Here is a 56,692-nt window from a genome sequence, read left to right on the forward strand (position 1 = left end):
ACCAGGCCGGCGCCGCGCAGGCGCAGACCGGCACGCCTCCTCCTCCGGTGGCGCAGGGCGACAGGCCGGCGACCGCCGTGCCGGATCCCGCGCCGCATCCGGGCATGCGGCGCTACAAGGTCAACCTGCCGCCGCCGGCGGTGTTCGACATGGCGGTGGCGCGGGTCGATGCCGACGGCACCAAATGGACGGGCGCCGCGACGATGACGTGGCATACTGACGGCAGCCGCTATCGGGCCTCGGTGGAAGCGGGTCTGAGTTTGCTGATCACGCGTTTGAACCTGCTGGTGACGCGCAGCGAGGGCGAGATCGACGATTACGGCATCGCGCCGGTGAAGAGCACGGAAAAGCGCGCGCGCCGCGCCGAAACCGCGACCCACTTCAACCGCGACGCCGGCACCATCAGCTTCTCGGCGGTCGAGACCACCTACCCGCTGCTGGTGGGCGCGCAGGACACGGTGACGGTGCCGTTCCAGCTGGGCGGCATCGGCCGGGCCGACGTCAACCAGTTCGGCGGCGACATCGACATCCAGGTCGCCAACGACAAGGAGGCGGTGGTCTACCGCTTCCAGCTGGTCGGCGAAGAAGAACTCGATATGAAGACCGGCAAGGTGGTGACCTGGCATCTGAGCCGTCCGCCGAAGCCCGGCACGTATTCGTCCAAGCTGGAAATCTGGCTGGCGCCGGGACTGAACTGGTATCCGGTGCAGATCCGCGTCAGCGAAGGCAATGGCGCGGTCACCACCCAGACCGTATCCGATATCAAGATGACTGAAGCAGGAAAATAAGATGAAAAAACTGACCACCCTTTGCGCAGCCTTGCTGCTGGCCGGCGTCACGCTGGCCCACACCGCCGACGAACATCCGAGCGCCAAGCACCCGACCAACCCGCCGCCGTCGGCGGACCTGAGCTACTCGCTGAAGATCAAGCAGAGCGGCCTGTCGCTGAACGGCACCGCCACCGTGCAATGGCGCGCCGGCGACGGCAAGTATTCGATCGCCACCGAAAGCCGCGCCGCCATCTTTGGCAAGGTGGTCGAGAACCGCAGCGAGGGCGGCATCGACGATTTCGGCCTGGCGCCGGTGAGCTTCTACGAGAAGCGCCTGCGCAAGGAGCCGTACACCACCAGCTTCAAGCGCGACGGCAAGACTATTGCATTTACCGAAAGCGACGTCACCTATCCCATCCTGGGAGGCGAGCAGGATCGCAGCAGCGCGCAATGGCAGCTGGCCGCGCTGGCGCGCGCCACGCCGGACAAGTTCAAGCCGGGCAGCGAGTGGCATCTGTTCGTGGCCGGCCGCCGCGACGCCGAGCAGTGGACCTTCAAGGTGGTCAAGACCGAGAACGTGCAGATCGGCTCCGGCGACGTCAGCGCGGTCCACCTGATCAAGGCGCCGCCGCCGGATGCGCAGGGTCAGCAGGTCGACCTGTGGTTGGCGCCGTCGATGGATTGGTACCCGGTGCGGGTGCGCTTTAACGACAACGACGGCGACTTTGTCGACCAGACGCTGGAAAAGGTCGTGAAGAAATAGGCTCCTGCTATACTGACGCCCCCGCGACAATGAGGTTTATTTGTAAAAAATACAATGGCGGGAGCAACATCGGGGTCAGTGCCGACATTCGGACATGAGTTCGTGTCCGAATGTCGGCACTGACCCCGATGTTGCGCATACAGAATGGCAAAGAATGATCGAACCTATAACTAGTGAAGCCGCACCGGACCCGCAGGAGCAGGACAGTCTGCAGGCCCACTTTCAGCCGCACATTTCCGCTGACGAGATTGAGCAGGTCTACCACCTGAAGCGCGCGCAGCCGCTGCTGCAGGTGTTTACCGCCCTGTTCCACGGCGGCTTCGATGGTGTGCTGGTGCGCCTGCTGGTGCTGCGCGAACTGGCCGCCGAAACCGGCGTCACCAGCTTCACCCGCGCCGACATCAACACCCGTCTGGGCTACCTGCTGCCGGAATCGCTGGAGACGGTGCTGATGCGCCTGCGCTCCAACCAGTTGCTGGCGTGGGACGCGCAGCAGGCCGTGTACCGCGTCACGCCGATGGCGCGCAACGTGCTGTCGGCGATCGACGCGCTGCTGGCGCTGGGCAAGGAGGAAGACAGCTCGGACATGGGCTTCCTGCTGTCGCAGGTGGCCGGCGCCCAGGTAATGGGCGGCGTCACCGTCGACCAGCTGAACCACCTGCTGGGCCGCCTGATGGAGCTGACCGAGGAATTCTCGGACGCCATCGCCTCCGGGTCCGAATTCCGCCTGCGCGCCTCGCAGGCCAAGTGGCACATGGCGTGCGACTGGGTGGAGAAGGGCTCGGAGATCCTGCGCGCCATCACCACCGACGAAAACGCCGACAGCGCCACCCACAAGGCGGCGCAGGCCATCGGTCGCGCGCAATCGGCGCTGCTGAACATGCAGGGCATGTTCTCGCGCGCCTTGAACCAGATCGAGCGCCAGCGGGTGCACCTGGGCCAGTCCGGGCTGTCGACCACCGACATCAAGCGCTGGCTGCTGGAACACGAAGACCTGGCCTCGCTGGCCCTGGGCGCGATCGACCAGCCGGTGGTCCCGCTGTTCATCACGCCCGCAGAAATGATAGACGTAGCAGAAACAGAATTAATGGCCGACCGCGTAAACACCACCGTATCCAATGGCCTGCCGACCGGCACCGACGCGCCCACCACCATCAGCGACGGCCCTGCAATGCAGCAGGAGCTGGACGACTGGCTGGCGCGCCTGTCCGACTTCGCCGCGCTGGGGAATTTCCCCAGCATCGCCGACGAGGGCCCGAAATCCATCCAGGCGCACGAGTCGCTGCTGCCGGCGTCGTTCGCCGTGGCCTCGTACCGCGCCTCGCTGCTGCCGCTGCTGGGCGACGCCGACGAAGCGCGCCTGCAAGGCGCCACCGCCGAACTGGCGCGCCTGCCGGTGACGTTCTCGCCGCAGGACGAAATGGTCCAGCTGCCCGACCTCGAAGTCGCAGCGATGTCCCTTGCCTCCCTCTCACTGTCTTTGAATCCGGAAGGCGACAAGTCTGATGAATGACGATTCCCAAATCCTGATCGCGCGCCTGCTGTCGCACCAGACCCTGCGCCGCGACGACAAACTGGTCAAGCGCGTGCTGTCGGACGAACAGTTCCGCACCGAAGTCGATGCGCGCCTGCTGGCCGTCGGCCTCAAGCTGCTCGACAACGTGTATGCCGACCACGTGACGCTGGCGCTGCACCGCGCCATCGAGCCGAAGATCTTCGGCGCCAAGGACGTCTGGCAGAACAATAACTTCGGCCTGTCGCGCGATGGCGTGGCGCTGCTGGTGGTGCTGTGGGCGCAGATCATCCTGCCCAAGCGCGAACGCCAGGAGACCCACCAGCACGCGGAGGACGACCAGAACGACATGTTCGGCGTCGACAAGCCGCTGCCGCGCGCGGAAGACACCTCGATCGGCATCGCCTACAAGGCGCTGCTGGCCGACTTCGGCGACAAGCTGGGCAAGAAAACGCGTCTCGACATGAACCTCGGCATCCTGTCCAAGCTGGGCTTCATCGAGCGCCGCGGCGACATCATCGTCGAAGGTCCTCTGCTGGACCTGCTGATGGATACCGACGTGCTGAAGGAACGCATCGTCAACGGCGCGCTGGCCGACGTGTTCAAGCGCGCGCCGGCGCAGATCATCCCGGTGCCGCGCAGCGCGCCGCCGGTGGCCGCCAACGAGGAGGAAGAAGCCGCACCGGCCGAAGACGAGGAAGAGATCCTGCCCGCCTTCGACGCGCCGCCGCCGGCTCCCATCGACGAAGACACTCCAGCCAAGGACTAAGCCATGTTTCACATTAAATCGCTAGAACTGGTCCACTGGGATTACTGGCAACGCATCAAGAATATCCCGCTGGACGCCAAGATCATCACCATCGCGGGCCAGAACGGCTCCGGCAAGACCACCTTGCTGGACGCACTGCGCACGCTGTTCGGCCTCGATTGCTCGATGGGCCGCACGTATAAACACTACGCGCGCCACAGCGGCCAGCAGACCGCCTGGCTGCGCGCCGTGGTGGACAACAAGGCCATGGGCCGCCAGCTGTCCAACCGCCCGTTCCGCAGCTCCGGCTTCTTCAGCGACGACGAAGTCACGCTGTTCTGCCAGATCCAGAAGAACGGCGGCGACTGGAAGCGCCAGTACCTTATGCGCCCGGGTAACGTGCAGATCGAAGACATCGGCGAAGCCGGCAACGACTGGCTCGGCGTGGAAAACTACCGCAAGCGCCTGGCGAACGCCGGCCTGTCGCCGGCTATGGCCAAGGTGCTGGCCCTGGAGCAGGGCGAGACCGACAAGCTGTGCGAATACGCGCCGCGCCAGTTGCTGGACCTGGTGTTCCAGGTCTTCGGCGACAAGGAAGTGCTGGACGCCTACGACGAAGCGAAGCGCCACCAGCGCGACACCGAAACGGAACTGAAACGCTTTGAAGCGGAACTGGAAGCCTCCAAGACCAACCTGGAAGGCTTGCGCCTGCGCGTGGCCAACTACCACCAGTGGGAAGACCTGAACAAGGAGCGCCGCAACCTGCAAGAGGAAGTGCTGCCGTCGCTGGAATATCACGAAGCGCGCGAGAAGCACGCGACCTTGAGCCGCCAGCTGCGCGAAGCACGCAAGCCGCTGCTGCAGGCCGACGCGCAACTGGCCGACAAGCGCAATATGCTGGCGGCGCAGGCCAAGGCGCTGTCGGACGCGCAAAGCCACGAGACGGTGCTGGAGCAGGAATCGACCTCGCTGCAAACGCGCCTGACGCACATCAACGGCAAACTGAAGCCGCTGGAAAGCCTGCTGGAGCAGAAGGCGCGCCTGGAAAAGCTGGCGTCGGACTCCGGTTCGGACCTGGCCGAAGTGGCCAAGACGCTGCAGGAAAAAGAAATCGAACTGGCGCGCCAGCGCACCGCGCGCGACGCCGTCGCCTCGAAGATCGCCGGCGAGCTGTCGACCATCTCGGCGCTGCAGGGCAAGACCGCGCTGCCGGAACCGGAAGTGCAGCGCACCATGCGCCGCGCGCTGAACGACGCCGGCATCAGCCACGCCATGCTGTCGGACATCGTCGAAGTGACGGACCCGAAATGGCAGGGCGCGATCGAAGGCGTGCTGGGTGGCTATGCCTCCGTGGTGCTGCTGGATAAATCGTCCGATGCCGCCGCCGCCTACCGCCTGGCGGAGAAGGAGCGTTATCGCCACTTCATCGTGCCGGATCTGGTGCACGCGCCGACCATCAAGGACGAGAGCCTGATGTCGGTGGTGAAGTTCTCGGCCAAGGTGCCGGCATGGCTGGTGGAACAGCTGTCGCGCATCACCCGCGTTGACAGTGTCGACGTCGGCGCCAAGCTGGGCAGCCACGAAGAGTGGATCACGCCGGAAGCCTACCACCGCGAACGCCGCGGCGGCCGCTCGCTGTTTGTGGAAGCCTCGCGCTACCGCTTCGGCTCCGCCGGCCGCACGCAGCGTATGGAAGCGATCCAGAAATCGCTGCCGGCGCTGGAGGCGCAGGAAGACCAGCTGACGCTGCAAGTGTCCAAGCTGGCGACCGAAATCAGCGCGCTGAAAACCCGCCTGGCCGGCGTCGACGCGGCCAAGGAACTGGGCGCGCGCGCCGAGGAATTCGACGACGCCGCGCGCAACGCCGTGCCGCTGCGGGCGGAACGCAGCGAAGTCGGCGCCCGCCTGGGCGAGCTGCAAAACCTGATCAAGACCGCCGTGGTCACGCGCACCCGCGCCGACACCACCTGGCAGAACGCGCGCTTCGCCCTGTCGGAAGCGGAAGCCGGCATGCGCCTGAATCACAAGCGCGTGCTGGAGCAGCGCGCAGAACATGCCAAGGCGCTGCTGGCGCTGCGCAAGAGCTGGCGCCACCTGCCGCAAGGCTGGCGCCGTCCGGCGCGCCGCGCCGCGCTGGTCAAGGAACACCAGAACGCGCACCAGGTCACGCTGCGCGTGCACAGCCTGGAAGCCAGCCTGGCGCGCAGCGACTGGGAACTGGATGCGACCGTGATCGACCAGTACCAGCGTCTGAACGACCAGCTGCATTCGCGCCAGTCGGAAACCGAGGAGCGCCGCTACCAGAACAACCGCGCGATCGAAGCGACCGGCAATGCACGCGGCGCCTACATCGAGCGGCTGCGCTACACCATCAAGACCTACGCGGCCAACATCAAGGAACTGGGCCAGCTGGCCGGCATCGAAGTGCATGCCGATCCGGTGCGCCTGGAGAACGACGATGTGCAGCTGGCGCAGGCCGGCCTGCACGTGCGCTTCAAATTCGACGGCAAGGGCGTGATCGGCATGAACGACGGCGAAGCGTCGGGCGGCCAGCAGGTGATGAAATCGCTGGTGCTGCTGATTGGTTTGCTGAAGTCGGAAGATGGTTCCGGCGGCTTCGTGTTCATCGACGAACCGTTTGCCCACCTGGATATCCGTAACATCCAGCTGGTCGGCGAGTTCCTGAAGAACACCGACGCCCAGTACCTGATGACGACGCCGCTGACGCACAACACCGACGTCTACGATCCTTCGGAACTGACGCTCATCACGAGTAAAAAGAAGAAGGATACCGAGTGGGCGCAGCCGATCTTCGTGCTGCAACGCCGCAAGGAAGAGGCGGCGAAAGCTGCCTAGTCGTTCAGCAGCTGATCCAGCTGCTGCGCCAGAAGGGCCGCCTTGTCGCGGCCCTTTGCTTTTTGTACGGCTTCGAGATAGGGACCGCGCAGCGTGCGCAGCTCATCCAGCGTCGCGGCCTTCTCCACCCTGAGTTGCAAGGTGAAACCACGCAGGCCGATCGTACTCTTGATGGTCTTCGTGTAGAAGTCGTAAACCGCGAGCTGCTGGCGGGTGGTCATGGCGGTGCTCCTTAGTCATCCTAAGATAGCACCGCGCCTTATTTGATGTCAAAGATGTCAATCGGACGCGGCACCGGCTTCTGCGTGCGGCGCCATTGCACCAGCAGCCACGCATACACGCCATAGAAGCCGCCCAGCAGGCCAAACAGCCACGCGGTAAGCGGATTGCCGAGGAAGTCCGGATCGAGCGGCAGGCCATTGTGCATGTGCAGATAGGCCTCAAATAAGCGGTAGATCAGACGGCTGATGTACAGCATGATGACCAGCAGCGCGAGCTTGCGGTTCTGCGTGTAGAAAAAGCCTTCGGGACGGTTTTCCAGGCGGCTCATCTTCATGTTGCGCTGGCCCAGCAGGCCGCCGACCACGGCGCCGGCCGCCAGCGCCGCCAGCGCGGTCCAGTTGCCCAGGGTTTGCAGCACCACCGCCAGCAGCATGAACACCATCGTGCCCAGCGTGGCGTAGTGGCGCCACAGTTCGGATTTGGTGCGACCCAAGACGATCTTGAGACGCGAATAAATACGCCATACCGCCAGCGGCACGAGCAGCAGCAGTACGATTGTGGTCATTTCCATAATCTGTCCGAGGTAGAAATCTGAAAAACTGTGATTGTACGGCACGGATCGGCAATCAAGGCTAGCATAAGCAAACTGGACCGAAAGGACATCATGAACAACCCCCTATCCGTGCTGCCGCTGAATCTTGGTTTGATGGCCGCTTCGCCGCAGGCCGGCGCCCAGGAGGGCGGTTATCGTTTACCGCCTGCCGCCTTGCAAGCCATTGTGGATGCGGCGCGCGCGCCGGCGCTCAGTCTCAGTCCGCGGCGCGACATCGTCGCGGTGATCGAAACGCCGCCGCTGCCCGGCATCGCCGAAGTGGCGCAGCCGGAGCTGAAGCTGGCCGGTCTGCGCATCAATCCGCGCACCTGTTCCTCTTCCCGGTTTTCGTTCGGCACCGACTTGTCGCTGCTGGAGGTGGCCACGCGCAAGGAGATCCGCCTCACCGGACTGCCGCGCGGCCTGCGCCTGTCGGACCTGAGCTGGTCGCCGGACCAGCGCCATCTGGCGTTCACGCACGTGGCGCTGAGCGGCGAGCGCGGTGCGGTGGAGCTGTGGGTGGTGGATGTCGCCGAACGCAAGGCGCGCAAGCTGTCGCCGCAGCCCTTGTCGGCGGTGCTCACGCGCGGCTTCAACTGGCTGCCGGACAGCAGCGGGCTGCTGGTGCACTGGCGGCCGGCGGATATCGGCAAGGTGCCGGCGGCTAGCGGGATTCCGTCCGGGCCGATAGCGCAGGACAGCACCTCGGACGGCCATGTGCGCCAGCTGCGCACCTACCAGGATCTGCTCAAGAGCGAGGACGACGCGCGCCTGTTCGAGTACTACATCACGGTGCAGATGGCGATCATCGACCTGCACGGCAAAACGCGGCTGGTCGGTACGCCGGGACCGTTTTCGCGCACCTCGATTGCGCCGGGCGGCGAGTATCTGCTGACGCAGAGCGTGACGCGGCCGTATTCCTACATCGTGCCGGCGTCCAGTTTCGGCGAACGGGTCGAGGTACGCGACCTGCACGGCGTGGTGGTGCACACGGTGGCCAACCTGCCGCTGGAGGAAGGTCTGCCACAGGGGAACGACGCGGTGTCCGACGGCGTGCGCCATGTGTCGTGGCGCGCCGACGCGCCTGCCAGCCTGGTGTGGGCCGAGGCGCAGGACGGCGGCGATCCCGCGCGCGAAGTCATCGACGGCATCCGCGACATGGTGATGCTGCAGGCGGCGCCGTTCCGCGAACCGCCGCTGGTGCTGGCGCGGCTGACCATGCGCTTCGCCGGCATCGCCTGGGGCCGCGACGACGTCGCCCTGATCAATGAGCGCTGGCACAAGACGCGCGACTACAAGCAGTGGATGATCGAGCCGGGCCACCTCTCGACGCCGCCGGAGCTGATCCACGCCGGCTCGTATGAGGACCGCTACAACAGCCCTGGTTCGCCGGTGATGCGCGCCGACGTCAACGGCTTCCCGCGCCTGCTGATCGGCCCCGGCACCACGGTGCTGATGGACGGCGCCGGCGCCACGCCGGAAGGCGACCGTCCGTTCATCGACCGCGTCAGCCTGACCACGAAAAAGAAGGAGCGCCTGTTCCAGAGCGCCGCGCCGTATTTTGAAAACGTGGCGGCGGTGCTGAACGACGACGGCACGCTGCTGCTCACCACGCGCGAGTCGCCGACCGAGCGGCCGAACTACTATCTGCGCGACCTGACCAAGCCGGAAGGCCAGCAGCTGACGGCGCTGACCAACTACCCGCATCCGACGCCGCAGCTGAAGGACGTGGCGAAGGAGCAGATCCGCTACGTGCGGGAAGACGGCGTGGAACTGACCGCCACACTGATGCTGCCGCCGGACTACGACGCCGCGCGCGACGGCCCGCTGCCGCTGCTGATGTGGGCCTATCCGCAGGAATTCAAATCCGCCGGCGCGGCCAGCCAGACCACCGGTTCGCCGTACCGGTTCAACTCCGTCAGCTACTGGGGACCGGCGGCCTTCCTGGCGATGGGCTATGCGGTGCTGGATAATCCGTCGTTCCCGATTGTCGGCGTCGGCGACGAGGAGCCGAACGACACCTATCTGCCGCAGCTGGTGGCGTCGGCCGAGGCGGCGGTGGAGGAGGTGGTGCGGCGCGGCGTCGCCGACCGCCATCGCATCGCCATTGGCGGCCATTCGTACGGCGCCTTCATGACCGGAAATCTGCTGGCGCACACGCGTCTGTTCCGCGCCGGGATCGCGCGCAGCGGCGCCTACAACCGCACGCTGACGCCGTTCGGTTTCCAGTCCGAGGAGCGGCCGTACTGGCAGGCGGCGCAGGTGTACCAGACCATGTCGCCGTTTAATAACGCCGACAAGATCAAGGATGCGATGCTGCTGATCCACGGCGCGGAGGACAGCAATTCCGGCACCTTCCCCTTGCAGAGCGAGCGCATGTTCCAGGCCATCAAGGGCTTGGGCGGCACCGCGCGGCTGGTGATGCTGCCGAACGAATCGCACGCCTACCGCGCGCGCGAATCGATCATGCACATGCTGTACGAGACCAATGCCTGGCTGGAGAAATACGTCAAACACGCAACGGCGTAGAATGGTCGCCGTGTTCCTTCGACTGGAGTATCGACCATGAAATTATTTCACCGCGCCCCCGATCCTGTCGTTCCCGTGGATGATCCCGCGCCGCCGAATATTCCGCATCCGGCGCCGCAGGATGATCCGGTGCCGGATCACCATCCCAGCTAGTCGAACGCCCAGGTGTAGAGCACGTCCAGCGCGTTGTTGGTGCCGGTCTGGAATTGCAGCGTGATGCGCGGATTGAGTTTGTATTTGAGCTTGACCAGGCTGGTGGCGCTGCTGGCGCCCTGTTCAAAACTGAGGTAGGCGCGTGATGAGATGCGTTTGCCGACCGTGACCACGGTATTCTGCAAGCCGGTGGCCGCACCCGCCGTCGAGGTGCCGGCCGCCTGGCCCACGCCCAGTTCATCCACACCCAGTGCGCTGGCCAGCTTGCCCTGGCCGGCGCCGCCGAACAGCGCGCCGGCCGCGGTACTGAGCAGCGCCATGTCGTTGCCCTGGGTGTTGTCGATGCCGTGGCCCAGCACCAGCCACGCCAGCTTGTCGCTGTCCGACACGGTGGGCGTGGACACCAGCTTGGCCTGCGGCGCCAGCGCCGTTCCGCGCACTTCCACGCCCGCTTCCACATTGGTTTCGCTGAGCGCCTCGCCCTCCGGACGGCGGCGTACGGCCAGGATGTTGAGGCCGGGGTTGTCGTAGGCGCCGGTGAAGTTGATCACGCCGCGGTCGATCGCCAGCTTCTGCCCATACGCCGCATAGGTGCCGCTGACCACGCGGATGCTGCCGTTGACGCGCGGCGGCCGGCGGTCTGCCACGCGGATGCGCAGCGAGCCGGCCAGCTGCGCATCCAGCCCTTTGCCGCTCAGATTGAAGTCGTTGCCGAGGTCCGCTTCGACGTCGATATTCAGCGGCATGCCTTGCGCCGCCTTGACCGGCGCCGCGCCCTTGCCGACGATGACCACGTCATCGCTGAGCGTTGGCGTGTCGGCGCCGGCCAGTTCGATGCTGGCGCGGTCGGCGCGGAATTTGCCGTCCAGCTGGAAGTGCTTGGCGTCGCGCGTCAGGTTGCTGGTGCCGCTGACCACCAGGATGCGGTCGGGACGTGACAGCACTTCCAGCTTGTCGGCGGTCAGCTTGAGCTGCATGGTCGCCTCGTTGGCGGCGTAGCGTATCCAGCCATCGGCCTGCGCGCGGCCCTGGTTGCCGTCGAAGGCCAGCTTTTGCAGTTGCAGCTGGTCGCCGGTCAGGCGTGCCTGCAGTTGACCGTTGCGCAGCTTGATGCCTTGATCGAGCCAGTTGACCACCAGCTTGTCGCCGGTGATGTCGCCGCTCAGTTGCGGCGCGGCGATGGTGCCGCTGCCGTTGACGGCCATCTTGAAGGTGCCGTCGATTTCCAGGCCCGGCTGGCCGGCCAGCGGCGCCAGCCAGGCCAGGGAACCCATGTTGGCGCTGCCGGTGAGGGTGAAGGTGCTGTCGTCGGCCAGGCGGCCGTCGTGCAGCTGGGCGCTGCCATCCAGCTTGGCCTGGCCGGCGCGGGTGCCGTCGACGTTGAGTTGTACGCGCAGGGTGCCGTCGTTGACGTCGGCGCGGGCGTCCAGCGTGCGCAGGCCGAGCGGCTGCGGCAGGTCGGCGCCGATGATGGTCAGGTCGCCCTGTTCGCGGTTGACGTGGACCATGCCGGCCAGCGTGCGGGTGGCGGCTTGCAGGTTCAGGCCCCATTCGGCGCCGATGGTCATGTTGCTGCGGACGTTGTCGCGCCAGGCGTCGGACAGTTGCGCCAGGTAGTTGACCGGCACGCCGGCCGCCTGGCCTTTGCTGCGCCATTCGGCGCCGGATTTTTCCAGGTTGTCGATGCGGATGGTGCCGGCGGGGAGGTTGATGGTGGTGCTGCCCAGCGCGATCTGCACGGGCTTGAGCAGGCCGGCGACGCCGGTGTCTTCCGGTGCGGTGAGTTTCAGCGGCGCCGGCGCGGCCAGGGTGAGGGCGAAGCGGCCCTTGTTTTGCAGGGTGTCGATGGCGCCGGTCCACGTATCGTTGGCCCAGCTGCCCTTGACGCGCAGCGCGGCGTCGAAGTCTGGATTGGAGGCGCTCAGCTGAATGATGTGCGCGGAGCGCGTGCCGCTGGTTTGCAGTCGCGCCTTGTCGATGGTGATGGCCGGCGACACATAGCGTGTGATGGCGATGTCGCTCACCAGCGGCACGTCGGCCAGCGAATCCGCCGCCGCGTTGCCGCGCGCCTGCGCCGCGCGTCCCGCGCTGCGCGCTATGCCGCCGGTTGCGGCGCCGCTTGCCATTGCAATCGTATTCCCCAGCGTCGCGCTGCCGTGGATGCTGCCGACCTGCTGCTGGCCAGGCGCGCGCAGATTGCTGCCATCGAGATTGAGCGCGAGCGCTGGCCGGGCGCTGGTGCCGGACAGCGTGCCATCCGCGCGCAGCACGCCAGCGAACTGCGGACCAAGCGCGCCAAGTTGCGGCGCGTCGAGCTTCCACTCCAGCTTATCGAGCGCGCTGCCGAAACTACCCTTGGCCTGCAAGCTGTTGGACGCCAGGTGCAGATCGATATCCGCATTGCTCACACTTCCCTTGGAAGCCGTCAGCTTGGCATAGCCCGACAGCGGCGCATTGGCAAACGTCGATGGCTGCAAGGTCAGATTGAACGCGGCGCGCCAATCGCCGGCCAGCCGCGCATCGGCATTGAACACGGCGTTGACCGCGCCAGCCTGCGCCGCGCCGAACGAGGCGGGATTCAGGCGTTGCACGCTGCCGTTCATCTTCAGTTCCGGCGTGCCCTTGACCACGGCCACGTCGCCGGCAGCGTGAATCAGGCTGTCCGCCGGACGCTTGGCCGACGCGAACGCCAGGCCGCGCGCATCGGCTTCAAAGCTGCTGCGCGGCGCTTCCATGCTGCCGGTGACCGCGCCGCTGGCGGTGATCGCACCCAGCAAATCGCTGCTGACCGCCGATAGCTGGCGTGCATCGATCTTCCACTTTAACTGCTCGCCCGGTGCGCCGAAACTGCCGCTGACGTCAGCGGTGTTCTGCGCCATCGCCAGATGCGCGTCGATGCCGCTCAGGTGTTTGGCGTCCGCATTCAGCTTGCCGTTGCCGGTCAGCGTCTGGCCCATCAACTTGCTGGCCTTGATCTGGAACGCCGCCCCCACTTGCCATGCCGGCGACAGCGCGCCTTTGGCGTTGACGTCCGCATTCAGGTCGGCGATCGGATAGCCGGTGCCCAGCGCGGAGGGATCGAAATGGTCGGCGGTCAGCCTGGCGCTGAATTCCTGCTTGTCTTTCAGGCTGGCCTGGCCGGTGGCGCTGATGCTGCCTTTCTTCGCTTGCAGGCGCACTTGGTGCAGTTGCAGCAGCGCGTCGGCCAGCGTGGCTTGCAGGTCGAGGCGCATGCCTTTGTCGGCCAGCGCTGCGCTCAGCGATTGCTTCGCCGGCGTGCTGGTGAGAGTGATGTCGCCGGCGATGGCGGTCTTGTTGATGCTGGTGTGGATGTCTTTCAGGTCGAAGCGGTCGGTGTGCAGCTTGAAGTTGGCGGCGTCGATGCCGGCGTCGATACCGCTGCGGTCTACCTTGCCGCCGCCGGTGAATTTGCCTGCGGCGCCGAGATCCAGGACGACGTTGTCCAGCAGCGAGGAGGTGAGGGTGCCATCCAGGCGTCCGCTGAAGGCTTGCAGCGGCAGGCCTTTCTGGTCCAGCGGCGCGGCCTTGCCTTGATTGAGAACGGCGAACTGGCCGGAGATCTTCTGGTCCTTGGCGATGGCGGCGGTCAGCTTCAGGCTGAACTTCGCTTCCGGCCATTCGGCGTTGAAGCCGGCCGGATCGAGATCGCGGCCGGTCAGGTCGATGGAGCGCAGGATGATCGGATCGAATGGCGCCAGCGCAAGCGCCGCTTCGCCGCTGGCGCCATTCGCCGCGCCTTGAATTTTCAGCGTCAGCAGCGCCAGGTCGCCGCCGGCCTGCACGGCCAGCCGCGCCACACCCGCCGGCATGGCAGCGCCGCCGGCCATTGGCGCATCGCTATACACCAGCGTCGCCTTGGCTTGCAGCGCAAACGGCTTGCTGCCGGCGATGGTAGCATCGGCCTTGATATCGCCGAACGCCGTGTGCGCGGATGCGTCCTGCACATGCCAGGCCTGCTTGTCGCCATCAAGTTTGAAGCGCAGGCGATCGATCACATTGCTGCCGGTATCGCTGGTCAGCGTCAGCTTGTCCAGCCGCCCGTCGGAGATGCTCAGCCTAATCGGCGACGCCAGCGATTCCGGCATGGTGGAAGGCTCCGACGGCCCGCTGCTCTGCACCAGCAGGCTGCGCGCATGCAGCTCGCTGATGGTCAGCCCTTCCGAAAAATACTGCAACGGCGACCAGTTGATATCGATCTGCTCCGCCGTCACCACGGTGCCCTTGCTGCGATACACCAGCTTATCGATGTGCATGCGATGGTACAGCGAACCGCTGACGCCCGTCACCGCAATCTGCCCGCCGCTGGCGTTCGAAATGCGCTGCACCAGCTGCTGCAAGGTCGACTCGCGCCCCAGCAGCCAGAACGCGCCGACCAGCAGCACGACCAGCACGCCGAAGCCGATCGCCACGCGGCGCGGCCAGCGGCGGCGCGGCGCAACCTGTTCTGGAGAAGTGTTGTCTTGGTCAGCCATCAGAAAGTGAATCCCAGCGAGAAGTGCAAACGATATTTATGAACCGCGTGTCCATATGCGACGTCGACGTTGATCGGTCCCACGGGACTCTTCCAGCGCGCGCCGACACCGTAGCCGGACTTGGGATGCAAGGCGCTGATCGTGTCGCCGGCATTACCGGCGTCGTAGAACACCGCCGCGCCGTACTGCGGCTTGAACCAGTACTGATACTCGGCGCTGGCCGTGGCCAGGTAACGGCCGCCGGTGATCGCGCCGTCCACCGGCACCCCCAGCTCCTGGTAGCCATAGCCGCGCACCGACTGGTCGCCGCCGGCGCGGAACAGATACACCGCCGGCACGCCATCCTTGTTGCGCGAGGTGAGCGCGCCAAGCTCCCCGCGGAAGATGGCGTTGGTGCTCACACCCAGCGGCAGATACGCCACGCCGCGCGCATAGCCGCGCACGAACGCCTCGTCGGTCAGGATCGGCAGCAGCGCGCCGCCCACCTGCGCGTTCAGCGCATAGCCCTTGGTCGGGAACAGCAGGTTATCCAGCTTGCGCCAGGTGACGCCATAGGTCAGCGGCAAACTCTTGCTCTGGCTGGACGGGATGCCGCCGATGGTCTTGGTCTCCGTCAGCAGCTCCAGCGTCAGCGAACGTTCCAGCAGCGGCGTGCCCCAGGTGCGCTTGCCGGCGATGCTGGCCACGCTGGTCACCTCGCCCGAAATGTCGCTGCGTTCGAAGGACGCGCCGATGCTGTCGTTATAGCCTTCCGGCGTGACCGGGAAGTAGAAGTTGCTGGTGGCGGTCTGCTTCTTGGTTTCCAGCGTCAGCGCGCTTTTCATGCGCAGGCCGAAGACCGACAAGTCGTCATACGTCAGCGAAGTACGATTGCCGGTGTTGGTCGAATAACCGATACCGGCGCTGACGTTCTTGCGCTTGTTCTCCACCACGCGCACCAGCAGCGGCAACGGCGCCATGGCGGTGGCGGCGTTCTGCTCCGGCGTCATGGCGGCGGCGTCCAGCTGTTCGGTGAGGATGGCGCTGGTGTCGGCGCTCACTTCCACGCTGGCGAAATAGCCGGTGTCCTGCAGGCGCGACTGGTACGATTGCAGCGCCGCTTCGCTGTAGTAGTCGCCGGGACTGATCTGATTCAGGTTGCGCACCACCTTGTCCGGATAGCGCTTCAAGCCTTCGATGCGCAGTTCGCCGAAGCGCATCTCCGGGCCGCTGTCGATGGCGACGCGCAGATTGGCCAGGTGCGCCTCCGGGTCCACCGTGGCCTGGCTCTCGACCAGCTGCGCGCGCGGATAGCGCGTCTGCACCACGGAGCGCAGCATGGCGCGCTTGGCCGACTCCCATTCGTCTTGACGGAATATCGCGCCTTTTTTCAGCGGCCATGCGGACTTCAGCGCGTTGACATCGAACTGCTGGTCGGCCGGCTGGTCCGGATTGGCGGCAAAGCCCTGCAGGCTCAGATCGACCTCGCCCACGCGCACCGGCTGTCCCGGCTCCACCTTGACCTGTACCACCGGCGTGCCGGGGGCTTCGCGGTCGAGGCTTGCGCTGACCACCGGCGAATAGTAACCATCGGTGGCAACCAGCGTGCGGATCTGCTCCGGTGCCACGCGCACCAGCCGTTGCAGCTGTTCGCGGTCGATGCGGTCGTTGCCGCGAAAACGGACCAGGTCCAGGTTATGTTCGAGCAGCTCGCGCACGTCGGTTGGCGCGTCGATGCGGACCTCGTATTTCAGGCCTTCGGCGGACTGTGCGGCAGCGGATAGCATGGCCGCAGCGAGGCAGGCAGACCCTTTTGCCACAACTTGTGCCAAAATTCGTGATCCTGTCCGTTTTTTTGCTGGCGATGCCGGTAACATGAGACTCCATGAAGGTGTACGCTAAAGGTGTGCGTCATGAGCATGTTACCGGATTGCCCCGAAAGATGGCGTACTTATAATATTGCTTCATCTGGAAAGAACTATGCTGCCTACCGATTCCGCCCTGGTCCTGTTTAGCGGAGGCCAGGACTCCACCACCTGCCTGGCCTGGGCCCTGAAACACTACACCCGGGTTGAAACCATCGGTTTCGATTACGGCCAGCGCCACGCCGTCGAGCTGACCGTGCGTCCCAAGCTGCTGCAAAGCCTGCGCGAACAGTCGTCCGAGTGGAACGCCCGGCTGGGTGAAGACCACATGATCGACCTGTCGCTGATTTCGGAAATCTCGCAAACCGCGATGACCCACGATATCGCCATCGAAACCCAGGCCAACGGCCTGCCGAACACCTTTGTCCCCGGCCGCAACCTGCTGTTCATGACGGTGGCCGCCACCGTGGCCTATCGCCGCGGCCTGACGGTGCTGGTGGGCGGCATGTGCGAAACCGATTTCTCCGGCTACCCGGACTGCCGCGACGACACCATGAAGGCGCTGCAGGTGGCGCTCAACCTCGGCATGGACACCCGCACCAAGCTGGAAACGCCGCTGATGTGGCGCGACAAGAAGCAGACCTGGGAACTGGCCATGGAACTGGGCGGCCAGGCGCTGGTGGACCTGATCCGCGACGGCACCCACACCTGCTACCTCGGCGAGCGCGGCGCGCTGCACGACTGGGGCTACGGCTGCGGCACCTGCCCGGCGTGCGCGTTGCGCGCGCGCGGCTACCACCAGTTCGTGGGCATCGAGGTGTAAATGCCCGCCGACACCCAGGCACGTTCGCGTCGATTGCTGCAACATCTGCTGTCGCCGCGCGTCCTGCCAGCGCTGGTGCTGACCGGCTGCCTGGGTGTGACCGCCGTGCTGTGGCACGGCGCCGTGGCCGATGCCGAACAGGATGCGCAGGCCGATTTCGACGGCCGCGTGCGTGAGCTGGTCAACAACCTGGACCAGCGCATGCAGACCTACGTACAGGCGCTGTACGGCGTGCAGGGATTGTTCGCCAGTTCGCAGGAGGTGGACCGCGAAGAATTCCGCACCTATCTCACCGGCCAGGATCTGAACCATCACTTCCCCGGCGTGCACGGCGTCGGTTACATGAAGCTGATCGGTCCGCACCAGCGCGAAGCGCATGAAGCGCTGGTGCGGCGCGACGGCTTTCCCGACTACCGCATCATGCCCGAGGGCGAACGCAATTGGTACGCGCCCATTGTCTACCTGGAGCCGTTCAGCGACAACAACCGCCGCGCCTTCGGCTACGACACCGCGTCCGAGCCGCGCCGCCGCGCCGCGCTGGAGCAGGCGCGCGATTCCGGCCAGCCGGCCATGAGCGCCAAGATCCGGCTGGTGCAGGAGACCGGCGAACCGGCGCAGTCGGGCTTCCTGGTGGTGCTGCCGCTATTTAACCATGCGCAGAAAATCGCCACGCTGGCGCAGCGCCGCGCCGCCATCACGGGCTGGGTGTATGCACCGTTCCGCGTGGGCGACCTGATGGCGGGACTGGGCGGCCCGCGCGCCGCCGCGCTGGACGTGGAAATCTACGACGGCGTTGCCATGACGCCGGAGACGCTGATGTACGACAGCTGGCCGCAGGTGCATGACACATCGCGCGTCACGCGCCAGCAGGTCAGCATCGCCAACCACCGCTGGACGCTGCGCATCGGCATGCTGCCCGGACTGGGATCGCCCAGGAGCGACAAGGCGCAACTGATCGCCGTGCTGGGCGTGGCGCTGAGCGGCCTGCTGGCCTGCCTGACCTGGCTGCTGGCGCGCGGCCGCGTGCGTGCGCGCGCAAGCCTGGTGCGCAGCCGCGCCTTGACCGAAGAACTGAAGGAAGGCCAGGCCACGCTGATGGTGCTGGCTGACAGCGCGCAGCGCAGCCAGGCCATGTTGCGCAGCATTCTGGATTCCACCGTCGACGGCATCTTTGTCGACAACCTGAAAGGCACGGTGCTCAATTCCAACCGCCGCTTCCGCGAGTTGTGGAATGTGCCGGAATGCCTGGACTGGCAAAGCGACGGCGCGGTGCTGATCGCGCACATGTGCGCACAGCTGCGCCATCCCGAATGCGGCCTGCAGCTGGACGAGCCGGGACAACTGACGCTGCCCGGCGTGCAGCGCGGCACGCCGCTGGAGGAAGAACACGAGGTGCTGCAACTGAAGGACGGCCGCATGATCGAGAAGCACACGCGTGGCCTGCAATTGGGCAGCGAGCCGGCGCGTATCTGGTCGTTCCGCGACATCACCGAACGCACGCAGATCGAACGGCGCGAACAGACCCGCCGCCACGTGCTGGAACTGCTGGCCACCGGCGCGCCGCTGCAAACCATCCTGGAAAGCGTGGTGCTGGGCGTGGAAGCGGACAACGAGGATATGTTGTGCAGCATCCTGCTGCTGGACGAAAGCGGCGAGCACCTGCTGGTCGGCGCCGCCCCAAGCCTGCCGGCGTTCTACAACGCCGCCATCCACGGCATGCCGGTGCGCGATGGCCTGGGCGCCTGCGGCCAGGCGGTGCTGACGCGCGGCCGCGTGATCGAAGAGGACATCCGCAACGCAACGTCGTGGGGCGAGTACCGCGACATGGCGTTGCAGGCGCGGCTTGGCTCGTGCTGGTCCGACCCGATCATCAGCACCAGCGGCGCGGTGCTGGGCACCTTCGCGATCTACCACCGCGAGGCGCGCCTGCCCAGCCTCGCAAATATCGTGCTGATCGAGCAGGGCGCGCGGCTGGCCGGCATCGCCATCGAACAGGCGCAGGCGGCGATTGCGCTGCGCGTCGGCGAGGCGCGCTTCCGAAGCCTGTATGACCATGCGCCGGTGGCGCTGTGGGAGCAGGACTGGTCGGCCGTGCGCGGCGCGCTGGCGGAACTGGAATTATCCGGTGTCGACGACCTGCCGGCCTACCTGCAAGCCAATCCGAGCCAGCTGCGGCGGCTGGCGTCGCTGGTGCGGATTCTGGACGTGAACGCCGCCGCGCTGGAACAGGTGGCGGCGCCGGCCGGCCGCAAGGAGATCGGCGCGCTGACGCTGGCGCAGAATTTCGACGCCACCGCCATGCCGAACTTCGCCCGCGCGCTGGCGGCGCTGGCGCAGGGCCGGCACTTCTTCGCCGGCGAGGGCAGCTTCGAGCGGCTGGACGGCGTGGCGCGCCTGAACGAACTGACGCTGCTGGTGATGCCCGGTCATACGCACAGCCTGGACTTCGTCATCGTCTCGACGCTGGACATTACCGAGCGGCGCCGCATGGACGACGAGCTGCGCGTGCTGGCCACCACCGACTTCCTCACCGGCCTGCCGAACCGGCGCGAGTTCATGGGCCGGCTGCAGGAAGAGGAGGGCCGGTTGCAGCGCGACATCGGCGCCTGTGCGGCGGTGCTGCTGCTGGACATCGACCACTTCAAGCGCATCAACGACGAGCACGGTCACGCGGCCGGCGACGCCGTGCTGCGCCAGCTGGCCGACCTGATGCGCGACAGCCAGCGCAAGATCGACATGCTGGGCCGCATCGGCGGCGAGGAATTTGCGGTGCTGTTGCCGGGAACGGATCTGGATGCGGCGGCGGTGTTCGCCGAGCGCCTGCGCCAGCGGGTGGAGCAGACGCCGATGCAGCTCGATGGCGGCGTGACGCTGAAGATCACCGTCAGCATCGGCATTGCGGCCATGGGCGGCAAAACGCCGGGCGGCGATCCGGCCCTGATCCGCGCCGATCAGGCCTTGTACTGCGCCAAGCGTGGCGGGCGCAACCGGGTGGAACTGATGGATATCGAGGCGGATCGGCCGGGACATCAGGTCCCGGCCGCTTCCGGTTGAAACTTACACAGGCTGTTGCAGGGTCGCTTGCAGGCGTTGCTTGCGTGGGCGGCTGACGAAGATCCAGTACAGGCCGATCGGGATCAGCAGCGGCAGCAGCAGGGGCGAGACGCAGGCCATCACGATCACCGCCGCCAACGCCACACCGGCCACCGCCAGGATGCCGAGGCCGGCAAACAGCAGGCACAGGAAGACCGCCACGCAGGTCATGATCAGGCCGGCGAGCAGGATGCCGGCGCCGCCGAAGAAGACACTCAATACCGCCCCCACAGGGCCGTCGAATTCATCGCCGTCGATGTTCACATGCATGCCGTCGCCAAAGATTGATTGGCAGGCAGCAATAGCCAGCAGGAAGATCACGGCGGCGAAGATCAGTTTTTTAGCGTTGGTGTTCATGGCGTTACCTCTTTTTGATGTTGTTCGATGCCGTTTGGCATGGTTGAACTGTACCGATGCGTGACGTCGTCGGCCATCGGATTGCGACGGACCGCCAGATTTGCGGGATGGAACGCGAGGCAGCGGCGATGAGCCGTGCGGCGGGCGATTAGACCTTGATTTAAAGATATGTTGGTCTACACTGATACTCTCTCACTTGCATATGGAGGGCATCAACATGGCTTGGCTAGCAATGAGCGAGGGGCAATCGATTCCCTCGACCCGCACGTGTAACCGGCGCCAGCGCAGCGCCCAGCGCCTGACTGGCGGCGGCCCGAAAGGCCCGCCCTCTGCGCCGCCGACAATACCGCCGATCATCATTACGCCGTTCACCTACCAGATGCCGGAACCGGCCATCGACCCGCGCGTCACGCCACTGAAACCGCCGATCACCGAGCGGACGCCCTGCATGACCTGCTGAGGCGGCCCACACCATCAATAAGCTGCCACTGCAGGCCTGAGTCTGCGGTGGCATCGTCTGTCTTCTGCTCACGTGTACTTATGAACGACATTCCCGAATCGGAAGCGCGAGGGTTGTTAAGCAGGCGAACATTTTGCGAGATGGATGGCGATTGGATTCCGGAAAAGATACAACCAGGCACTTTTACGATCTCGGCGGGTCTGACCGACGAGGATGGTGTGGGCACTATGATGCAGGTCAAATTGTTCTTCCGTCGAAGCGATAAAACCGGTATGGTGAATTATGTGTTCAGTGTCTTTAAACGCACGCCCTATAGTCTCGATCGGGTATATCAGTTAGATGTGCGGCAGTGTAGAAAACGGATGAAAAACCGCCATGATCTTTCACATGAGCACATTGGTAAGCTTCGGCTGACCGGCGCCGCAGAGTGGGCGCACTGGGAGTTTGACGACATATTGGAATATTTTTCTAACGCGACGAATGTCGGGTTTTCGGTTGGGCCGGTTCATCCGGAGCATTTCGAGCTCAGGGGCCAGAGATGATCTGCAATCGACTGTCAGAAATTTTAGGCTTTACCTGTCATCCCCTGACGGATGATGGTCTCATTGCCATGGTGGATACGCCCTTCAGGTACCCGGATGGCGACGAACTGCCTGTTTTTATAGAGAAGCTTGGTCCGCAAATCCGCTTTTTTGATGATGGAGGCGGGTTGTTGCACCTGTTAAGGCGAGGCGTTTCACTGGACGACCATAGGAAGACAAAATTCATTAAAAGTATCGCTGACCCCCATCATGTCAGTTTAAATGAATCGGGTGAGTTGGAAATCTGGTCTACGGAAGAGGGCGCACCCGCTGCCTTTGCTCATTATGTTTCTGCGATGTTAGGCCTGTCGAAATGGGAATCGGAGCAGGTTGGCGTATCCACGGACCTGTCGCTTTTCCTGGACGAAGTTGAAGTATGCTTGCGCGCGTGGAAACCCAAGTCTGTCATTGGTGACAGCCCTGAATACAAAGGAATATCGGGACATGTCTACAAGCTTCACTTCAGCTTGGATGACGATGCAGTGCTGGCAGTAAATCCTCGCCATGCTTCGGTCAGTTCGGCTGCAAAAAAGTTGTTGGATATTCGTGCTGTCGATCAATACAAAGGACTCAAAATTATTGTGGTGATGGATGATCGCCACGATAGGCAATCAGCCAGGAATGAGGCCCGAGTGCTTGATGTGGTCGGGAGCGTAATAATGATGAGTGCTCTGGAGCGTCAAGCTGGATTCATTCGATTGCCATAGATTGCATTGTGCCTATTGTTGTTACGCGGCGCGGCGCTTATCATTCAGCCCCGTCTCTTTTTCGCCAAACAACCATGAGTACAGACTTCCCCGATTCCGACGACGATGCCCCGGTGCAAGAAGACCTCGTGTGGCAAGGCAACGGCTGGACCGCGCGCGTGATCAACAACGATGACGACGACGGCTGGGCGGTGGCCATGATCAAGGATGGCGAGCCGGAACCGGCGCTGGTCGGTCCGTGGACCATGGGCCGCGACAAGAAAAATCCCAAGCCGCTGGACGTCAACGCCTTCAACACGCTGGTCAAGACCGCCAACGAAGTGATACGCCGCCACGAGCAGCAACTGCACGCCCAACTGCACAAGAACGTGTTTGTCAGCACCGACGACGGCCAGCTCAAAGTCTGCCTCGATATTACGCCGGACGAGGACGATCCTTACGCCACGCTGACCGCCTTCGACCAGTATGGCGAGGAACTGGCCCGCGTGCGCGTGGCGCCGACTTTCAAGCTCAGCGTTGCCAGCGCATCGACGTGGATCGAAAACGGCTACAAAAAGCCGTAATCGCCCCGATGGCGCTGGCCCGGCGGAGGCACTCCTGCTAGTATTTCCTATGTGCATGTACCCAACATAGGAAAACTGATGGAAAGTCGCCTCACCCGGCTGGAAGCCGTTCAAACCGTGCTGCTCGAAATCGGGCAGAAATCTAGCAGCTGCACCGACATCAGCGAATTCCTGCAGGCCGTGCATGCGGCGCTGGGGCGCATCATGTACGCGGCCAATTTCTTCGTCGCGCTCAGCGACCACGAGCGGCCGGCCAACATGGTGCGCTTCGTCTACTTTGTCGACGAGGTCGACGAGCCGCCCAGCCGCGAGGAACTGTTTGAACTGGTGCCGGGCGAATCGCCGACGGCGGCCGTGATCCTGAGCCGCGAGGCGATCGTCATGACGGCGGCCGAGCACGTCTCCAAGCGCGAGGACAATGCCGGCTTCGGCATCGGCACCATCGCCGAACACTGGATGGGCAGCCCGCTGCTGGACCAAAACCACCAGGTACTGGGCGCCGTGGTGATCCAGAGCTACGACAAGGAACACACCTTCAGCGAGGAAGACCAGGCGTTGTTCCAGCTGATCTCGCACCACGTGTCGAGCGCGCTACAGGGCTTGCAAAGCATGGACCGGCTGGAACGCGCGGTGCAGGAACGCACGGTGCAATTGCAGCACGAAGTGGCCGAACGCAGCCGCGCCGAAAACATCCAGCGCGCGCTGTACGAGCTGGCCAACCTGTCGGCCACCACCACCGGCGGCAACCGCCTCAACCACGAGCTGCACGAGATCATCAGCAAGCTGGTGCCGGCCAAGAATTTCCTGATGGCGCTGTATCACCCGGACACGCAGGAAATCAGCATTCCGTACTTTGTCGATGAAAAGGACGAGCACGCGCCGGTCAAGCGCTTCGACTACGGCGTCGGCATGTCCTCGTACATCTTGCAGCGCAAGCAGGCCATGCTGCTGGACCGCACCGGCTTCCAGGCGCTGATCGACAGCGGCGAGATGGAACACCCGCTGGGCAACGTCGAAATCTCCAGCTGGATGGGCGCGCCGATGCTGCTGGGCGACCAGGCGTACGGCGTCATCATCGTGCAGAGCTATGACGAGCAGGTGCAGTACAGCCAGGCCGATCTGGACATCCTGGCCTTCATGGCCAGCCACGTCGCGGTGGCGATCGCCCGCATGCAGGCGGACCGCCAGATCCGCCACGCCAAGGAAACGCTGGAACAGCAGAACGCCGCGCTGGAAAGCGCGCTGACCTCGCTGAAGGACGCGCAGGGCGAACTGGTGCGGCAGGAGAAGCTGGCCTCGCTGGGCCGGCTGGTGGCCGGCGTCGCGCACGAAATCAACACGCCGCTGGGCATCTGCGTTACCGCCACCAGTCACCTGGTGGAGGAGCTGAAACTGACGCGCGAAGACCTGGCCAACGGCGCGCTTGATGAAGACGGCCTGAACCAGTTCTTCGACATCATCGATCAGTCGCTGAAGATCATGACCACCAACACGCAGCGGGCGGCGGCGCTGGTGCGCAGCTTCAAGCAGGTGGCGGTGGACCAGTCGTCGGACGATATCCGCAGCTTCAACCTGCGCAAGTACCTGGACGAAGTGCTGCTGTCCTTGCAGCCCAAGCTGAAGGGCAAGCCGATCCAGATCGAGATCGATTGCGACGAGCAGATCAACATGGCCAGCTTCCCCGGCGCCATTTCGCAGATCGTCACCAACATGGTGGTCAACTCGCTGGTGCACGGCTTCGAGGAAGGGCAGTCCGGCAAGATCAAAATCACCGGCAAGGTCGAAGGCGACAACGTCGAGTTCGAATACAGCGACGACGGCATCGGCATGGACAGCGCCACGCTGGCGCAGCTGTTCGATCCATTCTTCACCACCAAGCGCGGCTCCGGCGGCAGCGGCCTCGGCGCGCACATCCTGTACAACCTGGTGACCGGCGCGCTGGGCGGCACCGTCAAAGTGGTCAGCGCGCCAGGCATGGGCCTGCACTACAAACTGCGCTTCCCGAAGGTCAAACGCAAGTAGAGTACGTGACAAAGTTTGAACATTTCCAATAGGCCAAGGTGCTACGCCAAGTACCTTGGCTAAGTTAGACGAAACCGTCTTATAAGGGAAGTTATGGGCTCGTCCAAGCCTCGGGAACGAGCGCAAAGTCGGTTTTCATAAGGAGTTCTCGATGTCATCAGCGCTCAAACAAATCATCTGCCTTTGCGCCACATCGATATCGCTGCTCCTCAGTGCTCCCGTTTTGGCCCAGGCGACGTCCCGGCATTGTGAGGATGGGAACGTCAAAGACGAGCAAGTTGGTCCGGCTTGCCTTATCTTCCACCAGAGTCTGGGAAGGCTTAATGTCGATTCCGTGTATTGGAGCTTGGATAAGTATGCCAGTGTCGAGGCCGCACAACGCGACGCAGTCCGGGACGCTTCGATTGTCAAAGCGTTTGGAGGCATCTGGTTGTTTACCGTAGGGTCTACGCCGTCGCGCCCGCTCAACGGAGAGCATGTAGCGCATGTCGGACCGATTTCAATAGAAAAAACTGCTTCGTACGATGCCGAGTTTCTCAAGTCTACATTCAGCCCTGGCATGACGGCGCCACTCCATGTTCATTCGGGGCCCGAAGCTTTTTACGCCGTCAGCGGGGACTCGTGTCTTGAGACGCCAGACGGTGTGCAAGTAGGGCGTGGAGCGGGAAACAGCATGGTAGTACGTGGTGGTCCGCCGATGCTCCTTATGGCATTGGGGCCCGAGCCACGAAAAGGTTTCGCGCTTATCCTTCATGAGCCATCTCTTCCACCGACTACACTGGTTCACAATTGGACGCCCAAGGGGCTTTGCCTGGCGGAGATGCATTAAATATGAGGCTGCTGAGTTGCTGGTGGCGCGGTGACAGGCGAAACGATCAAACAGTCACCGGGAGCGCATATGGTTGCTAAAGCTGGAGCAGTTCTTTACGCGAAGGACTTGGCTAAAATGAGCATGTTCTATTCGGAGGTTGCGGGATTGCGCGTCACACATTCCGAAAGCGATCACATGGTGCTGGAGTCAGCATTGTTTCAACTCGTTCTGGTGGCAATTCCGCAGAAAATCGCTGCGGAGATTGAAATCTCAACGCCGCCGATTCGTCGTGAAAATACTCCCATAAAACTGGTGTTCTACATATCAAGCATCGCTTTTGCCCGTGCAGTCGCTTTGCAGTTCGGAGGCGAACTTAACCCTGTTGAGCGAGAGTGGATATTCCAGGAGCACAAGGTCTGTGATGGCGTTGATCCGGAAGGTAACATTGCGCAGTTCCGCGAGGTCTAAAGACCAGCCACCTGATGGAACAACTGAAGCTGACGCGCGAAGACCTGGTCAACGGTGCGCTTGATGAAGACGGCCTGCACCAGTTCTTCGACATCATCGAGCAGTCGCTGAAAATCATGACCACCAACACGCAGCGGGCGGCGGCACCGTCAAAGTAATCAGTGCACCGGGCATGGGCCTGCACTACAAGCTGCGCTTCCCGAAGGTCAAACGTCAGTAGATTACGTGACAAAGTGTGAACATTCCCATTGGGCAAGGTGCTACGCTAGGCACCTTGGCTGAGGGGCGTGACGCCTCGCGGGATGTTCACTGGCGGAGCGTTTTCCTGATGAAGAAAATCATCCTTCTGCTTGTTATTGCCGTGCTGGCATGGAAGGGCTATGAGAGATCGAGCCCACATGCAAAGGCAGCAGCTGAGGTGCAGGTGGCCACCCGAGAGGCGGGTGCAGCAGATTCGCTATCCACTATTCAAATCGATCACAGCGCATCGTTTGTGTGCGATGGCCGTACTTATTGCAGCCAGATGAAGTCCTGCGAAGAGGCGACGTATTTTTTGCAGCACTGTCCTAATGTGAAAATGGACGGCGATAACGATGGTGTTCCTTGCGAGAGACAATGGTGCAAATAGCTTTGTTGCACAGGCGGCCTTCGGCCAGAAGCTGACGGAGTCTTTAAGATTGAACTTGGAGAGTAAATGCAGATAGCAATCAAGGTTGGCAAAGGTTGTTTGCTTCTACTGATCGGAGTTTCCATTGCTATCCTATGGGTGTATTGCGACGGATTTTTGCCTCGCGAATTTTATGACAGGCGGGCGATCAATCCCGATGCCGAACGGCTTGGCGGCATGATTACGCTTGCCGTCCTCTTTGCGGCCCCGGCCTGGCCAATTAATCGACTGTTTCCAGTTCGCACGGTTTTGGCTTCTGCAATAGTTGGCTGGATACCTTTAGCGTTATCTTTGAGTCTCAATTACCAAACGAGCACGGCGGTAAATGGCGCTCTCTCGTCAAATCTGGCGGCGATGAAAGGCGTGCTATGCTGGTTAGCAATTATCCTAGGTGCGTGGACTGTTAAAACGATATCGAAGCCGAGTTTATAGCACTGTCCCAATTTGGCCAAGAAGAGACGGTGGGTTCGTACATATTTCAACTTTCGGCTAACTTATGATATTTGCAGTTGCAACAGACGAACGAGTTCTATATACCTTTGCTTCGGCTGAGGAAGCTACGTCTTATTGCGAAGGACTGGATGTCGAGGCCGCAGGCTGGCTCTTTTGGGATTATAGGGGGAGACCCCTATCGCCATATTTCACTGTGCCAAATAAACGAGGCTGGTTCTCATCTCAAAATGGAAAGTATTATCTTGAACTCGCGAATGAGTTGCACCATACGCACCTGATGGAGGCGCTAGATGAAATCGTAGGTTTTTCATCCCGGGTACCATTTAGCATAGCATCGGAAGTGCGCTCCTACATCTCCCAAGTTCCGTCCAATGATGTGGGTGGTTAACTGGGTGAGATTCCGCTGCCTGATTTTGGTCAGGAATAGACATGTAATAGCGTTTGGTCAAATCTGCGTGGTTTTTTAGTCTTTCTACAAATGCCTCATCCCTAAAGTGAAAATGAATGAATTTACTGAAAATTATATTTCTGCAGGATATTCAGGTTATTTTTTAAAACCGAAGGTAGAGAAGCTCGCGGAAATATGGTTTGAAATAACAGATGATGTATTAGGTTCGCTGCAAAAATGGGAAAAGTTGGGTTTCATTAAACTTGACTTGAAAAGCGATAACGTTGGGGAAATAGCTGCGGAGCGGAGTGAGTTTGCCAAATTTGCCGCGACTGTCGGAGCCTCGCTTGTCATCTACAAACCATGGCCATCGCTTCCTGAACCAGTCTATTTAGCCCCAAAATCTGCCGCTGCACGCAACCTGGCTCAGTTTGAACCAAAAACCGGAATTTTAAAACTGGTGATGCCACGGTTATCGCGCCTACCGTCCACACAGATAGGACCTATAGCGTATAACACTGTGCGATTGCAAGAGGGAATAACACAAGACCTTCCAGCTTTAGTCGCCCACTGGCAGGAAAAAGGATTTGTATTGCTTGGAACTTCAGATGTTGTCGTAAAAAATAACAACATGGAAGCCTTTGACCGATTGCATATTTCGGCTATAGCCGTGGGTGCCTCCCTCATGTTTTCCCAAATTACCCCTGCTAAAGCGCGCAGTATCCGACGTAAAGCCAGTGGCCACATTGATATGGATGCAGTGCTTTCGGACATGCCATCTAAAGTATCTCCCAAGGGAAATTCCGTAATACAGGCGGCATTTCTGGCCCCTATGTCGTTCCAAGCACAAGACCTTGCGGAATTAGAAGAACAAACTACCGTAATATATGTTCGCTCGAATTCTGAACAAGAAGACATATACCGCTTCGGGTCGACTTCTGCCTGATCGTGATAAAATCCGAAATTTGCACGCAGGTAATATGCTGTTCTCACCATGTTAAGTCGCGTTCGACAAAAAGCTGTCATTGCGAAATTAAAACATCATCCATTTTATGAATTTTTTAACTCGCCGTTCACTTATTTGGGTGACACTCAATTTCGTTGGGATGTTAGCCTTCCTAAGACTCGCAGCAGAAATCTGGGTTCTGCCCGGTGAACAAGGTTTGCCCGGTGGTCCCGGGGATCCGTTTTATTGGTTTTTTATACTAATTCCCTTTCAATTAATTTTCTTGACTGTGAACTCGCTTGTCTTGTATGTGATAATAAAACGAAGGTCTGAACCGAGTGTAAAAAAACGTATATGCTTGTGGATGATAGTCGCGATACTGTGGGTTATTGTTGTTCTATACGACCATCATCGAGGCTTCCGGGAAATTACTTTCGTCGCCTCATTGATGCCTCTAGCTATCCTACATGCGTAGGTATAAAGGGAGTAGTCGCCAAAAGCGGTCATATCGCATTTCACTTGAAATTAATGCAACGCTATGAAATTTGGTAAGCTCAAATCGATCGGACATAATCTCGCAGATTCAATGGCCAGTGGCATGGGTTTCCTTATTGGCATATACCACATGAATGTCTTCTTTGAGGCGGAAGCCTCCGAAGAAGGGCATATAACAGTAGATTTTCTAAATGGCACAGCGTCTGGAGCTAAACCATCCGAATCATTGAGCCGAGCCATTTTGCTTTTCCGTGATGCTGTTCCGTTGATGTGCGAGAAGCATGGCATTGAAATGGAGTATATTAAAACCCTGGTCGCTCGCTTCGGTACCGATGCTGTGTACGGCCCTCACTTTCGTGTTACGGTCGAAAGCGCGACCGGTAAGAAATCAACCGACCAATTTATCGGTATTCCAGGCAAGCGATTAAAGCGTCGGAAATCTTGAGTCCGAATTGAGGCGGAAGCTGTTGGTCGATGGCTATCGCAGTGAATACGGTTTAACGAAATGGCTGTTCTTGTCGCCTTTGTAACTTGACCAGCCTTTCGTGAGACCTGCCATGTTTGCCATATCCAGCTTCAGTTTTTCCTCAAGATTTGATGTCAAGAGCGATGCCTTCCAGGATCTGCTGCAGAAGCAGCTGGATCGTGCGAAGAAGAACGCTGCGGCTGTTAACGGGCTATCGCGGCATGCGGACCTGGATCAGAAGGCGCTGGCGCGGCAACGCGTGAAGGAGATCAAGGAGCAGATCGAGGCGTTGCGCAGGATGTTGATGTTGTTTGGCACGGGCAAGGATGCCAAGGCGGTGCTGCAGCAGCTGAAGCAGCTGGCCAGTCAGTTGAAGCAGGCGGCCAACACGCTGCAGACGCCGTCCGATAGCAGCGCCTCTGACGTGGCCGCTGCGTCGTCATCGTCCCCTTCGCCGGCGGAGGCTGACACGAGCGCGGGCGCGGAAGCCGATGTGCCCGCCGCCGAAACCACCGACGCCTACACCGAAGGCCGCAACGCTTACGCCGAGCAGCAGGCCTCGGCCGATGCGGAGGCGGCGCAGGTGCCGTCCCTCAACATCGATCCGCAGCGTGCGGAGGATGAAAAGCAGCTGGAGGCCGCTTCCCTCGCGCTCAAATCATTGCGCAGCATGGTGGAAAAGATGGTGAAGAAGCAGGACCGCGAGCAGCACCTTATTTCTTCGCCTTCGTAATTTCCACTTCCCAGTCCACGCCCGAGTCGATCTTGTACCTGGCGGCGTAGTTGCCCTGGCTGATCGCCACCGCCACATCCAGCAGACTGTTCAGGTAGACCAGCGGCTTGCCTTTGGCGACGCCGCCGAAGGTGTGCTCGAACGGCGCCACCACCTTGTTGACTTCTTTGCCCTTGTGCAGGATGCGCACCTGTACCTGGTCGTGCAGGCCGATCTTCAGTTCTTCGAACAGGGACTTCGGAATGTTGGTCCAGACGTTGCCGTATTTAACGTCCAGCACCGGAATGATGCCGCGGATGATGTCGCCGCTGCGTACCGCGTGCTGGTACGCGATCTGGACCACCGACTCGCTCGGCAGTACCGGTCCGACCTGTTCGTAGGTGATGGCGCCGGACGCCAGCCGCGCGCCGACATAGGCGTAGACGTCGCGGCCGTGGAAGGTGTAGGACTCGCCGGAGCCGGCCAGGCGGTTCACCTTTTCATCGATCTCGCGCAGTTCGGCCACGCCATCGCGCTCGGCGATCAGGGTGAACAGTCCGTTGTTCGGGCCGACGAAGTAGCGGCCGCCTTTGGTCTTCAGCACTACCGATTTGCGCGAGGTGCCCACGCCCGGATCGATCACCGACACGAACACGCTGCCCGCCGGCCAGTAGTTGGCGGTCTGGTACAGGCGGTAGGCGCCGAGCCAGATGTCGTAGTCGGGAATGTCGTGGGTCAGGTCGGACACGTGCAGCGCCGGATCGACGCCGTAGGCCACGCCGTGCATGGCGGAGATGGCGCCGTCGGAGGTGCCGAAGTCGGTCATCAGCACCAGCGCGTTTTTGTCAGCGGCGAATGCTGGCGCGGCCAGCGCTGCGCTGAGGGCAAGGACGGCAAGCAGTTTTTTCATGGCGGCGCTAACGGCGTCAGTCCGGCAGGCGCTCGTTGATGGCCAGTGCCTTGTCGATGTTCTTGACCAGCAGATCGACGTACGTCGGATCGAGGTGGTGGCCGGCGACTTCGCGCAGGTGGTCGATGACTTTCTCGATCGGCCATGCTTCCTTGTAGCAGCGCTTGTGCATCAGCGCGTCGAACACGTCGGCCACGGCGACGATGCGCGCGTACAGATGGATGTCCTCGCCTTTCAGGCCTTGCGGATAGCCGCTGCCGTCGAATTTTTCGTGGTGCTGGTGGGCGATGACAGCGGCCGCTTTCAGGATCGGGCGCTGCGAGCCGTCCAGGATCGACAAGCCGACCGCCGGGTGCTGCTTCATGATTTCCCATTCGGCGGCGTCGAGCTTGCCGGGTTTCAGCAGCACGGCGTCCGGCGTGGCGATCTTGCCGATGTCGTGCATCGGCGCGGCGTGGCGCAGCACCGCCACTTCGTCTTCCGGCAGGCCGGCTTCCTGAGCCAGCAGGTGGCACACTTCCGACATGCGGCGCACGTGGTTGCCCGCTTCGTTGGAGCGCGATTCGACCACGTCGCCGAGACGCATGATCAGCTCGGCCTGGGTGTCGGTGATTTCCTGGTTCAGCAGGATGTTGTCGAAGGCGATGGCGACGCCGGAGCAGAAGACTTCCAGCAGCTTGGTGTCGATTTCCGAAATCTCTTCCACGCCCTTGAGCACCAGCAGCGACGCCTTGCCGCTGTTGTTGGGGAAGTAGCCGATGTAGGTGTCGCCTTCCACGCGCGAAATCTTGTTGCTCTTGGCGGCGTCGATCTGCGCCAGCACTTCGGGCGACATCAGCGTGCCGTCCTCGTCGCCGATCTTGGCCAGGATTTCGTAATCGTTCTCGCCGGTGATGGCGGTGGCGCCGCGCAGGCGCAGCAGCATGCTGTGTTCCAGACGCAGCAGCGCCACGACTTGCTGCAGCAGGCCGTTGGCGAAATCCTTCAGGTTGCGCTGGCGGAAAATATGCGAGGAGGCGGCAATCACGCGCTCCAGGCCTTCGCGGTAATTCACTTGCGCGCGGTGGGCTTCTTCCACCTTCATGATGTCGCGGTAGGCGCGCAGCGCGGCAAAGGTGGTGGTGAACAGCTTGGTGCGGTCCAGCTCCGTCTTTTCCTTGTAGTCGTTGATGTCGTAGTTGACGATCACGCGTTCTTCCGGCGCCTGGCCGGGCTGGCCGGTGCGCAGCACGATGCGGGTGAATTGGTTGTCCAGGTCTTCACGCATCCAGCGCGCCACTTCGAGGCCGCTGTCTTCCTTTTCCATGACCACGTCGAGGAACACCAGCGCGACATCGGTCTCGCGCGACAGCACTTCCTTGGCTTCGGCGCCGCTGTAGGCGTGCACGAAGCTCAGTGCGCGACCGTCGAGGCGGAAGCGGCTCAGCGTCAGTTTGGTGATGTCATGAATATCCGGTTCGTCGTCGACCAACAGGACTTTCCACGGTGCTAACTTGGGCGAGGCAGAGGACAAAAAAGACATATGAACAAATTCCGCAAAATGACACTGACAGAGTGAATTTCCCGATTGTAGTCTGACCCACAGCCATTAACAACAGGCAATAAAAATTCCTGTTGCTCTGCACAACACCTTGGCTGATCTACTGTGCGCTGGGATACATATGGCAGCATTCTCGCCATTTGTAACGCTATGTGCACGCACAACAATACTTCGTTTTTAGCAATATTGCTATCGAAAAACAAAGTTTTTTGTAAAAAGTAGCGCGGAACAACACGCCATCAGAATTCATAAGGTCACCTAATAATGATTTGCGGATTGCACCGTCTAATCAAGGCCACAGGTTTTCGTTACAGTAGATTCATCTGACTGAGCCAACGAGGAAACACCATGGAGTATGTGACACTGAACAACGGAATAAGGATGCCGCTGCTGGGCTTCGGCGTCTTCCAGATTCCCGATCCGGCCGAGTGCGAGCGCAGCGTGATCGATGCGATCGCGTCGGGCTACCGCCTGCTGGATACCGCAACATCTTATATGAACGAAAAGGCGGTCGGCGCCGCCGTGAAAAACAGCGGCATCGATCGCGCCGAACTCTTCATCACCAGCAAGCTGTGGGTGCAGGATACCGGCTACGAAAACACCAAGGTCGCCATCGACAAGTCGCTGCAGCGACTGCAACTGGACTACCTCGATCTGTATCTGATCCACCAGCCCTACGGCGACGTGCACGGCTCCTGGCGCGCGATGGCGGAAGCCTACCGCGCCGGCAAGCTGCGCGCCATCGGCGTCAGCAATTTCCAGCCGGATCGCTTGATGGATTTGATCGCCTTCAACGAAGTGCGGCCGGCGATCAACCAGATCGAAGTCAATCCGTGGCATCAGCAGGACGACAGCACCGCCTTCATGCGCGACAACGGCGTGCAGGCCGAAGCGTGGGCGCCGTTCGCCGAAGGCAAGAACAATCTGTTCCACAACGAGGCGCTGGTGGCCATCGCCGCCAGATACAATAAATCGGTGGGGCAGGTGGTGCTGCGCTGGCTGGTACAGCGCAACATCGTCGCGCTGGCCAAGACCACGCGCCGCGAACGGATGGTGGAGAATCTGGATGTCTTCGATTTCCGTCTGGACGATGCCGACCTGGCCCGCATCGCGGCGCTGGAAACCGGCGTCAGCAGCTTCTTCTCGCACCGCGATCCCGCCATCGTCAAATGGATGAGCGAACGCCGGCTCGATCTTTAACCAGGGTAACGCAAGGCATCCACCAGCAGGGTGAACGCGGAGGACGGATGGCGCCGGCTCGGGTAGTACAGCCGGTAGCCGGGCGATGCCGGGCACCAGTCCTCCAGCACCGGCATCAGCCGGCCCTGCTCGATGTAGGGCCGGACCTGGTCCTCCGGCAGGAACGCCAGGCCCAGGCCGTCCAGCGCGGACTTGATGCGCAAGCCGAGATTGTTGAACACCAGCTGGCCCTCGACCCGCACCTTGACGTCCTTGCCATCCTTGGCGAAGTCCCAGATGTAGATGCCGCCGTGCGTGGGCAGGCGCATGTTGATGCAGTTGTGCTGCGTCAGCTCCTGCGGCGTCAGCGGCGTTGGATGGCGCTCGAAATAAGACGGCGCGCCGACCACCAGCCAGCGCAGGTCGGTGCTGATGCGCACCGCGATCATGTCCTTGGCCACCTGGTCGCCCAGGCGCACGCCGGCGTCGTAGCGGTCGGCCACGATGTCGGTCATGCGGTTTTCGGCGATCAGTTCGACATGGATGTCGGGGTATTGCAGCAGCAGCTCGGTCAGCTTCGGCTGCAGCACCGTCAGCGCGGCGTGCTCGCCGGCGCTGATGCGGATGGTGCCGGCCGGTTTCAGCCGGCGTTCGCTGAGCACGGCCAGCTCGGCCTCGATCTCGTCAAAGCGCGGCGCCACCGTGCGCAGCATGTGTTCGCCCGCTTCGGTCGGCGAAACGCTGCGCGTGGTGCGCACCAGCAGGCGCAAATCCAGCCGTTGTTCCAGCGTACGAATGGTCTGGCTGAGCGCCGATTGCGACACGCCCAGTTTCGCCGCCGCCTTGGTGAAGCTGCCTTCCTTCGCCACCGCGATGAACGCCAGGATTTCATTGTAGTTGGAGAATTGCATTGATGAGTCCTGCTTATAAGTTCATGCCAACTTTAGCATCTATTCGCACGGTTGCGCAGCCGGTACATTAGACGCCATCTGATCAAAGGAGTCGCGCCATGGAAAAACGTACATTGGGCAATAGCAGGCTGGAAGTCTCGGCCTTGGGACTGGGCTGCATGGGACTGAGTTTCGGCTACGGTCCGGCCACCGAATCGCAAGCCGCCATCAAGCTGATCCGCGCCGCATTCGAGCAGGGCGTCACCTTCTTCGATACGGCGGAAGCCTACGGCCCGTACGCCAACGAAGAGCTGGTCGGCGAGGCGCTGGCGCCGATGCGTGGCAAGGTGGTGATTGCCACCAAGTTCGGCTTCCAGTTCGACGACAAGGGCGCCATCAATGGCGTCGACAGTCGCCCGGAACGTATCCGCGCCGTGGCGGAGGCGTCGCTGAAACGCCTGCGGGTCGACGCCATCGACCTGTTCTACCAGCACCGCGTCGATCCGAACGTGCCGATCGAGGACGTGGCCGGCACCGTCGCCGATCTGATCCGTGAAGGCAAGGTCAAGCACTTCGGCCTGTCGGAAGCCGGCGCCGGGACGATACGCCGCGCGCATGCCGTGTGCCCGGTGACGGCGCTGCAAAGCGAGTATTCGCTGTGGTGGCGCGAGCCGGAGCAGGAAATCCTGCCGACGCTGGCCGAACTGGGCATCGGCTTCGTGCCGTTCAGCCCGCTAGGCAAGGGCTTCCTGACCGGCGCCATCGATGAGAGCACCACCTTCGACAGCACCGACTTCCGCAACATCGTGCCGCGCTTCGCCGCCGATGCGCGCAAGAGCAACCGCGCGCTGGTCGATGTGATCACCGCCATCGCCGCGCAGAAGCAGGCGACGCCGGCGCAGATCGCGCTGGCCTGGCTGCTGGCGCAGCAGCCGTGGATCGCGCCGATTCCCGGCACCACCAAGCTGCACCGCCTGCAGGAGAATCTGGCGGCGCTGGATCTGCGCCTGAGCGAAGCCGACCTGGCCGAGATCGAGCGCGCCGTGTCCGGCGTCGCGGTGCAGGGCGAGCGTTATCCGGCCCATCTGCAACAGCACGTCAATCGCTAGCAGGAGTGACGATGAAGATGATCGCGGCAATCCTGCTTGCCGGCGTGGCGCTTCATGCCGGCGCGGAGCAGACCATTACCCGGGCCGGCACGGTTGCCTCCGCCGCCGGCCCGGCCGAATATTTCACCGGCCGTGCGCGGGTCGACATGCTGACGCCGGCCAACGCCGACATCAACGCCTCCAGCGCCTACGTGACGTTTGAACCAGGCGCGCGTTCGGCCTGGCACACGCATCCCAAGGGCCAGTACCTGATCGTCACCGCCGGCGCCGGGCTGACGCAGGAGTGGGGCAAGCCGGTGCAGCAACTGCGGCCCGGCGACGTGGTGTGGTGTCCACCCGACGTCAAGCACTGGCATGGCGCCGCGCCGGCCACCGCCATGACGCACATCGCCGTGACCGGTACGGCGAACGGCAAGAGCGTTGAGTGGATGGAGAAAGTCAGCGATGAACAATACCAACCTCATTAAACCTGTGCGCATCGGCCGCTTGATCGTGGCGCTCGGTTTTGTCCTGAGCGCTACCAGTGCCGCCGCGCAACCGATCAAGGAACAAGTTCCCATGCAAGCTGAACAAATACTGTCCGCCAGCCGGCAGGCGATCGGACCGATCGCCGCGTTTGCCGCCATTGGCGATATCCCGCAACTGAAAACCGCGCTCAATCACGGCCTGGATGCAGGCCTGAGCATCAGCGAGTGCAAGGAAATCCTGGTTCAGCTGTACGCCTACGCCGGCTTCCCGCGCAGCCTGAATGCGCTGACCGCGCTAATGCAGGTGCTGGATGAGCGCAAGCATCGCGGTGTTGCCGATGCACCGGGCCGCGATCCCGCGCCTGCCAAGACTGGCGAGGCCTTGCTGGCGTCCGGCACGGCGAACCAGACCAAGCTGGTCGGCGCGCCGGTCAAAGGGCCGGTGTTCGAGTTTGCGCCGGCCATCGACGAATTCCTCAAGACGCACCTGTTCGGCGACATCTTCAACCGCGACAACCTGGATTGGCAGAGCCGCGAACTGGCGACCGTCGCCGTGCTGGCGGCGCTCAACGGCGTTGAGCCGCAGCTGCAATCGCATGTGCGCGTCAGCATCAACGTCGGCATCACCAAGCCACAACTCAGGCAATTCATCCAGGTGCTGGCAACGCAGGCGGATGCCGCGACGGCGCAACGCGCGCAAGCGGCGCTGGACAACATTTAAAAGGAAACAGCATGGAACTCAAACGTGTCGGCAGCATGCCTTCGATCACCGGCCCGGAAGCCACCTTTACCGGCCGCGTCCGCATTGAAATGTTGAGCACGCCACCAGCGCCGGCGCGCGTGTCGTGCGCCAGTGTGACCTTTGAGCCGGGCGCGCGTTCGGCCTGGCACACGCATCCGCTGGGGCAGACGTTGATCGTCACGGCCGGCTGCGGCTGGACCCAGTGTGAAGGCGAGGCCAAGGTGGAGATCCGCGCCGGCGACGTGATCTGGTGCCCACCGGGTCACAAGCATTGGCACGGCGCCACCGCCACCACCGCGATGACGCACATCGCGGTCCAGGAGGCGCTCGACGGTGTGGCCGTGGTTTGGCTGGACAAGGTCGCCGATGAGGATTACCTCAGCCCGGTCGCGGAGTGGCACGGCCACCAGCACTGACTACGCACAGGGTCAGAGCAGGGGCGCGCTGAGAATGCGGTCGTCGCCGGTTTGCGGCGTGCCGCGGCCGTCGGTGTTGTTGGTGAGGATGTACAACCGGCCATCGGGCGCGACGACGACATCGCGCAATCTTCCGTACTGCCTGGTGTAGAACTCGGTGGAGGTGCCGACGGCGGCCAGCGGCACCTTGCGCAGCCGTTCGCCGCGCAGGTTGGCGATGTAGAGGTTGCCGCCGCTGATGGCGATGCCGCTCGGGCTGGCTTCGGACGTCGGCCATTGCTGCACCGGATCGATGTACAGTGTGCCGCCCACCTTGCCTTCCGCCGCCGGCCAGCCGTAGTTGCCGCCGGCCTTGATGATGTTCAGTTCGTCCCAGGTGTTTTCGCCGAACTCGGAGGCGTACAGCGTGCCGTCGCTGGCCCAGGCCAGGCCTTGCACGTTGCGGTGGCCGTAGCTGTAGATGTAGGAGTTGGGGAAAGGGTTGTTGGCGGGGATGCGGCCATCGGGCGTCATGCGCAGGATCTTGCCGGCCAGCGAGGTCAGGTCTTGCGCGCGGCTGGCGGTGCCGGCGTCGCCGGTGGTGGCGTACAGCATGCCGTCGGGGCCGAAGGCGAGACGGCCGCCGTTGTGGTTGGTGCGCGAGGGGATGCCGGTGAGTAGCGTCTGGGCTGCGCCCAGGCGCGTGCTGGCGCCGGTGCCGGTGAGCGGATAGCGTTCGATGCGGTTTTCGGCGCCGGCGGTGAAGTAGGCATACAGGTAGCCGTCATGCACGGTAATGCCGAGCAGGCCGCCTTCGCCGCTGCCGTTCACGCCGGCGATGGTGGCGATGCTGGTCAGGCTGCCATTGGCGCCGACCGCCAGGATGCGCGCCGAGCCGCGTTCGCTGACCAGCGGCGTGGCGCCGTTGAAGGTGATGGCCCATGGGGCTTGCAGGCCGGTGGTGACCACCGTCGGGGTGGTGGAGGGGGCCGTCGGCACGGTGGGCGGTGTGGGCGCCGTGCCGCCGGAGTTCGAACCGCCGCCGCATCCGGCCGCCATCAGAGCACAAATCGCCCATGCCGATCCTGCTGCTTTCCACATGATAGTTCTCCTCGGGAAATCCGCTTTGGCCATTATCGGCCGCTTCGCAGGACACGCGACGCACGGTAGAGCGGTTTCGCTGCGGTAACTGACGCACGCAAAAAAGCCCGCAAGAGCTGGCGCTCGTTGCGGGCTTGGGCGGTCGGGCTTAGAAGCTCAGTGCCGGGAAGCCGGTCAGGTAGCCGACGGCGGCGCCGTAGCGGTCGCGGTAGTTGGCGCGGATCAGCGGATCGAGCGTGGCCTGCACCTTGCCGTGCAGCGCCGCTTCCCAGTCGCCGGCGTGCTGGAAGTTGCTCATGATATAGGCGAAGCCGTTGATGTCGTCCACCGCGTGCAGGCCGGTCGATTCGGCGCCCGACGGCGTTGACAGGATGCGCGTCAGCGCCTTGGTGTCGACGTTGTACGCCCACAGGAAGTTGTTGACGTGGGTGCCGCTGTCCTCGCCGATGAACAGCGTGCGCAGCTTTTCCGAAAACTTGATGTTGTCCGGATTGGCCACCTTGTCCGGATTGGCCAGGTTGCCCAGCGCATCGGCGGTTTTCAGATCTTCCGACAGCAGCGCCGGCACGGCCGCCATGTCGACCGGCACCCATTCGCTGTTGATGGCGGCGCCGCTGTCGTCCACCTGGCCGGCCTTCATGTTCAGCGCGTAGACGGCGCCGGCGCTCGGCCCCTTGATCGAGATGCCGCCCGAGCCGTTGGTCATGGCCGAGCCGATCGCGGCGATCGCCGAGTAGGCGATCTTGTCCTTGGCGTTGACGGTGGTGCCTTCCATTTTGGTGAAGCCCATGCTGCCACCCTTGAACGCGGCGTAGCGGTGGGTTTCCAGGAAAGCCGCAGCCTTCTCTTTGCCCGGCACGATCTTGATCCAGTTGAATTTGCCGTTGAACGCGATCTTGGTGTACGACGCGTCCGATGGATCGGCGGTCTTCACGTCCATGATGTCGGCGGCTTTCAGCTGGTCGGCCAGGGCCTTGATCTCGGCCGAGGTGGCGCTGCCCAGCTTGATCCACGACAGCGTGGCCGAGCCGCCGTTGTCGGTGGTTTTCTGGTTCCACTTGGCGACGTACAAGGTGCCGCTCGACAGGTCCTTGGCCTTGTCGGCCACGAACATGAACAGGCCGCCGTTGGTGGCGTCGTCGCCCATCAGCGTGGTGCGCTCGTCCGGCATCACCTGCACCAGTTCGTGCGAGATGCGGCCCAGGCAGTAGTGCTTCTTGCAGCTGCCGGTGCCGTCCGGGTTGACGGTGATTTCCGGCAGGTGACCGTAGTGGTAAGGGTTGGCCTTGGCGGCGTCGCCGTACAGGTTGAGGCTGAAGTTGGCGAACTGGGTATTGGTGCCGATGACGGTCGCATCCGGCTCGTACTCTTCGCTCGACAGGTGGGTGTTCCATGGCGAACGGCTGGCGCCGCAGGTGATCCACAGGCCGTTGGCCGGGCTGGTGTCGACGTTGTGGTATTTCACCAGCGTCAGCGCGCCGGTGGTCTTGTCCTGGTCCAGGGTCAGGACCGCGATCGGCGACGGCAGCATGCCGTACACGGAGTCGCCCTTGACGTTGCGGGTGGTGTATTCGAACTGCACCACGGCGAACACGGCGTTGCCCTTGATGCCGGACACGGTGGTCGAGGCCAGCTTCAGCAGCGAGGTGCCGTCCGGCGCGTCGGAGAAGAACTGGCGCGAGTTGGCGTCGGTCTTGTCGAGGATGGGCTTGTTGTTGATGTCCCAGTAGCCGCCGGCCAGCGTGGTGCCGCCGCTGCCGTTCGGCACTTGCGCGCCGGTGATGAAGAAGGTTTGGTAAGCCAGGTTGTATGGCATGGTCTTGCCGTCCGAGTACAGCGCCTGCATGGCGGAGGCGACGGTGGTGGTGGCCATTTTCGGCGCGTCGGCCAGCGATGGCGCGGCCATGCCGGAGAAGCTCACCGACATCAGTTGCGGCGCCGGCGCGGCGGTGTCGCCGCCGCCGCAGGCGGCCAGCAGGGCGGCGGTGGCGCTGCCACCGGCCAGCGGCAGCAATGGCGCGCTGGACAGAAATTTGAGAAGACTGCGGCGGGACGGATCAAGTTGCTCGGTCATGGTGTAGGTACCCTGTTGTAGTGTGTGGCCGGTCCATGTGCCTGGCGGGCATCATGCGAAGCGGTGGCTGGGCTTCGACGGCGGCAATCTTAGCGATTTGGTATGACAGGGCTGTGACATTACGATACAAAGCGATACATGCCGTCACTTGGACGGTGCGCCGGCGATTGGTAACAAACTTATTCAGCACGGGCGCGCGCTGGGGAAAAGGACTATATTGCTTGTATCAACCATGGAAGGAGCGCCAAATGCGCCTGATGACCCGAACCGTGCTGGCCGCCGTCGTGGCGCTGCTGGCCTGCCGTGCCGCGCTGGCGGAAGTGACTGTCACCTACACCAAGCCGGACGACTACACCGATGTACCGCGCGGCGTCTACGACCGCGAGCGCACGCTGAAGGATTTCAGCGCCTACTTTGCCACGCTGAACAAAAAGCTGCCGCCAGGGCAGACACTGAAGATCGAGGTGCTGGACATCGACCTGGCCGGCCGCCTGTATCCGCGCCGCAGCGGCGAGGACATCCGCATCATGAACGGCGGCGCCGACTGGCCGCGCATGCACCTGCGTTACACGCTGGAAGAAAACGGCCAGGTGCTGCGCAGCGGCGACGACAATATCTCGAACATGAATTACCAGCAAAGCCACACCAGCTACTTCGACAGCGATCCGATGCGTTACGAAAAGCAGATGCTCGATGACTGGTTCAACAAGGCCATCGTGCCGAAAGTGGCAAAGAACTAAGCCGGCTCAGTCGAGCCGGTTCACCTTGGGAAACTTGGCCAGGAACTCCGGCGGCATCGGGGTGACCTGGCTGGTCTTGTAGTTGAAGAAGACGAAGCCATACTTGGCCATCGCCACCAGCTTGCCGTCGCGCGGACGGCTGACGCGGAACACCATGTCGCCGCCGTACTGGTTGAAATCCATCACCCCCACCTCGAACACCAGCTGGTCGCGCGCGTGCGCCTCGGCCTTGTAGGTGGTCGCCAGGTCGGTGACGATGATGCCGACGCCGTCCGGCCCGGTCTCCTGCACGCCGTGGTCGTACAGGAAGCGTGCCCGGGCTTCGGAGATCATCGAAATCATCGAGTCGTTGCCCAGGTGGTTGGCGCCGTTGATGTCGGTCACGCGCACCGTCAACTGGGTGGAAAAACAATATTGGTCTTCGGGAAAATCCAGTTTTAGGCGTGCCATGGCGGTCCTCAAGGTGTGGCAGGCATTTTAACGCAGGACATGCACTATTGCTTTGGGGGCAGGCCGGGGCGCGGGGAAAGTAGATGCAATAATTACATTTTTATGTCACCATGGAAGCAAAAATGAGTAGGGGCCAGCATGGATACCAGCGAGTTACAAGCACCTGACGCCGAGCAGCGCCGCCTCGCTGAACTGTCGCGCTACGCCATTACCGTGGATGAACCCGATCCCAAGCTGGACCTGATCACCAGCCTGGCGATCAAGTCGGTGGACGCCGATATCGGCGGCATCAGCATCGTCTACCAGTCACAGATCTGGCTGCCGTCGCGGGTGGGGATGGAGGCGCGCCATGTGCCGCGCTCCGGCTCGTTCTGCACCTGGGTGGTGGGCGCCGCCACCGAGTCCAATTTCTTTGAAGTGGCCGACGCCGGCGGCGATGTGCGCTTCTGCCACAATCCGCTGGTGACCCACGCGCCGCACTACCGCCATTACGCCGCCGTGCCGCTGCATGGCGCGCGCGGCTACCTGCTGGGCACCTTGTGGGTGATGAGCGAGGCGGTGCGCCGCCTCGACGCGGAACAGGTGATGATGTTGCAGGGCATGGCGCGGCTGGTGGTGGATACGCTGGAATTGCGCTATTGCGATGAAGTGACCGGCATGTCCAACCGCCACGTGTTCCTGCACCACTTGCAGCTGGGCCTGACGCGGACGGCGCAGCCGCATCTGGTGGTCGGCTACATCGACCTGGCCGGCTTCCGCCACCTCAACGACGTCTTCGGGCGCGAACAGGGCGACCTGGTGCTGCGCGAGATCGGCCAGCGGATCGCCATCTGGGCCGGCCGCGACAACCTGGTCGGCCACCTGGGCGGCGACCAGTTCGCGTTTGCGCTGTTCGGCACGCGCGATGCGCACACGCAGCGGTTGGAGCACCTGCAGGACATCATCAGCCGGCCACTGATGCTGGGCGGTGGCGGCGCCCACCTGCTGCACGGCCGGGTCGGTATCGCACATCACGCGCTGCCGTATGGCGGTTCCGCCGTGGCGCTGCTGGACGCGGCGGACACGGCGGCGTCATCGATCGGCGATTACCTGCAACGCACCACCGTCAAGGAATACGGCGTCGAGCTGCTGACGCGTTCGCGCATGGTGTTCGAGCTGCAGGGAGCGCTGGACGGCGAACGCCAGTATGGCGCGCTGGTGGCGCACTACCAGCCGCAGGTCGATTACACGCGCGGCGTGCTGATCGGGCTGGAAGCGCTGGTGCGCTGGCAGCATCCGGCGCGCGGCATGGTGTTCCCCAACAGTTTCATCCCGCTGGCGGAAAGCACTGACAAGATTTACCAGCTGGACATGCTGGTGCTGGAACAGGTGTGCCGCGACATGCGCGCCTGGCTGGACCAGGGCTTGCCGGTGGTGCCGGTGGCGCTGAATTTTTCGCGCCGTTCGCTGCTGCATCCGAGGGTGATCGACGACCTGCGGCAGGTGCTGGCGCGCTACGACATCGACGGCGGCATGCTTGAATTCGAGGTGACCGAAAGCCAGCTGCTGGCCACGGCCGACCTGGTGGGGCCGCGCGTGGCCGAGTTCCGCGCGCTGGGCGCGCGCATCGCGGTGGATGACTTCGGCACCGGCTATTCCAACCTGGATGCGATCAGCAGCTTCCCGTTCGACCGGCTGAAAGTGGACCGCCAGTTTGTGCACGGCGTGCAGGGCAGCGAGCGGGTGGCCGGCCTGTTCCACCTGATCCAGGGCATCGCCGAACTGTTCAAGGCGGAACTGCTGTGCGAGGGGCTGGAGGACGAGGCCGACCTGCTGTGGCTGGCGCAGCGCGGCGCCAGCTGCGTGCAGGGCTGGTACTTCAGCGCGGCGCGCACGCCGGAGGCGATCGTGCGCATCCTGGGCGTGCTGCGCGACCGCGCCGAAGCGCCGCCGCTGACCACGGCGCAACTGCGCGCGCTGCTGCAGTCTTGAGGCGATGCGCTTAAATTTGTCCGCAATACCCCTTTCGGGGGTAAGTGGGTGAGGTCTATCCTGTGTAGCATCAAGCGATCCACTGTGAAAGGACGCGCCATGATCTACGGTCTCACCTACCTGGGTGTCATCCACACCCTGATCAGCCTGGTGGCGGTGTTTGCCGCGCTGATCGCCTTCGTGCGCGACAAGCGCATCGTGCCCGAGAGTACCTTGGGCAAAACCTATATCTGGGCCACGGTGCTGACCTGCCTGACCGGCTTCGGCATCTTCCAGCATGGCGGCTTCGGCAAGCCGCATGTGCTGGGAATTATTACGCTGGTGGTGCTGGGCCTGGCGTGGCTGGCCGACCAGCGCAAATTCGGCGGCAAGTCGCTGGCGGTATCGACAGTCTGCTATTCGCTGACGTTTTTATTCCACATGATCCCGGCGGTGACCGAATCGACCACCCGCCTGCCATACGGCGCGCCGCTGCTGCCGAACGCCGAGGCGCCGGAATTGCAGCACATCACCGGTGTGATGTTCCTGCTGTTCCTGATCGGCGTGGTTTTGCAGCTGCGGCGGCTGAAGAAACGCGGTGCGCCGGGCGGCCTGCCGGCGTAGGGCGGTTAGAGCAGTTCGCCCAGGAACACCAGCGAGTGGCCGTGCGCCTGCGCGGAAGCGCGCTGGTGGTAGGAGTCGCGGTGGTTGCAGTTGAAGCCATGCTCGGCGCCTTCGTAGACGTGGATCTCGACCTGCTCGTTGCTGTCGAAGGCTTCGGCGATGCTTTTCACGGCTTCCTGCGGAATGTGGCTGTCGGCGGCGCCGAAGTGCATCAGCACCGGCACCTTGATTTCCGGCGCGCGGTTCAGCGAATTCTGGATGCCGCCGCCGTAGTAGGCCACGGCCGCGTCCACCAGGCCGTTGGCGGCGGTGTGATACGACAGGCGGCCGCCGAAGCAGTAGCCGACGGTGGCGATCTTCTCGTTGCCGACCGCGTCCAGGCCGCGCAGCACCTTGATGGTGGCGCCGATGTCCTGTTGCGCGGTGGCGAAGTCGGTGGCCTGCATCAGTTCGACGGCGCGCTTCCAGCCCGCTTCGTCGTAGCCCAGTTCGATGCGGGCGCCATGGCGCCAGAACAGGTCCGGCGCGATGACCACGTAGCCGTCGGCCGCGTACTGGTCGGCGACGTTGCGGATGTGCTGGTTGACGCCGAAGATTTCCTGCAGCAGCACGATGCCGGGGCCCTTGCCGCCGCGCGGCAGCGAAAGGTAGGCGCCGAAGGTGCCGTCGGCGGTTTCAATGTCGATCCACTGGGAGTTGGTTTCCATGATGTCCTTAAAGCGATGGTTCAGAAAACGGCCATCCTACCCCGTTTTGCGCGGTCTTGCAGCGCAGCTCAGTTATATACCTCGCGCGTGTAGATCACCGGGCCGGAACGGAAGGTGCCGAAGGTCAGGTGGCCCGTTTCGTAAACCGGCAGGTAGGCCGGCATGGCGGGGTTGGCCGGCGTTGGCGCCAGATTCAGTTTGACTTCCGCCGTGCCGCTGGCATTGGGCGGCGCCACCAGGAACATCGCCTTGCCGTTGGCAAACGTCACTGTCGACGCCACCAGCCGCATGGCGGTGCAGTCTATGCCCTTGCAATTGCTGAACAGGCCGCCGGTGGCCGTCACGCCGAAGCTGGCGCCCTGCACATTGCTGTTCACGGGAAACACTGGATTGAACAGCCAGGTCCCGGCCGCGCTGGAATAGTACATGGCGCGGGCCTCGACCGGCACCCTGGAGGTGGTGGGGCCATAGGCATTCGCCATCATCATCTTGCCGCTGACGACGGTGAGTGGCGCCTCGATCGAGCCGGCGCGCTGCGAAGAGGCGAAGTCGGTATCGGTGGCGCGCAGGAAGATCGTGGTGGGGCCGCTGGGCTTGTTCGGCGGCGCCTGGGGGTCTTGGAATTCCAGCGCCGGTAGCGCGCTGCTGGCGCTCAGCGTGCCGATGCCGGTGCCATTGACGGTAGGCGGGGAGGTGGCGAAGGTGTAGGCAATGGCCGGGATCGCTTTAAAAACGCTGCTGGCGTCGCCATTTGCGGCCTGCGCCGCCGACAGCGTGATGGCCTGGACCACATCGGCCGTATCGGTCTTGCCGGCGGTGCGCAGGCGATAGTTCTGCGACAGATCCTTGTCGGTGCGATAGGCGTTGACCTGCACGTTGAAGCCTTGTTTGGAATACACGAAGCTGTCGCCGGTCGTACAAGGATTGCTGTAGCCGCCCAGATTGGTGCAGCTCATCTGGGGCCCGGCCAGCAGCACGGTGTTGAAGTGGTGCGGCACGAAGCGCAGGTCGATGGCGCCCACGGTGCGGAAGTCGTTGCGGCTCTTGTCCATGTAATAGCCGCTGTGGCCCGGATTGTCCAGCGTGGCGTTCAGCGTCAGAGTGCCGGTTTCGGCGAATACCCACGGTCCCTTGGCATCGCTGGTGCTGGTGGTGACGCCCTTGTCGATCGCGGTAAAGGTGCCCTGCTGGGTGGCGTCGACACCGTCACTCGGGAACTTGAGAACCTTGCTGAGTTTGATCACCTGCGCCGCGCTTTCCTTGCCGAAATTGAGGGCGGGCTGGTCGTTGTAGTTCAGTGCGGTGATCGTCAGGTTGAATGGATCGGAGGCGCGCGCAAAGGCCGGCGGCGTCGCCAGGGTATTCAGCGTGACGGCAGTGACCGGCACCGCATCGATGCGGAACGCCTTGGGCGCCGTGGTAAAGCTGGTGCTGCCGGCCACATCGACGCCGTTGCCGCTGTACTTGGCCGTGACGTTGGTCAGACCGACATCCGGGTATTGCAGCGGCACGCTGGCCTGGCCGTTGCTGTCGAACGTGACGTTGATGCCGGTATTGCTGCCGTCGCAGGCGGTCCTGGTGGCAGAACTGCCCAGGTATAGCGGCTGGGTGCCGGTGGCCGGATCGCGATAGCTACAGCTGAAGTTAATCCTGGTGGTCCCGGACGCCAGCGGCACGCAGAACGCGTTGTTGGCGCTGGATTTTTTCAGGGCGATGGCCAAGGTCACAGGCGTCATCGCCACATGATCGGAGGTGCTCAGGGTCAGGCCGCTGGCGACAAAGTCCATGGAGCAGGATTGGTTGCCGGCGGCGGTGTTGACGCACTTGGTGCCGGTGCCTGCCGACAGCGTGGCCGTGCCGGCGGTGGTTTGCCGCACGGAGGCTGCCGTTTCGCCGTTGAAGGTGACCTGGCCGCCGCCCGGCGTCAGCGTGACGGTGGTGCTGCCGTTGTAGGTGCTGGTGCAGTTGGCGTCGGCGCAGGCGCGCAGCGTCACCGACTCCGGTTCGCAGGTCAGGCCCTGGCCGTCGTGCGTGATCTGGATATGGTCGGCGCCGCTGGCAGGGGCCGCGCCGCAGGTGGGCTGGTAGTTGGGATCGGCCTTGGTGACGCAGCTGCACAGCGCGGCGCCGGGGCCGGTGCAGGTGATGGTCTTGGTCACGCTGTTGCCCCAGTCGATGTAGATCGAATTGACCGCCGCGTTGCCGTTGACCACGGCGTTGCTGGCGCGCGTGTTGACGTTGCGCGCGCTCAGGTCGCCGTTGATGGTGGTGCCGGAGCCCATGTCGACGTCGCCGGTGACGGTGGCGTTGCCGTTGATGACGGCGTTCGAGGCGCGCATCGTCAGGTTGCCGGTGTTGACGGTGCCGGTGATGGCGGTGCTGCTGCCCATGTCAAGCGAGGTGGTGGCGGTGACCGCGCCTCTGACCGTGGTGTTGGAGGCGTTCAGCGTCAACACCGGCGCGACGATGTCGCCGGTGATCGAGCTATTCGAGCCGACCGTCAGCGACACGGTGGCCTTGACGCCGCCGTTCAGCGTCACCGGCGAGTTGGTGGTGATGGTGGTGCCGCTGACCAGGCCGCCGACGGTGATGCCCGAGCCGAGGTCGATGGTGGTCTTGGCGTCGATGGCGCCGTTGATGGTGCCCGGCGAGTTGGTCCTTACCGCATACGCGGTGACGTTGCCGGTGACCTTGATGCCCGATCCCAGGTCCGCCACGCTGCTGCTGTTGTTTTTATCCAGCGTGATCGAGCCGTTGATGGTGACGGTGGAACTGGTGGTGATGCTGGTGGCGCTGACCGAACCGTTGATGGTGTTGCTGGAGCCGAGGTTGATGCTGCCGGCCACCGACAGCGGCCCCAGGTTGACGCTGGAATTGGTGGTGATGGAACCGGCCGTGCTGGTGACCGCGCCGGTGATGGTGGAGCTGGAGCCCAGGGTGATGTTGCCGCTGGTGGTCACGCTGCCGCCGATGTAGGTCGAGGCGCCGGCGGTGGTGAGCGTGGCGGCGGTGACGTTGGCGGTGATGCTCTGCGCGCTGGCGCCCAGCTTGAAGTTGCCGCCGGCGACCAGCGCGCCGCCGGTGACGTTCAGGCCGTTGGATGCGGACAGGTCGATGTTGCCGCTGGCGCGCAGCACGGCGCTGCCGCTCATCGACAGGCCCTGGGCGTAGGCCAGCGCCACGTCGCTGTTGACGACAACCGTGTAGCCGCTGCTGATGACGGCGGTGTCGTTGGCGCCGAGGGGCAGGGCGGTGCAGGTGTAGGTGCTGCCGGTCAGCGGGCAGACCGGCACGGTGTTGCTGCCGTTGAAATTGACGTTGGCGGCCGACGCGGCGCCGGCCAGCAGCAGGGCCGCTGCGGCCGCGCCCCAGCGGCCGCGCCGCAACATGATCAAAACATTAAGCCACACGACTATCCCCGGTTTGTACGCCCTGCCTGAATTATAGGCGGACACGAGGAGTTTCCGTGTGGCAGTTTTTTAACGTTTGATCTTGCCGAAGGCGTCGCCGGCCTTCCAGGTCTGCATTGTCGGCGCGTTGGCCACTTCGTAGCCCAGGTTCAGCGTGAACTGCGCCTGCTGCACCATGCCCGACAAGTCCCAGTCGGCGTGATATTCGTCGGACGGCTGGTGGTAGTCCTGCTTGAAAGCCACCAAACGCGCGCGCGATTTCTCCTGGTCCTTGACGAAGTCGAAGTAGCCGTCGCCCGAGAACACCGCCGAACCGACGTTGAAGGCCGGGATGCCGGCGCGGGCGAAGTTGAAGTGGTCGGCGCGGAAGTAGGCGCCCGACAGGTCGGGAATGGCCGGCGCCAGCGTCAGGCCCATTTTCTTGGCCACCACGCCGGCCGCCGCGTACAGGCTGCTGCGCTCGGAACCGGCGACGCCGATGTCGCGCGTCTTGCCGACGAAGTTCATCGAATCGAGGTTCAGGTCGGCGCTGGTCTTGTCCAGCGGCCAGGCCGGGTTCTTGACGTAGGCGGCGCTGCCCAGCAGGCCGGTTTCCTCGGCCGCCGGCCACAGGAAGACCTGGGTGCGTTTGGCCGGATGCTTGACCGCTTCCTGCGCCATCGCCAGCAGCGCGGCGACGCCGGAGGCGTTGTCGATGGCGCCGTTCCAGATATGGTCGCCCTTGGCCGCGTCGTCGATGCCCAGGTGGTCCCAGTGGGCCGAGTAGACCACCGCTTCGGCCTTCAGCCTGGCATCGGTGCCGGGCACGATGCCGGCCACGTTGAACTGCTCGATCTGGCGGATCTTGCTCTTCACTTCGGCGTGCAGCCTGACCTTCAGGTCGACCGGGCGGAAGTCGCGGCGCTCGGCGTCGGCGCGCAGCTTGTCGAGATCGAAGCCGCCGGCGGCGAACAGCGCGCGCGCCGTCTCTTCCTGCAGCCAGCCTTCGATCGGATTGCCGCTGCCGGCCAGGTGGAAGCGCTCGTGCGCGAAACTGGTGGCCGGCACGCTCCACGCGTAGGAAGCGGACGGCGTGGTGTGGATCAGCAGCACGCCGGCGGCACCCTGGCGCACCGCTTCCTCGAACTTGTACAGCCAGCGGCCGTAGTAGGTGTAGGCCTTGCCGGCGAAGCGGTTAGGTTCCTCGGCGGTGGGCTGCGGGTCGTTGACCATCATGACCAGCACCTTGCCCTTCATGTCGATGCCCTTGTAGTCGTCCCAGTTTTCTTCCGGGGCGATGGCGCCGTAGCCGACGAACACCAGCGGCGCATCGACGGTGATGTCTTCCTTGCCGCCGAAGCTGCCGAACACGATGTCTGTGCCGTTGGCCGGCGTCAGGATCTTGCCGCTGTCGGCGCTGAAGCGCGTGAAGCTGCCCGGCAGCAGCTTGCTGCCTTCCATCTTGACAGACTGGCGGTAGCCGCCGTCGGCCAGCGGCTTCAGGCCGATGACGGCGGCCTGCGTTTCCAGGTAGCGCACGGCGAGGTCGCCGCCGCGCTGGCCGGTGCCGCGGCCCTCGAACAGGTCGTCGGCCAGAAAGGACAGGTGGGCGCGCAGCGGCGCTTCGGCGACAACGGGTTGCTGGGCGTGGGCTTGCAGGGCAAGGCCGGCGGCAAGGGCGAGAACGGGAAGACGCATTGAGTTACTCCATGATGTGATTCTTGAGCAGAAGGCGGTAATCTTACTGTATATGCCAAAAATAAAGGAGACCTATGAATACCATCATCATCACCGGCGCATCGGACGGCATCGGTGCGGAAATCGCGCGGCAGCTGGCGCGCCGGCATGGCGCCGCCGTCTCGCTGGTGCTGGCCGCCCGCAACGCGGTCATGCTGGAGCAGGTGGCGGCGCAATGCGCGGCGCTGGGCGCGCAGACGCTGGTGGCGCCCACCGACGTTTCGGTGCAGGCGCAGTGCGTGGCGCTGGTGGACGCGGCGATCGCCCGCTTCGGCAGCATCGATGCGCTGATCAACAACGCCGGCCGCTCCGCGCACGCGCTGTTCGCCGAGGTCGAAGACCTGGGCTGGTACGAGGAACTGATGCGGATTAATTTGTGGGGCAGCGTGTGGTGCACGCATGCGGCGCTGCCGTTCCTGAAGCAGTCGCGCGGGCGCATCGTCGCCGTGTCGTCGCTGGCGGGATTGGTCGGGGTGCCCGGACGCACCGCCTACAGCGCCACCAAGTTCGCCATGGCCGGCTTCTTCGAGGCGCTGCGCGCGGAACTCAAGCCGGCCGGCGTCAGCGTGACCACCGCCTATCCCGGCGTGGTGGCGACGCAGATCCGCCATCGCGGCTACAACGCCGCCGGCGGACAGCTGGGCAGCAGCAGCCTGAAAGAGGACCAGGCCATGCCGGTGGAGGAGTGCGCGGCGCTGATCATCGCCGGCATGCACGCGCGCCAGCGCGAGGTGGTGATGTCGGCCAAGGGCAAGCTGGGACGCTGGCTGAAACTGATCGCGCCGGGCCTGGTGGAGAAGATCGCGCTGGCGGCCCTCAAGGACGATGTGAAACCGTGATTGTAAGCAATTGTAATGGTCGTCAACTGGACTGTCGGACGCCGCGTTTTTTGCTCATGCGACACAGGAATTGTCCTGATGCCGAAAACCCCGAAAAGGAAAACATCATGTCCAAAGTAATCGCTTCTCTGATCGCCGGCCTGTTCGCAACCGCAGCTTTCGCGCAAACGCCTGCCACCACCCCTGCCGCTCCAGAAGCCAAGCCAGCCGTGGAAAAAACCGAAGCGAAACCAGCCGCGAAGAAAAAAGTACATCACAAGGCTAAAGAAGCCAAACCGGCAGACGCAGCACCTGCCGCTGCAGCACCAGCAGCAAGCAAGTAATTATATAAACCATATAAACTAAAGAGGACTGAATCATGAAAAAAGTAATCGCTACCCTGATCGCCGGCCTGTTCGCTTCCGCTGCCTTCGCTCAAACCCCTGCGCCAGCCGCTTCGGCTTCGGCTTCGGCATCGGCCAGCGCTTCGGCGCCTGCCGCTTCGGCCCCGGTCGCCAAGAAAGCGACCCACAAGAAGCACGTAAAGGCATCGGCATCGGCTTCGGCTGAAGCTTCGGCCCCGGCAACTGCCGCGCCAGCAGCCAGCAAGTAATTAAGTAAGCCTCGGGCTTGACGTGCCGCCCCGGACCCTCCGGGCCTGGGCGGCGCAAGAGAAAAGACGGATTCCACCTCCGTCTTTTCTGCATTGGCGTTTCAGCGATTCAGTTCCTCCAGCAGTGCGCGATGGAAGGCCGCCGGGTCTTCCATCTGTGGCGCGTGTCCCATGCCCTTGAATTCCACCAGGCGCGCATTCGGGATCTTCTTCACGGTTTCCTTGCCCAGCACGTCGTAGTGGCCCAGCTTCGCCTTCACCTCGGGCGGCGCCACGTCCTTGCCGATGGCGGTGTTGTCGGCGTCGCCGATCAGCAGCGAAGTCGGCACCTTCAGCAGCGGGAATTCGTACACCACCGGCTGGGTGAAGATCATGTCGTAGATCAGCGCCGAATTCCACGCCACCAGCTTGTGGCCCGGCCCCGCGTTCAGGCCGGCCAGCATGTCCACCCATTTTTCGTATTCCGGTTTCCATTTGCCGACGTAGTAGGTCGCCTTTTCGTACGCGCGCACGCTGTCGGCCGACAGCTTCTGCTCGCGCGCATACCACTGGTCCACGCTCGGCGCCGGCACGCCCATGGCTTTCCAGTCTTCCAGGCCGATCGGGTTGACCAGCACCAGGCGCGCCACGGCGTCCGGGTACATCAACGCGTAGCGGGTGGCCAGCATGCCGCCGGTCGAGTGCCCGACCAGGACGGCCTGCTTGACGCCGATGCTCTTCAACAGCGCATCGGTGTTGGCGGCCAACTGCTGGAAGGTGTACTGATAGTGCTCCGGCTTGGAGGAGGCGCAGAAGCCGACCTGGTCCGGCGCCACCACGCGGTAGCCGGCCTTGGCCAGTGCGGTGATGGTCTGCTCCCACGTCGCGCCGCAGAAGTTTTTACCGTGCAGCAGGACGGCGGTCTTGCCGTTGGCTGTCGCCGTGGGCGCCACGTCCATATAGGCCATCTCCAGCTTCACGCCCTGCGAGGTGAAGCTGTATTTCTGCAGCGGATGCGGGTAGCTGAAGCCTTCCAGCTGGGGACCGTAGGTGGCGGCGGACGCCGAGCCGGCAAGCAGCGCGGCGGTGAGCAGGATGCGCATGAGGAGGAACTCCGTCTAAGTAAAACACTTACTATAGCGCTTTCAGCACACCGATGTCTTTGAGCCAGTTTTCCACCAGCGACGGCCACGACGAAATCGGATGATCCTTGTCGCGCAGGCCGAAAGCGTGGCCGCCCTTGGCGAACAGATGGACTTCCGCCGGCACGCCCGCGTGGTCCAGCGCCTCCGCATAAAGCAGGCTGATGCACACCGGGTCGACCGGATCGTCCCAGGCTTGCAGCAAAAAGGTCGGCGGCGTTTTGGCGGTGACGCGGATGCTGCCGTCAAACTTGCCGCCGGGGCGGCACAGGTGGTCCTGGCCGGATCGATATTCAATTCCCTGGCCCTGGAGCGTACCAGCCGGATGGTGCGTTGCGCATCCTGCAGCGCGCGCGGCACCTTGGGCGTGATGTGGCAGTTGCATTTCTCGTCCCAGTAGTGGTTGCCGTTGGGGACGCGGTATTTAAGGAGCACGCAGGTGATGCCGCGCGCGGTCAGCCAGTCGCAGATCTCGCTGCCTTCCAGATCCATGGCCAGTACCTTGAAGCCGCCGCCCAGATCGGCGCCTGCGCCTGCGCGTCGCCAGCCAGCAGCGCTAATGCAAGGAAGCTAATCTTGAGCATATAAGAATGAAAAGACTGCATTTTGCCTTGATTTCATGTAAAAAACCGCGAGTTCCGGCCAGACAGAGTAAACTACGCACAAATTTCTTTCGCAATTCGGCGATTCGAACAATTTTTTTGAGTGACGCCATGTCTGCAACCCCAGTCTCCCCTATTGCCCTTTTTTCCGATCTCGATCTCGGCGCCCCGCTTACCAAGGCGCTGAACGACGTTGGCTATGAGTCGCCGTCGCCGATCCAGGCCGCGACCATCCCGCTGCTGATGCAGAACCTCGACGTGCTGGGCCAGGCCCAGACCGGCACCGGCAAGACCGCCGCCTTTGCGCTGCCGATCCTGGCGCGCATCGACATCAAACAGACCACGCCGCAGGCGCTGGTGCTGGCGCCGACGCGCGAACTGGCGATCCAGGTCGCCGAGGCGTTCCAGACCTACGCCACGCACATTCCCGGCTTCCACGTGCTGCCGATCTACGGCGGCCAGAGCTACGGCCCGCAGCTGTCGGCGCTGCGCCGCGGCGTGCACGTCGTGGTCGGCACCCCTGGTCGCGTGATCGATCACCTGGACAAGGGTTCGCTCGACCTGTCCAAGCTGAAGACGCTGGTGCTGGACGAAGCCGACGAAATGCTGCGCATGGGCTTTATCGACGACGTCGAACGCATCCTGCAGGAGACGCCGGAATCGCGCCAGACCGCGCTGTTCTCGGCCACCATGCCGTCGGCCATCCGCCGCATCGCCAACACCTACCTGCGCAATCCGAAGGAAATCACGGTCGCCGCCAAAACCGGCACCAATGAAAACATCCGCCAGCGCTACTGGCTGGTGTCCGGCATGCACAAGCTGGACGCGCTGACCCGCATCCTGGAAGCCGAGAACTTCGACGGCATGATCATCTTCTCGCGCACCAAGCTGGGCACCGAGGAACTGGCGCAGAAGCTGCAGGCGCGCGGCTTCTCGGCGGCCGCCATCAACGGCGACATCCAGCAGGCGCAGCGCGAGCGCACCATTCAGCAGCTGAAAGACGGCAAGATCGACATCCTGGTGGCGACCGACGTCGCCGCCCGCGGCCTGGACGTGGAGCGCATTTCGCACGTGGTCAATTACGACGTGCCGCATGATCCGGAAAGCTACACCCACCGCATCGGCCGCACCGGCCGCGCCGGCCGCAGCGGCGAGGCGATCCTGTTCATCACGCCGCGCGAAAAAGGCCTGCTGAAGATGATCGAACGCGCCACCCGCCAGCCGATCGGCCAGCTGGAGCTGCCGACCATCCAGGCCGTCAACGACGTCCGCATCGCCAAGTTCAAGCAGCAGATCACCGATACGCTGGCCGAAGGCGGCCTGGAACAGTTCCAGTCGCTGATCGAGGATTTCGAGCGCGAACACAATATCCCGGCGCTGGAAATCGCCGCCGCCCTGGCCAAGATGGCGCGCGGCGACGTGCCGCTGCTGCTGGACAAGAAACAGGTCACGCAGTGGGAAGAGCGTCCGGCGCGCGCCGCGTCGTCGTTCGACCGCCCGGAACGCGGCGACCGCTTCGGCGACCGCGCCGAGCGTGGCGACCGCAGCGAGCGCTTCCCGAAAAAGGAACGCATCGTGCGCGAGTCGGAACCGGGCATGCGTACCTACCGCATTGAAGTGGGCTACCAGCACGGCGTCAAGCCGGGCAACATCGTCGGCGCCATCGCGAACGAAGGCGGCATCGACTCCAAGAACATCGGCCGCATCGAGATCTACGACGACTACGCGGTGCTCGACATGCCGGACACCCTGAGCCGCGAAGCGCTGGACATGATGGCCGGCATCCGCGTCGCCGGCCAGGCGCTGCGCATCAGCGTGGACGGCGAGGGCGCGCCGGCGGCATCGGCGCCAGCGCCGGCCAAGCCGGTCAAGGCCGCCGCCGCCAAGCCGGTCAAGCCTGCCGCGGCTCCGGCCGCGGCCGCGTCGCCGCTGGAAAAAACCGTGCGCGCCGCCGCCGAGGAGGTGGACGAAGCCCCGGCCAAGAAGAAAAAGGAAAAAATCGGCAAGCAGTCGGTGCCGATGAGCGCCTTCCGCGTCGAAGTGGGCCGCGCCAATGAAGTCACGCCGGCCAACATCGTCGGCGCCATCGCCAACGAAACCGGGCTGGAAGCGAAGTACATCGGCCGCATCGAGATCTTCGACAACCACACCATGCTGGAGTTGCCGGACGGCATGCCTGACGACATGTTCAAGAGCCTGGGCAAGGTCTGGGTCGGCGGCGCGCAGCTGAAGATCAGCCAGATCGACCGCATGCCGCCGGAATCGGCCAAGCACACGCCGCCGAAGAAGCCGGCGCCGGGCGCCAAGCCTAAAGCCAAGAAGTACTGATACCACGGGGCCGCAAGGCCCCGTTTTCATTCCTGCCCCCACGCACAGCGCCGGTGCTGCATTGCACCAAAACAAAGCTTGTCGATGGTGAAACGGCCGCCCGTCACTAGAGTTGTCATAGTAGAAGCTTGCTGGCCCGCTTATTGCATATGTGATAGCACAATCGTGATAAATGGCGGCGGCATCAGCGCCTTCAACCTGGAGACGTTAAGCGTGGGAGCATGGCAATGACTTCATTCAGGAAGCTGTGGACTGTCTTGGTTGATTCGATCAAGCCGCAAATGCTGCGCGAATCGAATATGGGCCCGCATTCGATCTATGTCGATACGCGGCCGTTCAGCGCCGGCAATTTCACCAAGGGGCGCTAATGCTGCTGCGGAACGACCTGCTGCACTACACGCATCCGTCGCCGCGCACCGTCCGCATCCTTTGGATCTCGCCCGAGCAAAGCCACGCCTATGTCTTCGACGTGGCGGCGCTCTCGGCGGAAGTCGAGATGATCCAACTGTCGGCGCTGCACGCCGACATCCGGGCCGGCCATGCCAGCGTGCTGGCGACCGATCCTTACCTGATGGTGGTCAGCCAGGAACTGCTGCCGCCGAAACACCTGCAACTGCGGGCCCGCGCCTGGGAAATCATCGAGGCGCTGGTGGCGCAGGAGCCGGGCATCTACGAGGCGCGCCAGCGCGGCCAGCTGATCGCCCAGGCCAC

49 protein-coding genes and 1 pseudogene (1 of these 50 cut by a window edge) are annotated in these 56,692 nt (G+C 63.1%); 34 read left to right on the top strand and 16 right to left on the bottom strand.

The features are described 5' to 3' along the window. The 5 genes from GJ698_RS26610 to GJ698_RS26630 all read left to right on the top strand — a co-directional run. Positions 1 to 788 (top strand): DUF3108 domain-containing protein (locus GJ698_RS26610; protein WP_154360889.1); only part of this gene is annotated, 788 nt, incomplete at its 5' end. 1 nt (position 789) lies between these two features. Then, positions 790 to 1,533 carry a DUF3108 domain-containing protein gene (locus GJ698_RS26615; RefSeq protein WP_154360890.1) on the top strand — a complete coding sequence of 248 codons (744 nt, stop codon included), beginning with the start codon at positions 790 to 792 and terminating at the stop codon, positions 1,531 to 1,533. Positions 1,534 to 1,687: 154 nt separating this feature from the next. After that, positions 1,688 to 3,046, top strand: coding sequence for a hypothetical protein (locus GJ698_RS26620; protein ID WP_154360891.1), 1,359 nt, complete (start codon positions 1,688 to 1,690; stop codon positions 3,044 to 3,046). After that, positions 3,039 to 3,815 (top strand): hypothetical protein, encoded by a 777-nt coding sequence (locus GJ698_RS26625; protein WP_154360892.1) that lies wholly within the window; start codon positions 3,039 to 3,041, stop codon positions 3,813 to 3,815. Before GJ698_RS26620 ends, GJ698_RS26625 begins: the two co-directional genes overlap by 8 nt. A 3-nt stretch (positions 3,816 to 3,818) precedes the next feature. Next, positions 3,819 to 6,650 (top strand): ATP-binding protein, encoded by a 2,832-nt coding sequence (locus GJ698_RS26630; protein WP_154360893.1) that lies wholly within the window; start codon positions 3,819 to 3,821, stop codon positions 6,648 to 6,650. On the opposite strand, the gene GJ698_RS26635 is transcribed toward GJ698_RS26630, so the two are convergent. Together GJ698_RS26635 and GJ698_RS26640 are read right to left on the bottom strand one after the other, a co-directional pair. Next, complete coding sequence (locus GJ698_RS26635) at positions 6,647 to 6,871, bottom strand: hypothetical protein (RefSeq protein WP_154360894.1); 225 nt, start codon at positions 6,869 to 6,871, stop codon at positions 6,647 to 6,649. The genes GJ698_RS26630 and GJ698_RS26635 overlap by 4 nt on opposite strands. 38 nt (positions 6,872 to 6,909) lie before the next feature. Next, positions 6,910 to 7,437, bottom strand: coding sequence for a CcdC protein domain-containing protein (locus GJ698_RS26640; RefSeq protein WP_229260188.1), 528 nt, complete (start codon positions 7,435 to 7,437; stop codon positions 6,910 to 6,912). Positions 7,438 to 7,536: 99 nt separating this feature from the next. Here GJ698_RS26640 and GJ698_RS26645 point away from each other — a divergent pair, with 99 nt between their 5' ends. Then, positions 7,537 to 9,993, top strand: coding sequence for a S9 family peptidase (locus GJ698_RS26645; RefSeq protein ID WP_154360896.1), 2,457 nt, complete (start codon positions 7,537 to 7,539; stop codon positions 9,991 to 9,993). 149 nt (positions 9,994 to 10,142) lie between these two features. On the opposite strand, the gene GJ698_RS26650 is transcribed toward GJ698_RS26645, so the two are convergent. Beyond that, on the bottom strand, positions 10,143 to 14,639 hold the full coding sequence (locus GJ698_RS26650) for a translocation/assembly module TamB domain-containing protein (protein WP_154360897.1): 4,497 nt from the start codon (positions 14,637 to 14,639) through the stop codon (positions 10,143 to 10,145). Beyond that, entirely contained in the window at positions 14,639 to 16,405 is a 1,767-nt protein-coding gene (locus GJ698_RS26655) for an autotransporter assembly complex protein TamA (protein WP_229260189.1), read from the bottom strand. Before GJ698_RS26655 ends, GJ698_RS26650 begins: the two co-directional genes overlap by 1 nt. A 193-nt stretch (positions 16,406 to 16,598) precedes the next feature. Here GJ698_RS26655 and queC point away from each other — a divergent pair, with 193 nt between their 5' ends. After that, positions 16,599 to 17,306 (top strand): 7-cyano-7-deazaguanine synthase QueC, encoded by a 708-nt coding sequence (gene queC / locus GJ698_RS26660; protein WP_154360899.1) that lies wholly within the window; start codon positions 16,599 to 16,601, stop codon positions 17,304 to 17,306. After that, complete coding sequence (locus tag GJ698_RS26665) at positions 17,307 to 20,360, top strand: CHASE domain-containing protein (protein ID WP_154360900.1); 3,054 nt, start codon at positions 17,307 to 17,309, stop codon at positions 20,358 to 20,360. It abuts the gene before it with no gap. 3 nt (positions 20,361 to 20,363) lie between these two features. On the opposite strand, the gene GJ698_RS26670 is transcribed toward GJ698_RS26665, so the two are convergent. Further along, complete coding sequence (locus tag GJ698_RS26670; protein WP_154360901.1) at positions 20,364 to 20,756, bottom strand: hypothetical protein; 393 nt, start codon at positions 20,754 to 20,756, stop codon at positions 20,364 to 20,366. A 217-nt stretch (positions 20,757 to 20,973) separates the two neighbouring features. On the opposite strand from GJ698_RS26670, the gene GJ698_RS26675 reads away from it, so the two are divergent. From GJ698_RS26675 to GJ698_RS26725, 12 genes are all read left to right on the top strand, one after another. Beyond that, positions 20,974 to 21,216 (top strand): hypothetical protein, encoded by a 243-nt coding sequence (locus GJ698_RS26675; protein ID WP_154360902.1) that lies wholly within the window; start codon positions 20,974 to 20,976, stop codon positions 21,214 to 21,216. A gap of 80 nt (positions 21,217 to 21,296) precedes the next feature. Continuing rightward, positions 21,297 to 21,758, top strand: a complete 462-nt coding sequence (locus GJ698_RS26680; protein ID WP_154360903.1) for a hypothetical protein — start codon at positions 21,297 to 21,299, stop codon at positions 21,756 to 21,758. Next, on the top strand, positions 21,755 to 22,504 hold the full coding sequence (locus GJ698_RS26685; RefSeq protein WP_154360904.1) for a DUF1828 domain-containing protein: 750 nt from the start codon (positions 21,755 to 21,757) through the stop codon (positions 22,502 to 22,504). The genes GJ698_RS26680 and GJ698_RS26685 overlap by 4 nt, the downstream gene beginning before the upstream one ends. A gap of 74 nt (positions 22,505 to 22,578) precedes the next feature. Continuing rightward, complete coding sequence (locus tag GJ698_RS26690; protein WP_154360905.1) at positions 22,579 to 23,067, top strand: hypothetical protein; 489 nt, start codon at positions 22,579 to 22,581, stop codon at positions 23,065 to 23,067. A 78-nt stretch (positions 23,068 to 23,145) separates the two neighbouring features. After that, a complete protein-coding gene (locus GJ698_RS26695; RefSeq protein ID WP_154360906.1) occupies positions 23,146 to 25,089 on the top strand; it encodes a GAF domain-containing sensor histidine kinase in 1,944 nt (647 codons plus the stop codon). An 898-nt stretch (positions 25,090 to 25,987) separates the two neighbouring features. Next, a complete protein-coding gene (locus GJ698_RS26700) occupies positions 25,988 to 26,368 on the top strand; it encodes a VOC family protein (RefSeq protein WP_154360907.1) in 381 nt (126 codons plus the stop codon). Positions 26,369 to 26,382: 14 nt separating this feature from the next. Continuing rightward, positions 26,383 to 26,526, top strand: coding sequence for a hypothetical protein (locus GJ698_RS30560; protein ID WP_166454951.1), 144 nt, complete (start codon positions 26,383 to 26,385; stop codon positions 26,524 to 26,526). Positions 26,527 to 26,696: 170 nt separating this feature from the next. Beyond that, positions 26,697 to 26,996 carry an excalibur calcium-binding domain-containing protein gene (locus tag GJ698_RS26705; protein WP_154360908.1) on the top strand — a complete coding sequence of 100 codons (300 nt, stop codon included), beginning with the start codon at positions 26,697 to 26,699 and terminating at the stop codon, positions 26,994 to 26,996. A 66-nt stretch (positions 26,997 to 27,062) separates the two neighbouring features. Beyond that, the gene (locus GJ698_RS26710; protein WP_154360909.1) at positions 27,063 to 27,467 is read left to right on the top strand and encodes a hypothetical protein; all 405 of its coding nucleotides are present in this window, start codon (positions 27,063 to 27,065) and stop codon (positions 27,465 to 27,467) included. Between the two features lie 521 nt (positions 27,468 to 27,988). Next, a complete protein-coding gene (locus GJ698_RS26715) occupies positions 27,989 to 28,822 on the top strand; it encodes a hypothetical protein (protein WP_154360910.1) in 834 nt (277 codons plus the stop codon). A gap of 538 nt (positions 28,823 to 29,360) precedes the next feature. Next, the gene (locus tag GJ698_RS26720; protein ID WP_154360911.1) at positions 29,361 to 29,762 is read left to right on the top strand and encodes a hypothetical protein; all 402 of its coding nucleotides are present in this window, start codon (positions 29,361 to 29,363) and stop codon (positions 29,760 to 29,762) included. A gap of 112 nt (positions 29,763 to 29,874) precedes the next feature. Further along, complete coding sequence (locus GJ698_RS26725) at positions 29,875 to 30,516, top strand: hypothetical protein (protein WP_154360912.1); 642 nt, start codon at positions 29,875 to 29,877, stop codon at positions 30,514 to 30,516. On the opposite strand, the gene GJ698_RS26730 is transcribed toward GJ698_RS26725, so the two are convergent. Beyond that, positions 30,497 to 31,405: an SAM hydrolase/SAM-dependent halogenase family protein gene (locus GJ698_RS26730; RefSeq protein ID WP_154360913.1), complete on the bottom strand. Its 909-nt coding sequence runs from the start codon at positions 31,403 to 31,405 to the stop codon at positions 30,497 to 30,499. The two genes, GJ698_RS26725 and GJ698_RS26730, sit on opposite strands and share 20 nt — an antisense overlap. A 16-nt stretch (positions 31,406 to 31,421) precedes the next feature. Then, a complete protein-coding gene (locus GJ698_RS26735; RefSeq protein WP_154360914.1) occupies positions 31,422 to 32,927 on the bottom strand; it encodes a DUF3369 domain-containing protein in 1,506 nt (501 codons plus the stop codon). A 366-nt stretch (positions 32,928 to 33,293) separates the two neighbouring features. On the opposite strand from GJ698_RS26735, the gene GJ698_RS26740 reads away from it, so the two are divergent. Beyond that, the gene (locus GJ698_RS26740; RefSeq protein WP_154360915.1) at positions 33,294 to 34,145 is read left to right on the top strand and encodes an aldo/keto reductase; all 852 of its coding nucleotides are present in this window, start codon (positions 33,294 to 33,296) and stop codon (positions 34,143 to 34,145) included. Here the strand turns inward: GJ698_RS26740 and GJ698_RS26745 are convergent. Next, positions 34,142 to 35,035 carry a LysR family transcriptional regulator gene (locus GJ698_RS26745; RefSeq protein WP_154360916.1) on the bottom strand — a complete coding sequence of 298 codons (894 nt, stop codon included), beginning with the start codon at positions 35,033 to 35,035 and terminating at the stop codon, positions 34,142 to 34,144. The two genes, GJ698_RS26740 and GJ698_RS26745, sit on opposite strands and share 4 nt — an antisense overlap. 98 nt (positions 35,036 to 35,133) lie before the next feature. Here GJ698_RS26745 and GJ698_RS26750 point away from each other — a divergent pair, with 98 nt between their 5' ends. From GJ698_RS26750 to GJ698_RS26765, 4 genes are read left to right on the top strand one after another with little or no spacing between them, the layout of a single operon-like run. After that, complete coding sequence (locus tag GJ698_RS26750) at positions 35,134 to 36,123, top strand: aldo/keto reductase (RefSeq protein WP_154360917.1); 990 nt, start codon at positions 35,134 to 35,136, stop codon at positions 36,121 to 36,123. An 11-nt stretch (positions 36,124 to 36,134) separates the two neighbouring features. Beyond that, positions 36,135 to 36,590 (top strand): (R)-mandelonitrile lyase, encoded by a 456-nt coding sequence (locus tag GJ698_RS26755; RefSeq protein WP_154360918.1) that lies wholly within the window; start codon positions 36,135 to 36,137, stop codon positions 36,588 to 36,590. Then, positions 36,568 to 37,311 carry a carboxymuconolactone decarboxylase family protein gene (locus GJ698_RS26760; RefSeq protein ID WP_208023884.1) on the top strand — a complete coding sequence of 248 codons (744 nt, stop codon included), beginning with the start codon at positions 36,568 to 36,570 and terminating at the stop codon, positions 37,309 to 37,311. The genes GJ698_RS26755 and GJ698_RS26760 overlap by 23 nt, the downstream gene beginning before the upstream one ends. Positions 37,312 to 37,322: 11 nt before the next feature. Then, positions 37,323 to 37,748 carry a (R)-mandelonitrile lyase gene (locus GJ698_RS26765; protein WP_154360919.1) on the top strand — a complete coding sequence of 142 codons (426 nt, stop codon included), beginning with the start codon at positions 37,323 to 37,325 and terminating at the stop codon, positions 37,746 to 37,748. Between the two features lie 12 nt (positions 37,749 to 37,760). On the opposite strand, the gene GJ698_RS26770 is transcribed toward GJ698_RS26765, so the two are convergent. Together GJ698_RS26770 and GJ698_RS26775 are read right to left on the bottom strand one after the other, a co-directional pair. Continuing rightward, entirely contained in the window at positions 37,761 to 38,828 is a 1,068-nt protein-coding gene (locus tag GJ698_RS26770; protein ID WP_154360920.1) for a PQQ-dependent sugar dehydrogenase, read from the bottom strand. Between the two features lie 148 nt (positions 38,829 to 38,976). Next, positions 38,977 to 40,902: a PhoX family protein gene (locus tag GJ698_RS26775; protein WP_154360921.1), complete on the bottom strand. Its 1,926-nt coding sequence runs from the start codon at positions 40,900 to 40,902 to the stop codon at positions 38,977 to 38,979. 248 nt (positions 40,903 to 41,150) lie between these two features. On the opposite strand from GJ698_RS26775, the gene GJ698_RS26780 reads away from it, so the two are divergent. Then, positions 41,151 to 41,642, top strand: coding sequence for a DUF3016 domain-containing protein (locus GJ698_RS26780; RefSeq protein WP_154360922.1), 492 nt, complete (start codon positions 41,151 to 41,153; stop codon positions 41,640 to 41,642). Between the two features lie 6 nt (positions 41,643 to 41,648). Here GJ698_RS26780 and GJ698_RS26785 read toward each other — a convergent pair whose 3' ends face one another. Then, complete coding sequence (locus GJ698_RS26785; protein ID WP_154360923.1) at positions 41,649 to 42,092, bottom strand: thioesterase family protein; 444 nt, start codon at positions 42,090 to 42,092, stop codon at positions 41,649 to 41,651. A gap of 138 nt (positions 42,093 to 42,230) precedes the next feature. Between GJ698_RS26785 and GJ698_RS26790 the strand changes: the two genes are divergently transcribed. Together GJ698_RS26790 and GJ698_RS26795 are read left to right on the top strand one after the other, a co-directional pair. Beyond that, on the top strand, positions 42,231 to 44,063 hold the full coding sequence (locus GJ698_RS26790; RefSeq protein ID WP_154360924.1) for a GGDEF domain-containing protein: 1,833 nt from the start codon (positions 42,231 to 42,233) through the stop codon (positions 44,061 to 44,063). 99 nt (positions 44,064 to 44,162) lie between these two features. Continuing rightward, positions 44,163 to 44,666: a hypothetical protein gene (locus GJ698_RS26795; RefSeq protein WP_154360925.1), complete on the top strand. Its 504-nt coding sequence runs from the start codon at positions 44,163 to 44,165 to the stop codon at positions 44,664 to 44,666. A gap of 5 nt (positions 44,667 to 44,671) precedes the next feature. On the opposite strand, the gene GJ698_RS26800 is transcribed toward GJ698_RS26795, so the two are convergent. The 3 genes from GJ698_RS26800 to GJ698_RS26810 all read right to left on the bottom strand — a co-directional run bounded on the left by GJ698_RS26800 (position 44,672) and on the right by GJ698_RS26810 (position 50,460). After that, the gene (locus tag GJ698_RS26800) at positions 44,672 to 45,373 is read right to left on the bottom strand and encodes a dienelactone hydrolase family protein (protein WP_154360926.1); all 702 of its coding nucleotides are present in this window, start codon (positions 45,371 to 45,373) and stop codon (positions 44,672 to 44,674) included. Positions 45,374 to 45,441: 68 nt separating this feature from the next. Then, a complete protein-coding gene (locus GJ698_RS26805) occupies positions 45,442 to 48,762 on the bottom strand; it encodes a polymer-forming cytoskeletal protein (RefSeq protein WP_154360927.1) in 3,321 nt (1,106 codons plus the stop codon). A gap of 90 nt (positions 48,763 to 48,852) precedes the next feature. Next, positions 48,853 to 50,460, bottom strand: a complete 1,608-nt coding sequence (locus tag GJ698_RS26810) for a M28 family peptidase (RefSeq protein WP_154360928.1) — start codon at positions 50,458 to 50,460, stop codon at positions 48,853 to 48,855. Between the two features lie 74 nt (positions 50,461 to 50,534). Here GJ698_RS26810 and GJ698_RS26815 point away from each other — a divergent pair, with 74 nt between their 5' ends. The 3 genes from GJ698_RS26815 to GJ698_RS26825 all read left to right on the top strand — a co-directional run bounded on the left by GJ698_RS26815 (position 50,535) and on the right by GJ698_RS26825 (position 51,930). Continuing rightward, a complete protein-coding gene (locus tag GJ698_RS26815; protein ID WP_154360929.1) occupies positions 50,535 to 51,338 on the top strand; it encodes an SDR family oxidoreductase in 804 nt (267 codons plus the stop codon). Positions 51,339 to 51,445: 107 nt separating this feature from the next. After that, entirely contained in the window at positions 51,446 to 51,661 is a 216-nt protein-coding gene (locus GJ698_RS26820) for a hypothetical protein (RefSeq protein WP_154360930.1), read from the top strand. A gap of 35 nt (positions 51,662 to 51,696) precedes the next feature. Next, positions 51,697 to 51,930, top strand: a complete 234-nt coding sequence (locus tag GJ698_RS26825; RefSeq protein WP_154360931.1) for a hypothetical protein — start codon at positions 51,697 to 51,699, stop codon at positions 51,928 to 51,930. A 101-nt stretch (positions 51,931 to 52,031) separates the two neighbouring features. Here GJ698_RS26825 and GJ698_RS26830 read toward each other — a convergent pair whose 3' ends face one another. Together GJ698_RS26830 and GJ698_RS26835 are read right to left on the bottom strand one after the other, a co-directional pair. Continuing rightward, a complete protein-coding gene (locus GJ698_RS26830) occupies positions 52,032 to 53,012 on the bottom strand; it encodes an alpha/beta fold hydrolase (protein WP_154360932.1) in 981 nt (326 codons plus the stop codon). Between the two features lie 31 nt (positions 53,013 to 53,043). Next, positions 53,044 to 53,436, bottom strand: a complete 393-nt coding sequence (locus tag GJ698_RS26835; RefSeq protein ID WP_208023886.1) for an alpha/beta hydrolase — start codon at positions 53,434 to 53,436, stop codon at positions 53,044 to 53,046. Positions 53,437 to 53,764: 328 nt separating this feature from the next. On the opposite strand from GJ698_RS26835, the gene GJ698_RS26840 reads away from it, so the two are divergent. From GJ698_RS26840 to GJ698_RS26850, 3 genes and pseudogenes are all read left to right on the top strand, one after another. Then, positions 53,765 to 55,981 carry a DEAD/DEAH box helicase gene (locus GJ698_RS26840; RefSeq protein ID WP_154360933.1) on the top strand — a complete coding sequence of 739 codons (2,217 nt, stop codon included), beginning with the start codon at positions 53,765 to 53,767 and terminating at the stop codon, positions 55,979 to 55,981. 227 nt (positions 55,982 to 56,208) lie between these two features. Then, on the top strand, positions 56,209 to 56,349 hold the full coding sequence (locus GJ698_RS26845) for a hypothetical protein (protein ID WP_154360934.1): 141 nt from the start codon (positions 56,209 to 56,211) through the stop codon (positions 56,347 to 56,349). Then, positions 56,349 to 56,692, top strand: a pseudogene (locus GJ698_RS26850) (Mu transposase C-terminal domain-containing protein) (its annotated part continues 477 nt past the right edge of the window); the annotation flags it as partial. The gene GJ698_RS26845 and the pseudogene GJ698_RS26850, both read left to right, overlap by 1 nt.

Origin of the sequence: Duganella aquatilis (genome assembly GCF_009674565.1) — a bacterium.
GTDB classification, from domain to species: domain Bacteria; phylum Pseudomonadota; class Gammaproteobacteria; order Burkholderiales; family Burkholderiaceae_D; genus Rugamonas; species Rugamonas aquatilis.

What these genes read in the sequence shown, in the direction of transcription:
- GJ698_RS26705 (WP_154360908.1), top strand. Translation starts at nt 26,697, where the DNA reads ATGAAGAAAATCATCCTTCTGCTTGTTATTGCCGTGCTGGCATGGAAG.
- GJ698_RS26670 (WP_154360901.1), bottom strand. Translation starts at nt 20,756, where the DNA reads ATGAACACCAACGCTAAAAAACTGATCTTCGCCGCCGTGATCTTCCTG.
- GJ698_RS26775 (WP_154360921.1), bottom strand. Translation starts at nt 40,902, where the DNA reads ATGACCGAGCAACTTGATCCGTCCCGCCGCAGTCTTCTCAAATTTCTG.
- GJ698_RS26765 (WP_154360919.1), top strand. Translation starts at nt 37,323, where the DNA reads ATGGAACTCAAACGTGTCGGCAGCATGCCTTCGATCACCGGCCCGGAA.
- GJ698_RS26640 (WP_229260188.1), bottom strand. Translation starts at nt 7,437, where the DNA reads ATGACCACAATCGTACTGCTGCTGCTCGTGCCGCTGGCGGTATGGCGT.
- GJ698_RS26700 (WP_154360907.1), top strand. Translation starts at nt 25,988, where the DNA reads ATGGTTGCTAAAGCTGGAGCAGTTCTTTACGCGAAGGACTTGGCTAAA.
- GJ698_RS26650 (WP_154360897.1), bottom strand. Translation starts at nt 14,639, where the DNA reads ATGGCTGACCAAGACAACACTTCTCCAGAACAGGTTGCGCCGCGCCGC.
- GJ698_RS26715 (WP_154360910.1), top strand. Translation starts at nt 27,989, where the DNA reads ATGAATGAATTTACTGAAAATTATATTTCTGCAGGATATTCAGGTTAT.
- GJ698_RS26630 (WP_154360893.1), top strand. Translation starts at nt 3,819, where the DNA reads ATGTTTCACATTAAATCGCTAGAACTGGTCCACTGGGATTACTGGCAA.
- queC (WP_154360899.1), top strand. Translation starts at nt 16,599, where the DNA reads ATGCTGCCTACCGATTCCGCCCTGGTCCTGTTTAGCGGAGGCCAGGAC.
- GJ698_RS26695 (WP_154360906.1), top strand. Translation starts at nt 23,146, where the DNA reads ATGGAAAGTCGCCTCACCCGGCTGGAAGCCGTTCAAACCGTGCTGCTC.
- GJ698_RS26615 (WP_154360890.1), top strand. Translation starts at nt 790, where the DNA reads ATGAAAAAACTGACCACCCTTTGCGCAGCCTTGCTGCTGGCCGGCGTC.
- GJ698_RS26840 (WP_154360933.1), top strand. Translation starts at nt 53,765, where the DNA reads ATGTCTGCAACCCCAGTCTCCCCTATTGCCCTTTTTTCCGATCTCGAT.
- GJ698_RS26830 (WP_154360932.1), bottom strand. Translation starts at nt 53,012, where the DNA reads ATGCGCATCCTGCTCACCGCCGCGCTGCTTGCCGGCTCGGCGTCCGCC.
- GJ698_RS26790 (WP_154360924.1), top strand. Translation starts at nt 42,231, where the DNA reads ATGGATACCAGCGAGTTACAAGCACCTGACGCCGAGCAGCGCCGCCTC.
- GJ698_RS26825 (WP_154360931.1), top strand. Translation starts at nt 51,697, where the DNA reads ATGAAAAAAGTAATCGCTACCCTGATCGCCGGCCTGTTCGCTTCCGCT.
- GJ698_RS26655 (WP_229260189.1), bottom strand. Translation starts at nt 16,405, where the DNA reads ATGCTATCCGCTGCCGCACAGTCCGCCGAAGGCCTGAAATACGAGGTC.
- GJ698_RS26835 (WP_208023886.1), bottom strand. Translation starts at nt 53,436, where the DNA reads ATGCAACTGCCACATCACGCCCAAGGTGCCGCGCGCGCTGCAGGATGC.
- GJ698_RS26680 (WP_154360903.1), top strand. Translation starts at nt 21,297, where the DNA reads ATGAACGACATTCCCGAATCGGAAGCGCGAGGGTTGTTAAGCAGGCGA.
- GJ698_RS26845 (WP_154360934.1), top strand. Translation starts at nt 56,209, where the DNA reads ATGACTTCATTCAGGAAGCTGTGGACTGTCTTGGTTGATTCGATCAAG.
- GJ698_RS26665 (WP_154360900.1), top strand. Translation starts at nt 17,307, where the DNA reads ATGCCCGCCGACACCCAGGCACGTTCGCGTCGATTGCTGCAACATCTG.
- GJ698_RS26740 (WP_154360915.1), top strand. Translation starts at nt 33,294, where the DNA reads ATGGAGTATGTGACACTGAACAACGGAATAAGGATGCCGCTGCTGGGC.
- GJ698_RS26720 (WP_154360911.1), top strand. Translation starts at nt 29,361, where the DNA reads ATGAAATTTGGTAAGCTCAAATCGATCGGACATAATCTCGCAGATTCA.
- GJ698_RS26645 (WP_154360896.1), top strand. Translation starts at nt 7,537, where the DNA reads ATGAACAACCCCCTATCCGTGCTGCCGCTGAATCTTGGTTTGATGGCC.
- GJ698_RS26815 (WP_154360929.1), top strand. Translation starts at nt 50,535, where the DNA reads ATGAATACCATCATCATCACCGGCGCATCGGACGGCATCGGTGCGGAA.
- GJ698_RS26785 (WP_154360923.1), bottom strand. Translation starts at nt 42,092, where the DNA reads ATGGCACGCCTAAAACTGGATTTTCCCGAAGACCAATATTGTTTTTCC.
- GJ698_RS26685 (WP_154360904.1), top strand. Translation starts at nt 21,755, where the DNA reads ATGATCTGCAATCGACTGTCAGAAATTTTAGGCTTTACCTGTCATCCC.
- GJ698_RS26795 (WP_154360925.1), top strand. Translation starts at nt 44,163, where the DNA reads ATGATCTACGGTCTCACCTACCTGGGTGTCATCCACACCCTGATCAGC.
- GJ698_RS26675 (WP_154360902.1), top strand. Translation starts at nt 20,974, where the DNA reads ATGGCTTGGCTAGCAATGAGCGAGGGGCAATCGATTCCCTCGACCCGC.
- GJ698_RS26750 (WP_154360917.1), top strand. Translation starts at nt 35,134, where the DNA reads ATGGAAAAACGTACATTGGGCAATAGCAGGCTGGAAGTCTCGGCCTTG.
- GJ698_RS26760 (WP_208023884.1), top strand. Translation starts at nt 36,568, where the DNA reads ATGAACAATACCAACCTCATTAAACCTGTGCGCATCGGCCGCTTGATC.
- GJ698_RS26635 (WP_154360894.1), bottom strand. Translation starts at nt 6,871, where the DNA reads ATGACCACCCGCCAGCAGCTCGCGGTTTACGACTTCTACACGAAGACC.
- GJ698_RS26780 (WP_154360922.1), top strand. Translation starts at nt 41,151, where the DNA reads ATGCGCCTGATGACCCGAACCGTGCTGGCCGCCGTCGTGGCGCTGCTG.
- GJ698_RS26755 (WP_154360918.1), top strand. Translation starts at nt 36,135, where the DNA reads ATGAAGATGATCGCGGCAATCCTGCTTGCCGGCGTGGCGCTTCATGCC.
- GJ698_RS26625 (WP_154360892.1), top strand. Translation starts at nt 3,039, where the DNA reads ATGAATGACGATTCCCAAATCCTGATCGCGCGCCTGCTGTCGCACCAG.
- GJ698_RS26735 (WP_154360914.1), bottom strand. Translation starts at nt 32,927, where the DNA reads ATGTCTTTTTTGTCCTCTGCCTCGCCCAAGTTAGCACCGTGGAAAGTC.
- GJ698_RS26730 (WP_154360913.1), bottom strand. Translation starts at nt 31,405, where the DNA reads ATGAAAAAACTGCTTGCCGTCCTTGCCCTCAGCGCAGCGCTGGCCGCG.
- GJ698_RS26770 (WP_154360920.1), bottom strand. Translation starts at nt 38,828, where the DNA reads ATGTGGAAAGCAGCAGGATCGGCATGGGCGATTTGTGCTCTGATGGCG.
- GJ698_RS26620 (WP_154360891.1), top strand. Translation starts at nt 1,688, where the DNA reads ATGATCGAACCTATAACTAGTGAAGCCGCACCGGACCCGCAGGAGCAG.
- GJ698_RS26710 (WP_154360909.1), top strand. Translation starts at nt 27,063, where the DNA reads ATGCAGATAGCAATCAAGGTTGGCAAAGGTTGTTTGCTTCTACTGATC.
- GJ698_RS26805 (WP_154360927.1), bottom strand. Translation starts at nt 48,762, where the DNA reads ATGTTGCGGCGCGGCCGCTGGGGCGCGGCCGCAGCGGCCCTGCTGCTG.
- GJ698_RS26810 (WP_154360928.1), bottom strand. Translation starts at nt 50,460, where the DNA reads ATGCGTCTTCCCGTTCTCGCCCTTGCCGCCGGCCTTGCCCTGCAAGCC.
- GJ698_RS26745 (WP_154360916.1), bottom strand. Translation starts at nt 35,035, where the DNA reads ATGCAATTCTCCAACTACAATGAAATCCTGGCGTTCATCGCGGTGGCG.
- GJ698_RS26690 (WP_154360905.1), top strand. Translation starts at nt 22,579, where the DNA reads ATGAGTACAGACTTCCCCGATTCCGACGACGATGCCCCGGTGCAAGAA.
- GJ698_RS30560 (WP_166454951.1), top strand. Translation starts at nt 26,383, where the DNA reads ATGGAACAACTGAAGCTGACGCGCGAAGACCTGGTCAACGGTGCGCTT.
- GJ698_RS26725 (WP_154360912.1), top strand. Translation starts at nt 29,875, where the DNA reads ATGTTTGCCATATCCAGCTTCAGTTTTTCCTCAAGATTTGATGTCAAG.
- GJ698_RS26820 (WP_154360930.1), top strand. Translation starts at nt 51,446, where the DNA reads ATGTCCAAAGTAATCGCTTCTCTGATCGCCGGCCTGTTCGCAACCGCA.
- GJ698_RS26800 (WP_154360926.1), bottom strand. Translation starts at nt 45,373, where the DNA reads ATGGAAACCAACTCCCAGTGGATCGACATTGAAACCGCCGACGGCACC.